The 57,671-nt window shown below is 49.4% G+C and carries 46 protein-coding genes (2 of these 46 cut by a window edge); 25 read left to right on the top strand and 21 right to left on the bottom strand.

Annotated elements, in window-relative coordinates:
- From IE094_RS05610 to IE094_RS05580, 7 genes are all read left to right on the top strand, one after another.
- A protein-coding gene (locus IE094_RS05610) for a tetratricopeptide repeat protein (protein ID WP_189639604.1) crosses the window boundary here: on the top strand, positions 1 to 689 show its end. 1,741 nt of this gene lie to the left of the window's left edge; 689 of the gene's 2,430 nt are visible here — the last part of the coding sequence; its start codon lies beyond the left edge, outside the window; it ends in the stop codon at positions 687 to 689.
- Between the two features lie 126 nt (positions 690 to 815).
- Positions 816 to 1,430, top strand: a complete 615-nt coding sequence (locus tag IE094_RS05605) for a polysaccharide biosynthesis/export family protein (RefSeq protein ID WP_189639603.1) — start codon at positions 816 to 818, stop codon at positions 1,428 to 1,430.
- A 24-nt stretch (positions 1,431 to 1,454) separates the two neighbouring features.
- On the top strand, positions 1,455 to 2,840 hold the full coding sequence (locus IE094_RS05600) for a hypothetical protein (protein ID WP_189639602.1): 1,386 nt from the start codon (positions 1,455 to 1,457) through the stop codon (positions 2,838 to 2,840).
- A gap of 63 nt (positions 2,841 to 2,903) precedes the next feature.
- Entirely contained in the window at positions 2,904 to 4,454 is a 1,551-nt protein-coding gene (gene xrtD, locus IE094_RS05595; RefSeq protein ID WP_229802073.1) for a VPLPA-CTERM-specific exosortase XrtD, read from the top strand.
- Between the two features lie 126 nt (positions 4,455 to 4,580).
- A complete protein-coding gene (locus IE094_RS05590) occupies positions 4,581 to 5,099 on the top strand; it encodes a pyridoxamine 5'-phosphate oxidase family protein (RefSeq protein WP_189639600.1) in 519 nt (172 codons plus the stop codon).
- Positions 5,100 to 5,189: 90 nt separating this feature from the next.
- Positions 5,190 to 5,513: a DMT family transporter gene (locus IE094_RS05585; protein WP_189639599.1), complete on the top strand. Its 324-nt coding sequence runs from the start codon at positions 5,190 to 5,192 to the stop codon at positions 5,511 to 5,513.
- 36 nt (positions 5,514 to 5,549) lie between these two features.
- Entirely contained in the window at positions 5,550 to 6,038 is a 489-nt protein-coding gene (locus IE094_RS05580) for a hypothetical protein (protein ID WP_189639598.1), read from the top strand.
- 41 nt (positions 6,039 to 6,079) lie between these two features.
- Here IE094_RS05580 and IE094_RS05575 read toward each other — a convergent pair whose 3' ends face one another.
- Positions 6,080 to 7,246 (bottom strand): YHYH protein, encoded by a 1,167-nt coding sequence (locus IE094_RS05575; protein WP_189639597.1) that lies wholly within the window; start codon positions 7,244 to 7,246, stop codon positions 6,080 to 6,082.
- Positions 7,247 to 7,387: 141 nt separating this feature from the next.
- On the opposite strand from IE094_RS05575, the gene IE094_RS05570 reads away from it, so the two are divergent.
- Both IE094_RS05570 and IE094_RS05565 read left to right on the top strand, forming a co-directional pair.
- A complete protein-coding gene (locus tag IE094_RS05570; RefSeq protein ID WP_189639596.1) occupies positions 7,388 to 8,263 on the top strand; it encodes a DMT family transporter in 876 nt (291 codons plus the stop codon).
- A 68-nt stretch (positions 8,264 to 8,331) separates the two neighbouring features.
- The gene (locus IE094_RS05565) at positions 8,332 to 8,748 is read left to right on the top strand and encodes a hypothetical protein (RefSeq protein ID WP_189639595.1); all 417 of its coding nucleotides are present in this window, start codon (positions 8,332 to 8,334) and stop codon (positions 8,746 to 8,748) included.
- 6 nt (positions 8,749 to 8,754) lie between these two features.
- Here IE094_RS05565 and IE094_RS05560 read toward each other — a convergent pair whose 3' ends face one another.
- Positions 8,755 to 9,324 (bottom strand): L,D-transpeptidase, encoded by a 570-nt coding sequence (locus IE094_RS05560; protein ID WP_189639594.1) that lies wholly within the window; start codon positions 9,322 to 9,324, stop codon positions 8,755 to 8,757.
- 82 nt (positions 9,325 to 9,406) lie between these two features.
- Entirely contained in the window at positions 9,407 to 10,387 is a 981-nt protein-coding gene (locus IE094_RS05555; protein WP_189639593.1) for an NAD(P)-dependent alcohol dehydrogenase, read from the bottom strand.
- A gap of 92 nt (positions 10,388 to 10,479) precedes the next feature.
- Between IE094_RS05555 and IE094_RS05550 the strand changes: the two genes are divergently transcribed.
- A complete protein-coding gene (locus IE094_RS05550; RefSeq protein WP_229802071.1) occupies positions 10,480 to 11,367 on the top strand; it encodes a LysR family transcriptional regulator in 888 nt (295 codons plus the stop codon).
- Here IE094_RS05550 and IE094_RS05545 read toward each other — a convergent pair.
- The 3 genes from IE094_RS05545 to asnB form a co-directional block, all read right to left on the bottom strand.
- Positions 11,362 to 11,952, bottom strand: a complete 591-nt coding sequence (locus IE094_RS05545; protein WP_189639591.1) for a LysE family translocator — start codon at positions 11,950 to 11,952, stop codon at positions 11,362 to 11,364. The genes IE094_RS05550 and IE094_RS05545 overlap by 6 nt on opposite strands.
- A 775-nt stretch (positions 11,953 to 12,727) precedes the next feature.
- Positions 12,728 to 13,732 (bottom strand): glycosyltransferase family 2 protein, encoded by a 1,005-nt coding sequence (locus IE094_RS05540; RefSeq protein WP_189639590.1) that lies wholly within the window; start codon positions 13,730 to 13,732, stop codon positions 12,728 to 12,730.
- Positions 13,729 to 15,618, bottom strand: coding sequence for an asparagine synthase (glutamine-hydrolyzing) (gene asnB, locus IE094_RS05535; protein ID WP_189639589.1), 1,890 nt, complete (start codon positions 15,616 to 15,618; stop codon positions 13,729 to 13,731). Before asnB ends, IE094_RS05540 begins: the two co-directional genes overlap by 4 nt.
- A gap of 139 nt (positions 15,619 to 15,757) precedes the next feature.
- Between asnB and IE094_RS05530 the strand changes: the two genes are divergently transcribed.
- The 5 genes from IE094_RS05530 (at position 15,758) to rfbA (ending at position 20,376) form a co-directional block, all read left to right on the top strand.
- Complete coding sequence (locus IE094_RS05530) at positions 15,758 to 16,645, top strand: glycosyltransferase family 2 protein (protein ID WP_229802070.1); 888 nt, start codon at positions 15,758 to 15,760, stop codon at positions 16,643 to 16,645.
- Between the two features lie 398 nt (positions 16,646 to 17,043).
- The gene (gene rfbC / locus IE094_RS05525) at positions 17,044 to 17,598 is read left to right on the top strand and encodes a dTDP-4-dehydrorhamnose 3,5-epimerase (RefSeq protein ID WP_189639587.1); all 555 of its coding nucleotides are present in this window, start codon (positions 17,044 to 17,046) and stop codon (positions 17,596 to 17,598) included.
- 9 nt (positions 17,599 to 17,607) lie between these two features.
- Positions 17,608 to 18,645: a dTDP-glucose 4,6-dehydratase gene (rfbB, locus tag IE094_RS05520; RefSeq protein WP_189639586.1), complete on the top strand. Its 1,038-nt coding sequence runs from the start codon at positions 17,608 to 17,610 to the stop codon at positions 18,643 to 18,645.
- Positions 18,642 to 19,499, top strand: coding sequence for a dTDP-4-dehydrorhamnose reductase (rfbD, locus tag IE094_RS05515; protein WP_308429200.1), 858 nt, complete (start codon positions 18,642 to 18,644; stop codon positions 19,497 to 19,499). Before rfbB ends, rfbD begins: the two co-directional genes overlap by 4 nt.
- 4 nt (positions 19,500 to 19,503) lie before the next feature.
- The gene (rfbA, locus tag IE094_RS05510) at positions 19,504 to 20,376 is read left to right on the top strand and encodes a glucose-1-phosphate thymidylyltransferase RfbA (protein WP_189639585.1); all 873 of its coding nucleotides are present in this window, start codon (positions 19,504 to 19,506) and stop codon (positions 20,374 to 20,376) included.
- Here rfbA and IE094_RS05505 read toward each other — a convergent pair.
- From IE094_RS05505 to IE094_RS05495, 3 genes are all read right to left on the bottom strand, one after another.
- Entirely contained in the window at positions 20,373 to 21,020 is a 648-nt protein-coding gene (locus tag IE094_RS05505; RefSeq protein WP_189639584.1) for a rhomboid family intramembrane serine protease, read from the bottom strand. The two genes, rfbA and IE094_RS05505, sit on opposite strands and share 4 nt — an antisense overlap.
- 21 nt (positions 21,021 to 21,041) lie before the next feature.
- On the bottom strand, positions 21,042 to 31,394 hold the full coding sequence (locus tag IE094_RS05500) for a non-ribosomal peptide synthetase/type I polyketide synthase (RefSeq protein WP_189639583.1): 10,353 nt from the start codon (positions 31,392 to 31,394) through the stop codon (positions 21,042 to 21,044).
- Positions 31,395 to 31,610: 216 nt separating this feature from the next.
- Positions 31,611 to 32,423 carry a class I SAM-dependent methyltransferase gene (locus tag IE094_RS05495; protein ID WP_189639582.1) on the bottom strand — a complete coding sequence of 271 codons (813 nt, stop codon included), beginning with the start codon at positions 32,421 to 32,423 and terminating at the stop codon, positions 31,611 to 31,613.
- Between the two features lie 167 nt (positions 32,424 to 32,590).
- Here IE094_RS05495 and IE094_RS05490 point away from each other — a divergent pair, with 167 nt between their 5' ends.
- Entirely contained in the window at positions 32,591 to 33,448 is an 858-nt protein-coding gene (locus IE094_RS05490) for a hypothetical protein (protein ID WP_189639581.1), read from the top strand.
- Here the strand turns inward: IE094_RS05490 and IE094_RS05485 are convergent.
- Positions 33,390 to 34,067: a 4'-phosphopantetheinyl transferase family protein gene (locus IE094_RS05485; RefSeq protein ID WP_189639580.1), complete on the bottom strand. Its 678-nt coding sequence runs from the start codon at positions 34,065 to 34,067 to the stop codon at positions 33,390 to 33,392. The two genes, IE094_RS05490 and IE094_RS05485, sit on opposite strands and share 59 nt — an antisense overlap.
- A gap of 167 nt (positions 34,068 to 34,234) precedes the next feature.
- On the opposite strand from IE094_RS05485, the gene IE094_RS05480 reads away from it, so the two are divergent.
- From IE094_RS05480 to IE094_RS05465, 4 genes are read left to right on the top strand one after another with little or no spacing between them, the layout of a single operon-like run.
- Positions 34,235 to 34,702: a glycosyltransferase family protein gene (locus IE094_RS05480; protein WP_205661330.1), complete on the top strand. Its 468-nt coding sequence runs from the start codon at positions 34,235 to 34,237 to the stop codon at positions 34,700 to 34,702.
- A complete protein-coding gene (locus tag IE094_RS05475) occupies positions 34,699 to 35,181 on the top strand; it encodes a glycosyltransferase (protein WP_099591253.1) in 483 nt (160 codons plus the stop codon). Before IE094_RS05480 ends, IE094_RS05475 begins: the two co-directional genes overlap by 4 nt.
- Positions 35,182 to 35,189: 8 nt before the next feature.
- A complete protein-coding gene (locus IE094_RS05470; RefSeq protein WP_189639579.1) occupies positions 35,190 to 36,266 on the top strand; it encodes a Gfo/Idh/MocA family protein in 1,077 nt (358 codons plus the stop codon).
- Positions 36,267 to 36,270: 4 nt separating this feature from the next.
- Complete coding sequence (locus tag IE094_RS05465) at positions 36,271 to 37,131, top strand: hypothetical protein (protein ID WP_189639578.1); 861 nt, start codon at positions 36,271 to 36,273, stop codon at positions 37,129 to 37,131.
- Between the two features lies 1 nt (position 37,132).
- On the opposite strand, the gene IE094_RS05460 is transcribed toward IE094_RS05465, so the two are convergent.
- The 5 genes from IE094_RS05460 to IE094_RS05440 all read right to left on the bottom strand — a co-directional run bounded on the left by IE094_RS05460 (position 37,133) and on the right by IE094_RS05440 (position 44,461).
- Positions 37,133 to 38,407 (bottom strand): right-handed parallel beta-helix repeat-containing protein, encoded by a 1,275-nt coding sequence (locus IE094_RS05460; protein WP_189639577.1) that lies wholly within the window; start codon positions 38,405 to 38,407, stop codon positions 37,133 to 37,135.
- 119 nt (positions 38,408 to 38,526) lie between these two features.
- The gene (locus IE094_RS15595) at positions 38,527 to 40,638 is read right to left on the bottom strand and encodes a right-handed parallel beta-helix repeat-containing protein (protein ID WP_189639576.1); all 2,112 of its coding nucleotides are present in this window, start codon (positions 40,636 to 40,638) and stop codon (positions 38,527 to 38,529) included.
- A 469-nt stretch (positions 40,639 to 41,107) separates the two neighbouring features.
- Entirely contained in the window at positions 41,108 to 42,604 is a 1,497-nt protein-coding gene (locus IE094_RS05450; protein ID WP_189639575.1) for an O-antigen ligase family protein, read from the bottom strand.
- 12 nt (positions 42,605 to 42,616) lie between these two features.
- On the bottom strand, positions 42,617 to 44,035 hold the full coding sequence (locus IE094_RS05445; RefSeq protein ID WP_189639574.1) for an oligosaccharide flippase family protein: 1,419 nt from the start codon (positions 44,033 to 44,035) through the stop codon (positions 42,617 to 42,619).
- 210 nt (positions 44,036 to 44,245) lie between these two features.
- The gene (locus IE094_RS05440; RefSeq protein ID WP_189639573.1) at positions 44,246 to 44,461 is read right to left on the bottom strand and encodes an SMc00767 family acetate metabolism repressor; all 216 of its coding nucleotides are present in this window, start codon (positions 44,459 to 44,461) and stop codon (positions 44,246 to 44,248) included.
- Between the two features lie 145 nt (positions 44,462 to 44,606).
- On the opposite strand from IE094_RS05440, the gene IE094_RS05435 reads away from it, so the two are divergent.
- On the top strand, positions 44,607 to 46,010 hold the full coding sequence (locus IE094_RS05435) for a helix-turn-helix domain-containing protein (RefSeq protein WP_189639572.1): 1,404 nt from the start codon (positions 44,607 to 44,609) through the stop codon (positions 46,008 to 46,010).
- A gap of 3 nt (positions 46,011 to 46,013) precedes the next feature.
- On the opposite strand, the gene IE094_RS05430 is transcribed toward IE094_RS05435, so the two are convergent.
- The 3 genes from IE094_RS05430 to IE094_RS05420 form a co-directional block, all read right to left on the bottom strand.
- On the bottom strand, positions 46,014 to 46,493 hold the full coding sequence (locus IE094_RS05430) for a lytic transglycosylase domain-containing protein (protein WP_189639571.1): 480 nt from the start codon (positions 46,491 to 46,493) through the stop codon (positions 46,014 to 46,016).
- A 143-nt stretch (positions 46,494 to 46,636) separates the two neighbouring features.
- The gene (locus IE094_RS05425) at positions 46,637 to 48,220 is read right to left on the bottom strand and encodes an isocitrate lyase (RefSeq protein ID WP_189639570.1); all 1,584 of its coding nucleotides are present in this window, start codon (positions 48,218 to 48,220) and stop codon (positions 46,637 to 46,639) included.
- Positions 48,221 to 48,377: 157 nt separating this feature from the next.
- Positions 48,378 to 49,277: a LysR family transcriptional regulator gene (locus tag IE094_RS05420; protein WP_189639569.1), complete on the bottom strand. Its 900-nt coding sequence runs from the start codon at positions 49,275 to 49,277 to the stop codon at positions 48,378 to 48,380.
- A 104-nt stretch (positions 49,278 to 49,381) separates the two neighbouring features.
- Here IE094_RS05420 and IE094_RS05415 point away from each other — a divergent pair, with 104 nt between their 5' ends.
- Positions 49,382 to 50,881, top strand: a complete 1,500-nt coding sequence (locus IE094_RS05415) for a CoA-acylating methylmalonate-semialdehyde dehydrogenase (RefSeq protein ID WP_189639568.1) — start codon at positions 49,382 to 49,384, stop codon at positions 50,879 to 50,881.
- Between the two features lie 50 nt (positions 50,882 to 50,931).
- On the opposite strand, the gene galE is transcribed toward IE094_RS05415, so the two are convergent.
- On the bottom strand, positions 50,932 to 51,948 hold the full coding sequence (galE, locus tag IE094_RS05410) for a UDP-glucose 4-epimerase GalE (RefSeq protein ID WP_189639567.1): 1,017 nt from the start codon (positions 51,946 to 51,948) through the stop codon (positions 50,932 to 50,934).
- Between the two features lie 198 nt (positions 51,949 to 52,146).
- On the opposite strand from galE, the gene nadA reads away from it, so the two are divergent.
- The 3 genes from nadA to nadC are packed head-to-tail and all read left to right on the top strand — an operon-like array spanning position 52,147 to position 55,602.
- Positions 52,147 to 53,187, top strand: a complete 1,041-nt coding sequence (gene nadA / locus IE094_RS05405) for a quinolinate synthase NadA (RefSeq protein ID WP_189639566.1) — start codon at positions 52,147 to 52,149, stop codon at positions 53,185 to 53,187.
- A 3-nt stretch (positions 53,188 to 53,190) separates the two neighbouring features.
- Positions 53,191 to 54,741 carry an L-aspartate oxidase gene (locus IE094_RS05400; RefSeq protein WP_189639565.1) on the top strand — a complete coding sequence of 517 codons (1,551 nt, stop codon included), beginning with the start codon at positions 53,191 to 53,193 and terminating at the stop codon, positions 54,739 to 54,741.
- A 12-nt stretch (positions 54,742 to 54,753) separates the two neighbouring features.
- Positions 54,754 to 55,602, top strand: a complete 849-nt coding sequence (gene nadC / locus IE094_RS05395; protein ID WP_189639564.1) for a carboxylating nicotinate-nucleotide diphosphorylase — start codon at positions 54,754 to 54,756, stop codon at positions 55,600 to 55,602.
- 95 nt (positions 55,603 to 55,697) lie between these two features.
- Here nadC and trxA read toward each other — a convergent pair whose 3' ends face one another.
- Both trxA and addA read right to left on the bottom strand, forming a co-directional pair.
- Positions 55,698 to 56,027: a thioredoxin gene (trxA, locus tag IE094_RS05390; RefSeq protein ID WP_189639563.1), complete on the bottom strand. Its 330-nt coding sequence runs from the start codon at positions 56,025 to 56,027 to the stop codon at positions 55,698 to 55,700.
- 59 nt (positions 56,028 to 56,086) lie between these two features.
- A protein-coding gene (gene addA / locus IE094_RS05385) for a double-strand break repair helicase AddA (RefSeq protein ID WP_189639562.1) crosses the window boundary here: on the bottom strand, positions 56,087 to 57,671 show its 3' portion. The gene runs 1,784 nt beyond the window's last position; only the last 1,585 of its 3,369 coding nucleotides appear in the window; its start codon lies off the right edge, out of view; the stop codon is at positions 56,087 to 56,089.

Below are 57,671 nucleotides of genomic sequence, written 5' to 3'. Positions count from 1 at the left end.
TTTCGGATGATCCCGCGTTTTGGCAATATGTACAGGCTGGGATTTATGGCGCATCGGGTGATGTTGACGCCGCCCTTGCAATTTACAACGCGATTTTAGCCAAGGATGCCAGCCAAGAACGGGTTTGGGTTGCGAAATATCAGTTACAATTGGCAAATGATCTGGATGCAAACGCCACATTAACAGCCGCGCTTAACGCGGTGCCAAACAGTGGTTATCTACAATGGATCAACGCATCAAATTTGGAACATGCGGGCGACTATGATGGTGCGATTGCGGTTTATGAAAAACTGTATGAACAAAATTCAAAATCGGTCATGTTGGCGAATAATTTGGCAAGCTTGTTATCAAACCATCGCGATGACGCCGAAAGCTTGCAACGCGCATATACGATTGCGCGGCGCCTGCGCGATACAAAATCCGCCCCAGCACAGGATACTTACGGCTGGATCGCATATCTGCGCGGTGATTACCAAGAAGCATACCGTTATCTGTTCGCTGCCGCACATGATTTGCCCGAAGAATTGGCAGTGCAATACCATCTGGCAAAAACGCTCGCGGCGCTGTCGCGCGACACAGAAGCATTGCTTCAATTTCAAAATGTCGAAAAAATGCTAGACGCGGATTCGCCCCAAGCGTTCAATGATGATATAAAGAAAGAAATTTTACGCCTTACGGCAAAAAACTAGGCGGAATAGATGCGCAAACCCAGCGCGACAAATCTATCGCACCCGCCGCATATTTGTTCGAAAAAAGTTTTACAAACGCCAGTCTTGGCGTACACTTAACCTAATTTAAGATCGCGAGGTAAGATCATGTTTCGTTTCATAAGTAGTTTAATAATCTCTGTTTTCATCGCCACGACTGCTTTTGCGCAGGCGGGGTACCGTCTTAAGGCTGGTGATACGCTGCGTATCGAAATTCTAGAAGACGCCAACCTGAACCGTAGCGTGCTGGTGCTGCCTGATGGGTCCATAAATTTTCCTGCTGTTGGCACATTGCGCGCATCTGGTCGCACGGTTGATGCGATTACATCGACATTAACCAATGCATTGGCGCCCAATTACGCAAGCACACCAAACATTTACGTTTCCGTGGAAAAACTGGCCGTGCCGCGGGTACGCGTACCCACAGCACCAAAACCACCTGTGATGACAAATATCTTCGTTATGGGCGAGGTGAACACACCAGGATCACTAGAAGTGAAACCTGGTATCACATTGTTGCAAGCGATTGCGGCGTCTGGCGGGCTTACACGTTTTGCTGCGGAAAAACGCATTGAATTGCGCCGCACTGATCCAAAATCAAAATCCGAAGTGATTTATAAATTCAACTACAAAAACCCACGCGATTCCAACAGCATTGCGGGCAATACCGTATTGGGGCGTGGTGACGTTGTGGTTGTTCCAACAAGGCGTCTATTTGAATAAAACATAAAAATCGGGGAACGATTGATGAGCAGTCGAAAAAATATCGCCAGTTTTCTGGCCGCCCTTTTGGCGACCAGTGCACCTGTTTTTGCCCAAGATACACCCGAAGGCGGTGTAACCTTAACCTTTGGCGTCACCAGCAGGATCAGCGCAAATGATAATTTTTCGTTGGATGTTCCATCGCCGGGCACCTTGTATTTATGGGATAATATTCTGGATTTTCGCGCAGAAAACGTGAGCCAGAATCAACGCATCGCGTTAACATTCGAAGGCATCATGCGCGCATCAAAGGCGCCAGATGAATCCAACGATATTTCTTTTGATGATCCTGATTACGGCTTTGAATATGAACGCAACGGAGCGTTTGCCAATCTGGAAATTACTGCCGATGTTTCCAATGATGATCTGCGATTTTCTGACCCGTTATTGAGCAATGATAATCTGGGCGAAGATTCCATCAACAATAGTGACGGTAATCTGGAAATAAATCAGGCCGTGATCGTATTTGAAACGGGCATCGACAAACCCATCGGTTTTCGCGCGGAATTGCAGCATCAGAAAAACATGTACACCGATGTGACCGATCCCGATTTGAACGACAGCGAAACCAACAACGCGTTTTTAACCGCAAACTTGCGATTTTCGCCAGTGTTGCAGGGGCGCGTAACTTTTGATGCGTGGGATTATAAATCAACCGAGGATGGCGACCCGTATCAACGCACCCAAGAAGATCTTGGGTTTGAGCTGGACTATATCGCGTCACCAATTTGGACAATCAACGGGCGTATCGAATATACCGATGTTGAAGAATTGGACACAGGCGTGCGCGTTGATGGCGAACGTGGATTAGCGGGACGATTGGGTTTCACACGCGAATTTGCCGATGGCAGTTTTGGTATCGAAGCTGAAACTGAATTATCCGTAAATGGGCGACGCAACACATTTAAGTTAACCCGTGAAATCAATGCTAAACTATATGATTTGAACGGCAGTTTTGGCGTCACCAAAGGCCCCAGAGGCGGCACCGAATGGGTCGGGGGCCTTTCTGTGGTGCGCGATCTGAAATCTGGTTTGTTCAGCGCGCTTGTCAATCGCAGCTTTTCGACATCAGACGCGGGTTCAGACATTCAAACCACATGGGTTGATGTCGCCTATCGCCATTTAATCACAAACGAAAGTTCGGTTGTTTTTGGATATCAATATGCCCAAGTGGCCGATACTGGTTTTGACGATGTGGATGAAAAATCCACCAGCGAAATTCGCTTAGCCTATAACCGTGCGCTGACCCGTGACTGGGATATGCAAATCGGCGTTGCCCATCGCACATTGGACGAGGCAACAGCAAGTGACAAAGCCAAATCAAACGAAGTGTTTTTCCAGATCAGCCGCGAATTCACCATGCGCCCTTAACCGCTGGGTTTTTTGATGCACACTGGCACGAACCACATTGAAAACCGATCTTTTCTTGCGGCGATGAATCGCCGTGGGGTGGTGTTGTTTGTCGTGTTGATACTTGCCTCTGTGCCGCTGTTTTGGATTGGCTTGAAATCGCTGGGTGCGGCGTGGTCCACGGCAGAATACAGCCATGGGCCGCTGATCCCGATTGTATCGCTCTATCTGTTTTTGCGCGAATTGCGCCAAACGCCATTGCCCGATCATAATCCGTCCGATCGTTGGACGGGTGTGTTGGTGATTGCGCTATCTTTGATCATCGCTGTCTTTGGTAATATCGCGCATATCGCCGATATCGTCACATATGCGATGATTATTTGGGTCGCGGGTGTGGTGTTGGTCGTGTTTGGCTGGGGTCGTGGGCACCAACATCAATTGCCCGTATTGCACCTTATATTCATGCTGCCCTTGCCTCAGATTTTATATTGGAAACTGACCATTGTATTGCAACTCATTTCATCGGTTATCGGTGTTTGGTTGATTAAACTTGCGGGCGTTTCTGTGTTTTTAGAGGGCAACGTCATTGACCTTGGCGTGATGAAGTTACAAGTGGCAGAGGCCTGTTCGGGTCTGCGATACTTGTTTCCGATCCTTAGCTTTTCATATCTTTTTGCGATCCTTTATCGCGGGCCGTTTTGGCACAAAATTGTCCTGCTTCTGGCCGCAGCACCACTGACGGTATTGATCAATTCCCTGCGCATCGGGGTGATTGGTATTTTGGTAAATTCCTACGGTATCGAACAGGCCGAAGGTTTTTTACATTTCTTTGAGGGTTGGGTCATTTTTGTGCTGTGCATCGCGATCTTGTTTTTGATGGCAGTGGCATTGCAACGCTTAACCCCAAACCCAAAACCATTGTCAGAGGCGATTGATTTGGACACACAAGGTTTTGGAGCCATTTTGAACCGCATCTGGGGCATCCGCCCATCGCGTTCATTGGTCATTGCGGCAATAATTACATTGGCGGCATCTGGTGCGTGGATGATTGGGCGCGGCGGGGAAACGCGCGTGATGGATCGCGAACCATTTGCATTGTTCCCGCGTGATCTGGATGGCTGGTCAGGGGTCGGAAGCCTGCTTGACCCCGAAATCGAAACAGTGCTGGGCGCAAGTGATTATCTGAATATCAATTACACCAGCGCAACCGCGCCCAGTCATATCAACATGTTTGTCGCCTTTTATGAAAATCAAACCGATGGCTCGGGCATTCATTCGCCAGAGGTGTGCTTGCCCGTGGGTGGCTGGGAAATTTTCACGCTTGAACCTTATAATGTGCAAACCACATTGCCGGTGTTTGGTGGGTTCAACGTAAACCGTGCGATCATTCAAAAAGGGTTGTCGCAACAGTTGGTTTATTACTGGTTTGAACAACGCGGTGAACGGATGACAAACGATATTAAGGCAAAGTTTCGCGTCGTAATTGACGGCGTACGCACGGGGCGCACGGATGGCGCATTGGTGCGATATGCCACCCCGATTGTCGCGGGTGAAACGGCCGCAGACGCGGATGCACGATTGCAAGGTTTTTTACAAAATAGCTTGTCAGCGCTGCCCCGTTTTGTACCGTTATAACCGGAGATATGGTAACGAATTTGTTCGCGACATTTTTATTCAAAACCTTCCTGTATTCTGGAAAAATTGCAACAAATAGTTGCACTAATGTTCTCATTATGTTCACTTTGGAACTAGGAGGATGACATGGGGCAGGGTAAAAAACTCAACGGTACATTGCGCGAATTTATCGAAAATCAGGTGATGTTTTTCGTTGCCACCGCGGATGAAACGGGGCGGGTGAATGTTTCACCCAAAGGGCTGGATTCACTTCGCATCATGGATGACAACCGCATTATCTGGTTGAATCTAAGCGGCAGCGGCAATGAAACCGCGGCACATGTGGCTGCAACGGGGCGCATGACCTTGATGTTTTGTGCCTTCGATGGTGATCCAATGATCCTGCGCACCTATGGCACGGCGCGGGTGTTTCATCCACGTGATCCCGAATGGAACATGCTGGCGCAACATTTCCCACCCATGGCTGGCAGTCGGCAAATTTTTGATCTGACCATCGATTTGGTGCAGACGTCATGTGGCACGGGCGTGCCGATCATGGATTTTCAACGTTCGCGCGGTGAAACGGAATTGGTGCCCTATTTCGACGATCTTGGCGCGGATGGTGTTGATGGGAAACCAACGGGGATTTTCGCCACAAAAGCCTAAACCCACATTATTTTGGAAACTAGTGAAGATTACCACTGTTTTCTATTCGCTTATGACGCAGAATTTTTGAACCCCACAAACGGTGTTCAAATGATGTATACATTTCAAAATCCCGTTTTTTTGATCGCATTATCTGCGCTTGGTTATGCCTTGGCGACACTGGCGATGAAACATATGGCCGATACCCCATCCATTTGGCCACTGATTTTCATTATCGGATTTTTCGCCACAGCCATACTGTTTGAAATCATTGTGCTGCGCCAAGAAAATCTAGCATTCACCTATGTCGCTATTCTCGCGCTAGAGGCATTGCTGGTTGTCATCATTTCAATCTTTATTGGCGAAAGCCTGAGCATGCGCGAAATTACGGGTGGCATTATCGTTTTGATCGGTGCCGCTGTTTTATGGGGCTAAGGCATAATTTTCACATCAATTTTGAAAGGAAATATAATGTTCAAAGCAATTTTATTGACCACATTGATCATCCTACCCGTTGGCGCATTTGCCCAAGACGAACCTTTAAACACAATTGGGTTTTGCCGAATTGATGGAGTGGAAGGGGGTATTGATGATCGCACACGCACCCGTTTTGCCTGTATCGGTAGCCCACAATCCGTCGCGACAAGTGCCGCCGCAGATGCTGGTCAAGCCGCACTGGACTGCCCCGCACTTGATGTGGCGCGCGCGCAAGCGCGATGCGAAGCATCTGGCAAAGAATTTATGCCAGCCGCAACATTACACATTGATGTTCAGCGCCAAGACGGCACCAATAGTCGCGAACGCGCTGCCGTTTCTGTGAAGCGTATTGGTGCGGGTGGCATTTGTACATTTTCACGCGTGGTTGACGTGCGCAATGACACCAGCGGGCAATGTTTGTGGTGGCCACGTGCGCGTTCACGTGTGACCACGCGCAACTATTGCGGCTATATTTGTAGATAAAAATACCGCACGGCGCCCCATGACGCCGTGCGGGCACCAATTTAGCGTTGTGGCGGCGGTGGTAATGCACCGCGCAATGCGTCCTCGCTGACATTCAGCATTTCGGCAGCCTTGCTAAAATCCAACTGCGGTCCACCCGCGGCGTTTATTGCTTGCATCAAGGCATCTTCGCTAACACCCAGTTCAATCGCTGCTTTGTCAAACCCTGGGGGCAGACCGCGGTGTTGATCTGGTGCACCAGGGCCCACATCGCGAAATTCAGCGGCGGCACCCACCCCCGCACTGGCGGTGGTGGTGAAATTATTTTGCGCCTGAACACCCGACAGACATGTGGGAAGGTTCGGGAAATCCAATGTGGTGTGATAATGATATTCACCATCTGGCGCATTTGGCGTAACGCCAATATGCCCATCACATTCATCCAAACCCGTTGGCGTTGCACCGTCCATTTCTTGGCTGCCAAACATGGCAAACCCATCGAATGCATATCCAAATTGTGCGCTGGCTTGTTGTTCTACTTCGCCACAATGCGCATCAACGCCGTGCGCGCGATACACATCATCAATATCTGTCGATGTCGCGTGCCAGTGATACCAGCCACCCGGATCTACATGCCCGCCACAGGTATCAAGCGCGGGCAAATGTCCCGTCACCGCAACCGATGGCGCATCGGAAAAAATGGGCACACCATCAAGTGCCAGCCCAACCTTGTTCACCGTACGCAATGCAGTGGCGTTTTCGGCCATTACTGGCGTCATTGGCAATAGAATGGTCATCTCAGCCCCTTCTGATGCCTCAACTGCGATACAGGCATGATCAACGGTGGGGCGCACGGTTGCGTTATCAATCATATGTACATGGCCGTCGCCATCCGTGAAATCATAACCTTGATCCGCCAGCATGTAAAAGAATTCACCGTCCAATCGATACAGACCCGCTTCTTCGCCATCCCAGTCCCAGATGCCGCCAGCGTCATCAACTGTTGCGGGGCAAAACGGACCAATGCCGAGGTTATCTGGTTTGTATTTCACAACAATCTGCGCACATTGCGACGCTTCGCCGTTTTCCAATGTACATGCCACAACTGTTGGTTCGCTGACCAATGCATCCGCGCCAAATGCCGACAAATCAATACCGGAATAGGCCATCGACCCCATCATCACACAGGCAGGCGAAACGCTCGCAAATAAACAAATTTTTGACCACATGGTAAACCTTTCTTAGAACCTCTATACGCCAATACGAACGACGCCACAGTTTCTGTTGCATTCCACAAAAAAGTATCATCCTTTGGTGAAAAATTTTACCAGGTGCGGCGCAGTGTTGCATTTCAATACAACGGATCGCCAATGCCCCAAAATACCCCCCAAAACGCAAACCTGATCGGAAGCCTTTGGATGATTGCCGCCATGTTTGGTTTCGCGATCGAGGATGCGTTGATCAAGGCCACGTTTAGCGCCCTGCCCGTCTGGCAAATCTTGGTGATGTTTGGGCTGGGCGGTGCATTGGTGTTTGCAACCGTTGCGCACCGCGCGGGCGAACAATTATTCCCAAAGACAGTGTTGTCCACCCCAATGCGCATTCGTATGTTTTTCGAAATTTTCGGGCGCCTATTTTTCACATTGGCAATCACGCTCACCCCATTGTCCACCACCACGGTGATTTTACAGGCAACACCAATTGTTGTGGTCGCAGCGGCGGCGGTTTTATTTGGTGAAACTGTTGGATGGCGGCGTTGGTTGGCGATTTGTATCGGGTTGTTGGGCGTATTGGTGATATTGCAGCCCACACCAGCCAGTTTTACGCCCATGTCGCTATTGGCAGTGTTTGGCATGATTGGCTTTGCGGGGCGGGATCTTGCCAGCCGCGCCGCCCCAGCGAGCCTGAGTACCGCGATATTGGGGATATACGGGTTTCTCGCACTCGCCATCGCGGGGGTGGTTTACGCATTTTTCGAACATGCCGCCCCAGTGATGCCAGATATGAAAAACAGCGCGTTTATCATTGCGATCATCGTCGTTGGGGCAATGTCCTATGCCAGCTTGATGAAGGCCATGCGCACGGGCGAGGTTTCGGCCGTGACACCGTTTCGCTATTCTCGGTTATTGATCGGCATCGCCTTTGGAGTGCTATTTTTCAACGAAACATTGGATACGCGTATGCTGATTGGATCGGCCTTGATCGTGGCTGCGGGTGTGTTCCTGTTGATCCGCGGGAAAAAGTGATCCACGTCACAGACAACAATCGTTAACCGTGCTAGGCTGATCAACATCCAATCACAAAAGGAATGATCATGCCTTGGTATTCCGTCAAACCCGTACTTTGTCTTTTTGCCATCGCTGCAGTGGCAAGCTGTGATCCACGCGCTGGTGTGGAACAAGTTGATCTGGTGCCTGAACGCGCCGCTGGAACACAAGGCGCAAATGGGTTTTGTCAGCGTGATGATTTAGGGCTGTATGTGACAGTGCGCAATCAATCCAATATTGATGCGCTACAATCCACTATCACGCGGGTAACATTCGACAGCGATACGCAGGATTTATCGACACCACCCATCGCGGCGGGGTCAATGGCCACTGTTGGGCCATATCCCATACCGTCTGGATGTTTTAATGCAGATTGTAGTTTCACCATTCACGTGAACCAAAATCGACTGTTTATCGACGAGTTTGGCGATAATAATACCGCCGATGGCATTTGCATCGGCTAGCGGGTGCTACAGAATCAAAACCTGAGTACCCACGGGCGTGATCGCAAACAGTTCCTCAATTTTTTCGTTATACAAACCGATACAGCCACTCGACGAACGCCGACCAATTTTGCGCGTGTCATGCGTGCCGTGAATTAAATAGGCGGGCCATGACAAATACATCGCATGTGTGCCCAACGGATTGCCTGGACCGGGGGGCATGTATTTCAATTCTGGATCGCGCTTCAACATGTTTTGCGTTGGCGTCCAATCGGGGCCCACACGTTTGCGCACAATTTCGGTATAGCCGCGTTTTGTCAATTCTTCGGACATTGGGATTGAAGTTGGGTATACGCGATAATCGCTCGCATCGCCGTTCCAGTAGTGTAACGCACGGGATCCTGTATCAGCGATAATCGCGCCAATGCCAAGGGTATCAAAATGATCGCGCCAATCTTGTTTACGCCAACCCGACAGATTGCGCCGCACAGGATCAACGCCCGTCGCGCCCAATGCCAAATTTGGTGTGGTCAAAGACGCAATCGCCCCAGCCCCCGCAATCAACGCACTGCGCCGTGAAAATGTATTTTTTGACATGTCCGTCTCCGATATTTTTGCAATCGGTATCAGACCAATTTTGCCCCCGCAATATACGGCCAAACACAGTTGTGTGACCGTGTTATCCTTGCGCCATGTCGATCACCACATTACCCCGTTTGCGCCCGCTGTCCACGTGATGATGCGCCGCTACGATTTCATCCAGTGGATATGTTTTTTCGATTACAGTTTTGATCACACCGGTTTCAAACAACGGCTTTAACGTCATCAAGATCTCGTTGATCTGATCATGGGGCAACATGCCAACGGCGGCGAACTTTGCGCGTTTACCGCCGGATTTAGATGTTCGCATTTGTTGCAACAACAGCCCTAACGATAACACAGGACAGATATATCGCCCCCCTTTACGCAACGCGTATTTGGCGCGTGCAAAGCGACTGGTGCCAACGGTGTCAAATATCAGGTCATAGGCATTGTTGGTTTTGGTAAAATCCTGCGTTTTACGATCTATCACGGCATTCGCGCCCAGCGATAAAACCATATCGTGGTTATCCGCGCTGCACACGGCCGTAACATGCGCACCCAGATGCTTGGCAATCTGAATCGCGGCCGTACCCAGACCACCAGACGCGCCGTTGATCAACACACGATCACCCGCGCCAACACCGCCTACGGATTTTAAAAAATGATATGACGTTACCGCTCCATCGCTGATTGGGGCGGCTTGTTGCATGGATAATCCATCGGGCAGATGCATCATCGCGCTGGTTTCTGGCACGACCACATATTGGGCATAGGCGGAAAATAACATGCCTGTTTCTCCGCAAACCTGATCACCAATTTGAAATCGCGTGACACCTGCGCCAACGCTGCGCACTACCCCTGCAAGAGCCGTGCCAGGGATTGGGCGTTTTGGGCGCCAGAACCCAAGGACGAGACGCGCGAAAAACGGATCGGCGCGGCGTATCATCGTATCGGCACGCGTGGCCGCACTGGCGTGAATTTCAATCTGAACCTCACCCGATTTGGGTGTCGGTGTTGGCATATCGACCAGTTTTAAAACCTCTGGTGCGCCGTATTTGGTGCAAACAATCGCTTTCATACCCAAGACTCCTGTTTTGTTTGTTCGCTCTATATCAATGCAATTGCGCATTTAAAATTGACCAAAATCGCAGATTTGATATGCATATGTGTATGGAATGGCGAAATATCACATTTGATTGGAACCGAGCGCGTGCATTTCTTGTTACCGCAGAGGAAGGATCATATTCCGCTGCCGCGCGCGCATTAAATATGGCGCAACCCACATTGGGGCGACAGGTGGATGCGCTGGAACGCGACTTGGGGGTTGTTCTGTTTCAACGCGTGGGGCGTGGTTTGGCGTTAACGGATGCGGGGCTGGATTTATTGGCGCATGCGCGCAAAATGGGTGATGGGGCAAATGAATTGGCGCTGGCGGCGGCGGGACAATCGCAAACCATCGCGGGCACGGTGCGCATTTCCGCCAGCGATGTTTACGCAGCCCATTTGTTACCCGCAATCATTGCCAAGCTGCGCAAATCCCATCCTGCGATCAATGTTGAAATCATCGCATCCCACACAACCAGCGATCTGCGACGACGCGAGGCAGACATTGCATTGCGTAATTTTCGCCCAGCGGAACCCGATTTAATTGCCAAGAAAATCCGCGATGTTCCCGCGCGTTTGTATGCGACGTCTGAATATCTGGAACGCATTGGCACCCCCAAAACCCCCGCCGATTTATCACGCGCAGAATTTATTAGTATCGATAACTCGGGCATGTTCATGCGGGTTCTCAATGAGCAGGGGCTGAACCTGACCTCTGATAATTTTCCGCTGTTCACCGAAAATTATTTGGTGATGTGGGAAATGGTGAAACAGGGATTGGGCATCGGTGTCTTGGATGGGTATATCGGTGATGCTGAACCCCGCGTTGGCCGTGCATTGCCTGATTTTCCCCCATTGATGTTTCCCATTTGGCTGGTTGCGCACCGGGAATTGGCCAGCAGTAAACGCATCCGCGTGGTGTTTGATTTGCTCGCGTCCCAATTGGCGTTATGACAACAACATCCAAATCGCCACGCCCGCCAAGATCACCCCGAACATCATATTCAATTTTCGCGCCGTATCAGGTGTGCGAAACCGTGCTGCGATTTGGTCGCCAATGGTAATCCATACGATAAATGCGATCAGGTTATTGATGGTGAACACCGTTGCGATGACCACCACGAATCCACGCGGATCGCCGGGTGCCAAAAATTGCGTGAACATCAGCGCAATGATGACATAGGCCTTTGGGTTCAAAATCAGCAACACCACCCCGTCAATAAATGATGCGGGCTTGGCCACCCGATCCCCTGCCAATGCGCCCGAACGAAACATTTTCCATGCAAGCCAAAGAACATAAACCGATCCCGCAATTTTCAGCGCGCCAAAAACCTGTGGTTGGCTGTCCACCGCACGGGCAAAGCCAAGCCCAATTGCCAAGGTCACAATCCACGTTGCCACGTGATATCCGATATTGGCAGGAATGGTGGATCGAAATCCAAACCGCGCGCCATTAGCGGCGAAAAACATATTGCCCGGTCCCGGGCTATACGCGAGGGGGAATAGAAAAATAATCAGAGCAGTGATGATTTGAAACATGGGGCATGCTTTCGTTGGATGGTGTTTATCTAGCGAAAACAAATGAAATCACGCGACCCGTTTCTTGCGCTTTGTTATCAAATGCGCAGATGTCATCATCACAGGTGCCGGATTATGGAGCTGATGGCGTATAAACCAAACTAGGTTTCGCTGCGAAACCTCTTGATTTTTTGCGTGTTTATAAGATGTATCGCTGCGAAACCCAGCGGGGGAGAACCCGTTATCCTGTGGTAACTGCTGTTTGATTGCGACAGATATAAGATTTTATGAAAAAGTAAGCGCATGTTGCGGTTGCGCCAAAAATGCTTGCGATAATGTAGATTGCAAATGCAAATATTAGCGGGATTCCAACAACAAGTGATGAAACGCTTGCTGTGAGGCCAAAAAGAATGCCTATGCCGATTATTGCAAGTATCATTTCAATCTCCCGAGATGCGCCAATCGCACCGTTACCGTTCTGTTCACACTCAAATTTGAGCGGATATTTAAGGCAAAACTAAGACACAATTCGCGTATTATTGTTACTGACGTTGCGTCCCGCCTCCCCAATTTACTTATGGTTACGCCGGTATTTTGTACTAAGTACTTAAAATGATAGGAAAATATTTACACAATTCCTTTAACGATACCTTATACTTAGAGTTGCAGAAAATCGTTACTAGAGTCTTAATCGGGATCGAAATAAGCGAAACTTTGCGCAATAACCTATCTATTTAGACAGGTTTCTATCCCAAAAGACAATAATATTCAACCTACAGTTGTATAAATGATTCGCTTACAACCATTTGGAAAAGGCCCGATCCCGCGCCTCTGGCGCGATGCGGTCATGGATATGTTTGGGGGGTGACATATTGTTCAAACCAAACCAAGCACCCTGCGCATTTTCGCGCCCGTCCTTTAACCTGATTTTTACCACTTTGAGCAATGTATAGATATAAGCAATTGGTAGCGCTCGTTTATTGAACCGCGCCATAAACCACATCCGATTTCGAAAATTGAAATAATTGGAAAACCCAGATGCCGCCGTGTCGTGACCACCCGAACCAATGGCCGTGCCGCCATGATGATGCACCAAGGCCCCATCACACCAAGTGAGGGGCAGATCACCGCGGCGCATGGCCCAATCGACCTCTTCGTAATACAAAAAATAATCTTCGCGCATCAATCCAACGGTTTCGATGAATTTGCGCGATGCCACCAGATTGGCACCCGATATGAAATCAAGCGAGTCGATATGGGGGCGAATGGCGGTATCTGCGTTGGCGCCTTGGTTCAAATTGGAACACACCCCTGTCCAGCGGTTCACCCGCCCACCGTCCGATTGAATGGCGCGATCCGCGCGATTGTATAACACCCGCGACCCCATCAGCGAAAAATCCCCGGCACGCGCTGCATGGGCGGCAAAATCGCTGGCGGTGGTGCTTTCGACCTCGCAATCGGGGTTAAGTACCCAGAACAATCCGACATCGGGGTCCTGTTGCAGATAGGCAAGACATTGGTTCACCCCGCCTGCATATCCCAGATTGACATCGGCGTTGATCATTGTGACGTGGGCGTCAATTTTGCTAAACTTGGTATCTTGCCCAACCTCTTGGAATGACACACCTGCATTGGCGGCCCATGTGCGGATTAATGCGCGGCTGTTGTCTGGGGATGCATTATCACAGACCACGATTTTTAAATCGTTATAATCGGATGTGAGCAAGCTGTTCAAACAATCCTCGATCACATCGGATGATGCAAAGCTGACGATTGCAACGCCAATGGTTTTCTGTGTCATGCGGCCACCTTTGTCGTTGTGTGATCGCCAAGTTTGCGCAGGAAGATTTCCAACGACATCAGCGACCAGAGCTGTTTTTCGTGATTGTGTTTTTGGCTTTGATGTTCGATCCAGATTTTGTGCAAAACCGCGCGATCATAATATGCGCCCGATTTGGAATTGTTGGAAAACAGCAATTCATGTGCGTAATCTTTCAATTGTCCGCGCAGCCATTTTTGAATCGGCACTTTGAACCCCGACTTGGGGCGATCAAGCACGGCCTGTGGCACCGCGTCTTTCATCGCCAAGCGCAGGATATTTTTGCCCACGCGTCCATCCAAAAATGCCTGTGGTGGCAGGGTGGCAACAAATTCACACAGCTTGGTATCCATAAACGGCATGCGCCCCTCGATCGAGGCGGCCATTGTCATGCGATCGCCGCGTTCCAACAATGTGCCGGGCAACCAAACCGATTTATCAAAACGCAACACCCGTGAAAGATTGGATTCGCCATTGTCGCGTTCATCATCCCAAACAAAAGGTTGGTAATTCGCAAACAAATCAGGCGCCAGCGTGGCGGCGTCTTTGGGGGTGAGCAGACCAAACCAAGATGCCTGACGATCCAGAAAATCCCGTTGCCCTGCGGCACGAAGCATCACGCCAAGGCGGCGCATTTTATAGGGCAAGTTTTTATTGATAATCCCAATCGCACCATCCAGCGGGGCAGGGGTGAAGCGTTGGTAATTGTGAATATAATTATCGCCCCAATATTTTGGGTAGCCTGCCAAAAGTTCATCCGATCCTTCGCCAGATAACACGACCTTGACGTGTTTTGCCGCCAAATGCGACAGGTAGTGCAACGGCACATCCGCCATTTCGGACAATGGCGCACCGCGTTGCCATGTGATGGGTTCGATTTGCGACAGGTAATCATCGGGGGTGATGTTTAATTCGTGGTGATCCGAATTGTATTTTTCCGCCACCAACCGCGCGGCCCATGTTTCGGAATATTCGGCGTCTTCAAACCCGATGGAAAATGTTTTCACAGGTTTGCCCGAAATTTCTGTCATCAATGCAACAAGTGCAGAGCTGTCCAAGCCACCTGACAAAAACGCACCAAGGGGTACATCGGATCGCAGACGTAATCGCACAGCCTCTGACAATTCTTCGCGAAATTCGGCAACGGTATCATCGTTCATTTCGCGCAAAGATTCCTGATCGGGGATGGTGTAATATTTGTGGATGGTAAATCCGCGTTCGGACCAAATGGCGAAATGACCGGGGGGGATTTCGGCAACCCCATCCACCAGCGTATTTTCCCCCGGCACATATTTCCAAATCAAATATTGCGCCAATGCGTTTTCATTCAGGCTATTTTCAAAATTGGGATGTTCAACAAGGCTGGCAAATTCAGAGCCAAAGACAATGTGTTGATGGGTGCGAAAATACAGCAGTGGTTTTTTGCCAAATGGATCACGCGCCATAAACAATTCTTGTTTTTGTTTGTCCCAAATGGCGAATGAAAACATGCCGCGCAGCCTGTTCAAACAATCCGCACCCCAATGGGCGAATGCCCGCAGCAAAACCTCTGTGTCGGATTGGGTTTCGAAATGTTCACCCAACATCCGCAGATCTTCGCGCAGTTCGACATAGTTATAAATTTCGCCGTTATAGGTGATCGAATAACGTTCATCGTCGATATGAAACGGTTGTGCGCCCGCGGCCAGATCAATGATCGACAAGCGGCGATGGCCAAGCGCGATGGTGGAATTTTCGCTGTCGGTATCGGTGAAAAAATGCCCCTGCCCATCGGGGCCGCGATGGGCGATGGCATCGGTCATGCGTTGCAAAATATTGCGACACTCGCTTGTTGAACGCGGCGATGTAAAACCCGCAATTCCGCACATGGGAATACTCCTGAATTAGGGCGGCAAAAAAAATTGCCACAAACAAATGCTTTGATCAAAATAAATATTGGTTAAGCTATGTAAAATAAAATTAGGGCTAGTTTAAGAAATGAAATCGCTTGCGTCTATCTCTATTGTTGTGCCCACGTATCGGCGTGCGGATATGCTGACCGAATTGTCCCATGCATTGGTGCCACAGTTGCGCGACGGGGTGGAGGTGTTGATCGTTGACAACTGTCCTGATGGGTCTGCGCGAAATACCGTGGCGGGGTTTGTCGCGGAACATGCGCATTTTTACTATTTGCATGAACCAAAATCGGGTGTTGTCCATGCGCGTAATGCGGGCGTGGCGGCGGCGCGTGGAGAATATATTTTGTTTTTGGATGATGACGAAGTGCCGTCAAAAAACTGGGTCGCGGCATTTTCCAAATTGGCAAAACAGGATGTGATGGCTGCGTTTGGCCGTATTGTGCCCCGATACGAAGACGAGCCAAGCATTGAATTGCACACGATGTTGAACCGCTGTTTCAGCCGCGAATTTGATCACCCAATGGGGCATGACCTGACACCCCATTTTGTTGATCTGGGCACGGGCAATGCGATGTTTCACAAAAAACGCTGTTTTGGAAATGGCGTGCCCTTTGATGCGCGGTTTAATCACAGCGGAGGCGAGGATACGCATTTAATCAAAACGTTGGTTAATCGCGGCGCGGTACTGTCGTGGTGCCCCGCTGGTCTGGTCGAAGAATTGGTGCCAGCGGCGCGGATGCGCGCGCAATATCTGCGCGAACGTCGATTTGCACAGGGGCAATTACGTTGTCAAATTCTGGCCCGCAGCCCGCGCATTTCGGATCGCATCAAGGTCCCCGTCTGGATGGGGGTTGGTGCGCTGCAAATGGCGATTTACGGGGCTAAAGCGGCATTGGGCAAAGATGTGGTTGCCAATCGCATTCGATATCAAGGTGGTTTGGGAAAATTGATGTGGTGGCACAGCAAAGGCGCAGGAGAATACGCCAATGCTGGTTAACCATATTATATCCGTAAAACAGGGACGGTCCAAAAACCGTCCCTGTGGTCGGCGACTTCGACTACTTATTATGGTTTCTGTTGTCGGCCAGAACGTATTCCAGAAACCTTACAACGTTGCTTTTGTTCCGCGCTAATATTGCGTCTGCAACGGGGCCACTATTCAGACCCTGCATTATTAATAGAATCTGAACGCGGCGGGAGTTTGTGGGGAATAAGGTGATGTTAAGGCAAATTACGCGAAAAAAGGTCTTGTTTATTCGATTTTCACGCAAGGGTTGTGATTTTTGGTACTGTGTCACTGTTTGTCATAAGTGTTGATATGGATATGAATGCAGTTATGATCGCGCCATAGTTTTAAAATTTATCAATGCCCCAATTTGAAAGAAAACCCGTATTATGCAGGTTGAAGAAACAGAAATTAACGGCGTGGTGGGCTTGACCCCGCGCCGATTTGCCGATGATCGCGGCTGGTTTAGCGAAACTTGGAATCAACGCACCCTGAAGGACGCAGGGCTGGATATTGAATTTGTCCAAGACAACCATTCGTTTTCCGCTCCTAAACACACGGTGCGCGGATTGCATTATCAATCACCCCCCGCAGCCCAAGGTAAATTGGTGCGCGTATTGCGCGGTGAAATTTTTGATGTTGCGGTGGACGTGCGCAAATCATCGCCCACATTTGGGAAATGGGTTGGGATGAACCTGTCCGCGGACAACGGTAAACAGCTTTATATTCCAACGGGGTTTTTGCATGGGTTTGTAACATTGGTTGAAAACACAGAGGTCGCATATAAATGCACCGATTTTTACACGCCCGAATGCGATGGTGGGGTGGCGTTTGATGATCCTGATCTGGCGATTGATTGGGGCATTCCCAAAAACAGCGCCGTGTTATCCACCAAAGACGCCGCCGCACCCAAATTCGCTGATTTTAACAGCCCGTTTGCATAAGGTTTAATGATGAAAATATTGATTACAGGCGGGGCAGGATTTATTGGATCGGCAGTTGCACGCCAAGCGGTGCGTGACGGCCACGATGTGGTCGTGGTTGATGCGCTGACCTATGCCGCCTGTTTGGATAATTTAGAACCGATTTCGAACGCGCCAAATTATGTGTTTGAACAGGCCAATATTTGCGATGGACCTGCGATCAATGATCTGTTCGCGCGCCATGCCCCCGATGTGGTGATGCATCTGGCCGCCGAGAGCCATGTTGATCGATCCATTGATGGCCCTGCCGATTTCATGCAGACGAATATCATGGGCACGTTTCAAATGTTGGAATCTGCGCGCGCATATTGGTTGGCGAATGATCGCCCCGTCAATTTCCGTTTCCACCATATTTCCACGGACGAGGTTTATGGCACATTGGGTGATACGGGTCTGTTTACCGAAGACACGCCATATGCACCCAATTCACCCTATTCCGCATCAAAGGCCGCATCGGATCATTTGGTGCGCGCATGGGCGGAAACCTATGGCTTGCCTGTTGTGCTGACCAATTGTTCAAACAATTATGGCCCCTATCATTTTCCAGAAAAGCTGATCCCTGTGGTGATTATCAAAGCCTTGGCGGGCGATGCGATCCCTGTTTATGGCAAGGGTGAAAATGTGCGCGATTGGCTTTACGTTGAAGATCACGCCGATGCGTTGCTGACCGTGGTGCAAAAGGGCGCATTGGGTCGGACATATAATATTGGCGGTGAAAACGAGGCGACGAATATTGATCTGGTGCGCATGATTTGTGCGCTGTTGGATGAACTGCGCCCTGCCAAAAAACCCTATGCCGATTTGATTACGTTTGTTGCGGATCGCCCAGGGCATGATTTACGCTATGCGATTGATCCAAGCCGTATTCGTGATGAACTGGGCTGGCGCCCATCGGTCACACTGGAACAAGGATTGCGCAAAACGGTGCAATGGTATTTGGACAATGAACAATGGTGGCGTAATCTGCAAAACCGAGACGGTGTTGGAAAACGGTTGGGGGCTGGATGATGCGCGTATTGGTTTTTGGAAAGTCGGGACAGGTCGCAACCGAGCTGGATAAATTTGAGGAAACCACATGTCTTGATCGCACCGCCGCCGATTTGGCCAGCCCCGCCGCCTGTGCAGAGGTTGTTGCAAATTGCGAGGCGGATGTGATCATCAACGCCGCCGCATACACCGCCGTTGATGATGCAGAAAGCGATGAAATCACCGCGACCATGGTTAACGCCACATCCGTGCGTATGATGGCAGAGGCCGCCGCACACCGTGATATTCCGTTTATCCATATTTCCACCGATTACGTGTTTGATGGAAGCGGAACCGACCCGTGGACAACCGAAGATTTCCCCGCCCCGATCGGCGCCTATGGCCGCACCAAATACAAGGGTGAACAGGGCATTGTGGATGCGGGCGGGCGTTACGGAATTTTGCGCACATCATGGGTGTTTTCCCCGCATGGCAATAATTTTGTAAAAACCATGCTGCGCCTTGGTGGTGAACGCGATGCGTTGTCCATCGTGGACGATCAAATCGGCGGCCCCACAGCGGCCCATGATATTGCGTCCGCATTGATGGTTATGGCACAGGCCTATTTCGAGGGCATGGGGCCAAACGGGGTGTATCATTTTTCAGGCGAACTGGATGCAAGTTGGGCAGATTTTGCCGCTGAAATTTTTGATCAGGCGGAGCTGGATGTAAACATCACACGTATCCCCAGCGAGAAATTTCCTACGCCTGCACCACGTCCACTAAATTCACGTCTTGATTGCGAAACGACCCGTCAAACGTTTGGCATTTATCGCCCAAACTGGCGGGACAGTTTGAAAATTGTACTTGATGAATTAAACGCCGACAAAGGATAGAGCGATGAAACCACGCAAAGGTATTTTATTGGCAGGCGGCACGGGAACGCGTTTGTATCCAATCACGCAAGGTGTGTCGAAACAACTGTTGCCAGTGTACGATAAACCGATGATCTTTTATCCGCTGTCGGTTCTGATGTACGCAGGCATTCGCGAAATCGCCATCATCACCACGCCCGAGGATCAGCATCAATTCAAACGTCTGTTGGGCGATGGATCGCAATGGGGTGTGTCGCTGACATTTATCGAACAACCCACACCCGATGGATTGGCACAGGCGTTCATTCTGGCCGAAGATTTTTTGGATGGCGCGCCAAGCGCGATGGTATTGGGGGATAATATCTTTTTCGGCCATGGCATGGATCGCCTGTTGGCCGATGCCAATGCAGACACGGTGGGCGGCACAGTGTTTGGATACCAAGTATCGGATCCTGAACGTTACGGTGTGGTTGAATTTGACGGTGATTTTCGTGCTGTGTCCATCGTGGAAAAACCAGAAAAACCTGCGTCAAATTATGCAGTGACAGGTTTGTATTTTCTGGATGCATCCGCGCCAAAACGTGCACGCGCGGTAAAACCATCGGCGCGTGGCGAATTGGAAATTACTACGCTGTTGGAAATGTATTTGAACGATGGATCGTTGAATGTGCAACGTATGGGGCGGGGTTATGCTTGGCTTGATACGGGGACACATGCGAGCATGTTGGATGCGGCAAATTTTGTGCGCACCATTCAAACCCGCCAAGGGTTGCAAACCGGTTGCCCCGAAGAAATCGCATTTGGCAAAGGTTGGATTAACGCGGATCAGCTTCGCGAAATTGCGCAACCGCTTGTGAAAAACGAATATGGGCGATATTTGCTGCGATTGATTGATTAATCACGCGCAAATAAATAGGCCCACAGCCAACCCGCAACGAACCCACCCAAATGAGTTTCCCACGCCAGTGCACCTTGTAGCATGTACCAGAACAATAGGTTCAAAATAACAAGGTTCACCATCATTCGATAAAACGGAGTCAGGGGTAATTTGCGTCGCCGAAGGTTTGCAAATTCCCAATACTGCCACGCCCCGACCAATCCAAAAATCGCACCCGATGCGCCGATCATGGGAATAGCGCTGTCGGATAGGGCGGCGAACATCACCGCACCACCTAACATGCCCGCCAAATACAGCTGCAAAAATTTCCATTGGTTCATGCGTTGCAATGCAATCGCACCCAGTGAGCCCAAGGTTACAACATTGCCGATCAAGTGAAACAGCCCGCCGTGCAAAAATGCATAGGTGAAAAACATCGTCCATGGCTGTGCCGCATATATCGGGCGCCAATCATCGGTCAGCTTGCTCCAGAACGCGCCGTATTTATACGCAAGCCCGCGTAATTGCCCATCAGCGATCCAGCCACGGTCGGATATTTGCAACACCAATTCAATCAACGTGATCGTAATCATGATGGTATAAATCAGGGTCTTGGGCGTGTCGGCCCAAGACAGAATTCTGCGCGGAGGATTATTTGGCGTCATACCCGCCATCTATGCAAAAAATCAGCGCGCGTCCAACCCTTCCAGATGTGCATTGATCAACTCTGCGACAATTTTAGCGGATTCACCTTTGAACATATCCAGATGGCTGGAATCAAGTTTGATAATATCCACGGTGCCACGGGTGACATCCTGCCAGCCAAAACTGGCATCGCGCCGCCCGATTTCCAAATCCGACAGGGTTTCTGGTGGATTGTGGAACAATACGACATCGGCGTCGATCTGGCCCGCGTGATATTTATCCGCAACCGCCCACCAATGGCGCGACAGGCGCAGATAGCTTTGCAATTCATCATCCGCTTGGCTGGGCGTAAGCCCCGATTTTGCCAGCGCATTTCGCGCCTTGGTCGATGCGCGACGCCACAGGTTTTTTGCACCACCCAAGGATAACAATTCCGCCTCTGCGCGCAGTTTCTGGGTAATGCTCATATCCAAATCAACGCGCACATTGGGAGCGTGCATATCCAACATGCCAACATATTTTATGGTGTGGCCTGCGGCTTCTAGCTGTTTGGCGATTTCAAATGCGATGATCGCACCCCCGCTATACCCAGCCAAATAATATGGGCCCGTGGGTTGATATTGGCGCATGTTGTTGATGTGGTCGGTGGCCATTGCCTCGACCGTATTATGGGGTTTGTGGTGCAAAATACCACGGGTTTGCAGGCCAATCACCGTGCGATGCTGTCCGATCAACTGGGCAAATTCGTACATATTGTTCAAATTGCCACCAACACCGCCCACAACGAACAGGGGTTTTTTGGTGCTGTTTGGCGATTCTGCCACGATCACGGATGTGTCCCATGCATCATTCACGCCATCATCGGATTGTGTGGCGGGTGCGCTGGTTGTGTCATCAATCGTGGTTGCCAATTTGCGCAATGTTGGGTTTGCAAACAACGTGGAAATGGGCAGTGCCTGACCAAACTCTTCTTGGACGTTTGAAAACAGTTTCACCGCCAGTAACGAATGGCCGCCCAGCTCAAAGAAATTATCATCAAGGCTGATATTTTTGCGCCCCAACACATCGGCCCAGATATCATGCAGACGTTTTTCAACATCGCTGTCAGGGCGTGCATCGGCAGTTGTGGCGGGCTTGGCCAAGGCCATTTCCGCCAGCTTTGGTCGATCCAATTTGCCATTTGGGTTCAGCGGGAAAACATCCAACACATGAAACAGGCTTGGCACCATATAATCGGGCAGGGTGGCGGATAATGCGCGGCGCACAATGCTTTCGTCAAATACGGCGTTATCGCTGGTGGTGACATATGCCTCCATGCGGTTTTCACCGTTGATATCGCTGCCAAGGATCACGGCGGCCTGTGCGACATCATCCAGATCGGCCAAGGCTTGTTCCACCTCGCCCATTTCGATGCGATAGCCGCGAATTTTCACCTGATCATCGCGCCGCCCTTCATAGAGCAATCGCCCATCAGACAGGTATCGCACCAGATCACCCGTGGCGAACATCATTCCATCTCCATCCACAAAGGGATCGGGGACAAACCGCTCGTCGGTCAATTCTGGCTGATTGAAATATCCCGCGGCCAGAACATCACCGCCCACATATAATTCACCCATTTCACCAATTTGCACCGGCGTTTGGTTTTTGCCCAACACATAAAGGCGTGCATTATCAATGGGGCGCCCGATGGGCACATCGTGATCGCCCAGTTCCGTAATGATTTCACAGGTCACATCGGCGGCGACCTCAGAACTTCCATACAGGTTCACCAGCGTGATATTGGGTGCGGCGTCCAAGAAACGACGCGCCAAATCAGGGCCAAGCCGTTCGCCAGATGTGAACAACAAACGCATGTTGGGACATGTCGCGGACATATCAATTTTGCTGTTCAAAATCGCACGTAGCAATGATGGCACCACCAACAGGCGGGTGACATTTTGTGCACCAAGCAGGGCGAATAATGCGGCGGGGTCTTTGACGGTGTCATCATCAATGATCACCTGTGGCACACCCGCCAACAGCGGGCCAAAGATTTCCCAGATGCTATCCACAAATGAAATTGCGGTTTTCTGGCACATGACTTCGCCGTCTTCAAACGGGAATGTGTTCCACATCCAATTGAAACGGTTGATCGTGGCGCGATGGGTGCCCATCACCCCCTTGGGCCGCCCTGTGGAACCAGAGGTATAGGCAACATAGGCCGTATCGGTTGCGGAAATTTTCGCCTGTTTGATCGGCTTGGCCTTGGACCTATCCACATCATCAACAAATAGCGTGGTGTCAAACGGCAAGGTTTTTGCCAACGCATGTGTTGATACAACCAATGCACATCGCGCATCGGATGCCATATAATCCAAACGATCCTTGGGATTATTCGGGGCAAGCGGAACATATGCCGCGCCCAAACGGAATGCCGCCAACATGGTTGCGACCAGATCAAACGAGCGGTGCAAACAAATGCCAACCGTATCGCCCTGCTTCACGCCCATGTCGTGCATTTGCCCTGCGATGGCGTTCACCATATTGTCCAAATCGCTGTATGATTTCACATGCCCATCATGTGCCAGCGCAATCATCCCGGGTGATTTGGCGACGATTTTATCAAACATTGCACCCAGATTGGTATCACGCGGATAATCCACCACCGCGCCTTGCCAATCGTTCAACAAGGTTTTGCGATCCGCATCCGATTGCGTATCAAATGAATTCAGCGCCTGATCCGGATGATCACAAAGCTGATCCAACAACGCGATAAAATTGGTGATATGGCGTTCAATCGTTGCCGCATCAAACAGGTCGGCGGCATAGCTCCATTCGGTATAAACCGTGTCGCGGTTATCCGTCACATTCAGATAGATTTCAAAATGTTCATAGCTGCGCGGATTGGTAACAAACTCCGTATCCACATCGCCAAATGACATGGACGATAAATCAATCCCGTTATCAATGTTGAAAATTGCTGGTACCAGCATCACGCGGCTGGGATCGCGTTTGATTTTCAATTCCTTGATCAACGCCCCAAAGGTATAGTTTTGATGTTCAAACCCATCCAACAATGTGGTGCGCACATGTTTGAGATAGGTTTCAAAGCTGTCATCCCAATCAATTTGCGTGCGGATCGGCAACAGGTTCACACAGTGGCCCACAACCGTATCCATGCCTCGTGCCGCCTGACCCGATGCAGGTAAACCAATGGTGATGTCATCCACATCCGCCAATTTCGCGATATAGATTTTATACGCCGCCAACAGGGTGTTAACGAATGTGCTGTTTTGGGACGCTGCCAATTTGCGCAAACGCGCGGTAAGTGCGGCATCAATTTCACGATCAGCGCGCGCACCGCGCACGGATTTTTGCGCACCACGGGGTTTATCCGTTGGGATATCCAAAACAGGTGGTGCTTGTTCAAATTGGTTTAGCCAGTATGCACGCGATTGCGCCGCTTCTTCTGTGCGGTTCCATTCTTCTTCGGCGCGGGAATATGAAATGATGCTTTGTGCCGGGGGCAAGCTTGGGTTTTCGCCCAACATCAACGCAGAATATACCGCACCAATATCGCGCATGATCACATCAATCGACCAGCCATCGCACACGATGTGATGCGCGGTGATGATCAGATTATGATCGGTTTTTGAATTGCTGATCAATTGGGCGCGCACAAAGGGCCCTGATTGCATATCAAAAGGTTCGTTCACCTCGTCCAAGATGATTTGATCAAATCGGTTTTTGCGCTGTGCAGGTGTTAGATCCTGCATATCCACCATCAAGACCTGTACGTCACTGGTCGGGGAAATTTGCATGAACATGCCATCGGGCGAAAATGTGGTGCGCAAGGCATCATGGCGGGCAAATACGGTTTCGGTTGCTTCGCGTAGCTTTTGCGCATCCACAACGCCGTGCATTTTTAGCGTGACACTTTCGTTATATGCGGGTGTGACCTCTGGCGTGACAATCATCGCCGCCCAGATTTCACGCTGTGCCTCTGTTGTGGGAACACGTAGCGTTTTTGGCGGGTTCGCCATTTGATGCGCAATGCGTTCTGCGCCATCTGGCAATGCCAATCGGGCAGGGGGTGCGGACACACGCGGGCCGTCATATTCAACCGCTTCGCGCCCAACCAATAAACCAGCCGCGCGCAGTTCAAGCGCGGAATCCTTGATCGCATCAACCACATATTCGATGTCTTCGTCATCATGGGCCGCCGTCATATAGGATGGGAAACCTTCAAGGAAAAACACCCCACGTTCGCGCATATTTGCGCCGAGCAATCCGCCGTATTTCTGATCTTCGCCAATGCGCAGATACATCAATGACCCACAGTTGGGCATTTGAAATGGCATGTCATTATCGGCAAACCATTTATCCACGCTTCCCGCCAATTTATCACCCTTGGCGTTCACCGTTTTCCAGAAAAAATCAGGTTGGGATTTGAAAAATTGCAACATCGCCTTAACGCTGGCCATGGCAAGGGGATGGCGCACGAATGTACCCGCGAAAAATGTTACGGGTGCGTTGGGGAAACTATCATCCCCATATTGCCACTGCCCGCCATCGAAGGTGTCCATATATTCGGCCTTGCCCGATACAACGCCCAGTGGCATGCCACCACCAATGACCTTGCCATATGTGACAAGATCGGCATCTATGCCGTAATAATCTTGTGCGCCGCGTGGGCCGAAACGAAAACCTGTGACAACTTCGTCAAAAATAAACAATGCACCCGCATCGCGGGTCAGTTTGCGCACAGTGCGGATGAAATCATGGGGGCGGAATTCTGGGCGGCGGCTTTGGACAGGTTCCACCATCACGGCGGCCAGTTCATGGGCATGTGCCTTGATGTAATCCAGCGCCTCGGGGCTACCGTATGGTAAAACAACCACGTTTTTCACTGCATCTCGTGGGATGCCAGGGGCCAGTGGCATGGTTTTGGGGCCAGATTTGGTGTTCACACCGCGTACCAGAACCTCGTCAAAATTACCGTGGTAATCGCGGGCAAACATCACAACCTTGTCGCGCCCGGTGCATGTACGCGCCAAACGCATGGCGGCATATACGGCCTCTGACCCTGTACAGACAAAACTGGTGCGATCGTTGCCGGTGACTTCGCAGAATAATTCCGCCGCTTCCATCGCGGCAAGACTTTGTGGCCCGACCTCGAAACCTTCGTGCAATTGGTGTTGCACGGCCTCGACGATATTATCGGCGCCATGCCCCAAAAATCCGGGGCCAAAGCCGTTGAGAATATCAATATATTCATTGCCATCCACATCCAACAGGCGCGAACCTTTGGATTTCACGGTGACGATTTGATAAACGATTTCTTTCCACAGGCGATTAAAACCAGATGCCGTGCGCGGATCAGCATGGGCAAAACGATGTTTCGCTGTCAGATCCTTGGATTTTTGCGTCTTTGCCACAAAGCGTTTGGTCAATGCCGCGATATGGGCGCGTTGTTGTTTGTTCAGCTCATCCGCATGATCTTCGCGATCAATATTGGTGGTGGGGGCAGAGCTTGGCGTGGCGGACTCTTCTTCGCCCTTGTCGATCTGTGTCATTTCCGCCAGCGGGGTTTTATCCGCAGGTGCACCAGACCCAAGATTGCCATGTTCGCGCACATATTCCACCAACAGATCAAGGCGCGCCAGATCATCCATCAATTGGCGCAGGGTCACCGTGACGCTAAACTGATCGGACAATTCTTTCGTTGCTTGGGTCAACAACAGTGAATCAAACCCAAGTTCAAGGTATGACGCCGTATCGTCGATTTCATCGACATCCAGCCCCGATAATTCGGACAACATTTCCTTGACCGCGATATTTGCATCGCGTTCCACAGGGGCGGATTCCACCACGGGTTCATCCGCTGCCAATGCGGTGGTTGAAACAGCAGTTGCATCAACAATAACGGGATCAATCCAGAATTCTTTGCGTTGGAACGGATAGCTTGGCAATGTCACCGATGATTTCATAATTGGCCAGCCTGCCATATCAGGGTAAATCCGTGTCCAATCCACGCTGTAACCCACCGCCCACAGATTGCCGAAACTTTCCAACATGGTGGTATGCGAATTGGCATTGGTGGATTGCGCATGGGGCAGGGATGATAACGCGGGTTGTTTTGACCCACGATCGGGGTTTTGCCCAGCCAATGTCGCCAGCGTGCGCCCCGGGCCAGATTCCAGCATCACATGCGTGCCTTCGGCCCAGAACCGTTGCATCGCATCGAAAAACCGCACGGGGCGGCGCATATGCATGGCCCAATAATCGGGGTCGGTTGCCTCGATTTCGGTCAACCAATCGCCCGTGACTGTGGACATGATCGGGATGCGCGGTGCATTCAATTCCATTTTGGAAACGACCGCGCGGAAATCATCCAACGCGGGGTCCATCATATGGGAATGGAACGCATGGCTTGTGTGAAGTTCGGAACAAACGAATCCCGCATCCTCTAGCTTTTTCGTGGCCGCCTTGCCCGCGCTCTTCGGGCCAGAAATCACACACAGTTGTGCGCCATTGACGGCGGCCAGATCAATATCGTCGCCCAAATAGGGCAGAATGTCATTTTCCGATGCACGCACCGAAATCATCACACCACGGGGCAAATCGGCCATAAGCCGACCGCGCAGTGCGATCAATTTAATTGCATCAGGCAGGGCAAAAATCCCAGCAATGGTGGCGGCGGCAAATTCACCGATTGAATGCCCCATCATCGCATCGGGATTCACCCCCCAATGCGCCCATTGTTTTGCCAATGCATAGCTGATGGAAAAAATCGCAGGTTGCGCAATCGCGGTATCCTTTAATTTTTCCGTCATTTTTTCCGCGTCTTTTGCGGGGGCGTGAATGATTTTTAACAGATCAATGCCTGTTTCGTCTTTCAACAGGGCGGCACAGATGTCCAAGGCTTCGCGAAACACAGTTTCGTTTTCATATAAATCCTTGGCCATGCCCACATGTTGCGCACCTTGCCCGGGGAACATCATCGCGATTTTGTCCCAGCGACCAGCACCGTGGGATACGCCCGAAAAATTATCCGCAGCATCGGACAGGCCATTCATGCCATCACCCACCAAAACCGCGCGTTGATTGTAATCATGGCGATTGTTCAACAACTGTTGAATAATGGCGGCAGGGGCAGCTTTTCCATTTTCCTTGGCAAATGCGCCCAAATTGGCGATTGTCGCCTTTAGCGCGTCTTTGGAGCTGGCCGAAACGGGGAAAATCTGTGGCCCCGTTAACTTTGGTGGTTTCACCGATTTCATCACAGGGGGCTGTTCCAAAATCATATGGATATTGGTGCCACCCACGCCAAAGGCGCTGATGCCCGCGCGGCGCGGGGTTTTTGCATCCGTTTTCCAATCAATACGTTTGGTCACAGGATAAAATGCGGAATCATCAAAATTGATGTTCTTGTTTGGCGATTTGTAATGCAACAGTGGCGGGATTTGCCCCGTTTTCAATGTCATCGCGGTTTTGATCAACCCTGTGACGCCTGCTGCGATATCCAAATGGCCGACATTGGTTTTGGCCGATCCGATGGCGCAAAAACCCTTGTCCGAAGTGCTGGCGCTGAACGCTTGGTTCAGGGCGGCAAATTCGATCGGATCACCCAATGGCGTGCCCGTGCCGTGTGCTTCGATATAGCCGATGGAACGTGCATCAATGCCTGCGGCGGCTTGGGCGTCTTTGATAACCTCGGCCTGTGCTTTGATGGATGGAGCGGCATATCCGACCTTTTCCGAACCATCGTTATTGATCGAAAATCCGCGAATGACGGCAACGATATCATCACCATCGTCAATCGCATCTTGTAAGCGGCGCACAACAACCAAACCCGCGCCATCGCCAAATACCGTGCCAGATGCATCTGCATCAAACGTGCGGCAATGGCCATCAGCGGATGCCATGCCGTCGGGCAAATATTGATAGGGGCGTTTGGATGGAAGGGTGATCGAAACACCCCCCGCCAGCGCCATATCAGCGGTGCCATTACGCAAACTTTCGCAAGCTTGTGCAACCGCGACCAATGATGTGGAACAGGCGCATAAAACCGTGGCGGCGGGGCCGCGCAGATTTAATTTATACGCAATGCGCGTGGCGATGAAATCTTTGTCATTGCCAAACAGTACGCCGAAATTTTCAACAGGATAGGTGGATGCATATTTGCGCGTCGCACCCGGTGCCGACATTAGATTGTTCAACAAGTAAGAGTTTTGCGATGAGCCACAGAAAATTCCGATCTTGCCATCGAATTTATCAGGGTCAACTTTGGCGTCTTCGAGTGCGGTTTGCGCAACCTCTAGCAATATCCGATGCTGTGGGTCCATTTGTTCCGCTTCGCGCGGGGGGATACCAAAATGGCGCGCATCAAACATTTTCACATCGGGCATCATGCCGCGTGAATTCACATATGGCGCATTTGGGTTTTCGGCGCGTGGGTTGATTTCCAATTCATCATCGGAAAAATGCGAAATCAACTCGCGCCCATCCAGCAATGCATTCCAATATTCATCAACACTGTTCGCACCAGGGTAACGCCCCGCCATGCCAACGATGGCAAAAAGATTATCATCAACATTTGCACGTTTGGGTTTCGCCGCCACGGCCACAGGATCGGCGGCCAGATGTGTGGCCAGTGCGGTGATTGTGGAATGGAGGAAAAAATCCGTGATCGCAAATTGACGATCCAAATTGGTTTCGATGCGTTCATGCGCACGCGCGATATGAAGCGAGCTTGCCCCCAGATCAAAGAAATTCGCATGACGATCCGGATTTGGCTGTTGCAAAATCTCTGCAAAAACATCGGCGATCAGGTTCTCCACCTGATGTGCGTTGCCACCGGATTTTTTGGGTGCGGATGGGAGCGCGGCGGGGATTTTCATGGTGGCCAACCCTTTGCGATCCAACTTGCCATTGGGATTCAAGGGCAGTTCGTCCATCGCGACAAAGCGTGATGGGATCGCATAATCGGGCACAATGCCAGCAATGTGTTTTTGCAAATCTTGCGCGGTGATTGATTTATCGCCCACATAAAATGCAATGATGGTTTTATCGGCACTATCCGCGCCCGATTTGGCGATGACACATGCCGAATTGATGCCCTCATAAGCCTCTAAACCAGCTTCGATTTCACCCAATTCCACGCGGTATCCGCGCACCTTGACTTGTGTATCAATGCGCCCTTCGAAAATGACGTTTCCTTCTTTATCCAAATGCGCCATGTCACCTGTGCGATAAAGTTTGACATCATTGTCCCAAGGCGCAGTGACAAATGCCGCTTCTGTCAAATCAGAACGGTTCAAATAGCCAAGTGCAAGACCAGCACCCGCACAAACCAATTCGCCACTTTGCCCAAGGGGCAATTGGTTAAGTGTTTCATCAACGATGTAAACTTGAGTGCCCGATATTGGTTTGCCGATGGGCAGGGGTTTATCCGAAGCCATATTGGCATCCGTGATCGTGTGACAACACGTAAATGTTGTGTTTTCCGTTGGCCCATATCCGTTGATCATGACCAAATGGGGGCAATGTTTGCGCACCACTGCTGCCTTGACGGGGGATACAATATCCCCACCTGTTAGCAATTGTTTTAAAGGTGCAAGGTCAGCGGGGCGTTCATCCGCCATTGCATGGAATAATCCCGCCGTGAGCCATGTCGCGGTGATCTTTTTATCACGCAAAATTTCGCCCAGCCCACGCAGGGTTAAATTATCGTCTTGGGGTACGATCAATGCACCACCGTTTAATATCGCACCCCAAATTTCCAATGTGGCGGCGTCAAATGCCAGAGGTGAATTTTGCAAAATGCGCTGTTTCGCGTCTAAAACCATGAAATTTTGATCAATGACCAACCGCGTAATCGCACGATGAGGCACCACAACACCCTTGGGTGTGCCCGTGGACCCAGACGTGAACATGACATAGGCCGTATCATCGGGTGCAACGGTTGCAGATGTGAATTTTTTGGCCCGCGTTGGGATCTGATTAGCCGCTAAAAACGGAAGTATATTTACATCGGTTTTTGCCAATGCATCAATTGATCCCAGCGCATGTGTCATGCCCGTGGCATCAACAATGGTCGCGATTCTGTCGGCGGGGTAATAATCGGGCAGGGGAACATACCCCGCACCCAGTTTCAGAATCGCAAGAATCGCAATGATGGTTTCGGGGGATTTCGCACAAGACAGCCCAATTAAATCACCCTGTTTCGCGCCCGCATCCAAAAGCTGTTGTGCAACGATGTTTGATGCGCGATCCAGCTGTGCATAATTGATGGACAAATCACCGCTTTCAAGCGCTGTACGCTTGGGCGATTTTTTCACAACCTTTTGAAAACACGTGATAACATCAGCGTTGTAAGCGCTGTTTTTGGTTTTGTCTTGGATGTTCATTTTAAATCAATTTCGCTCATAGGCCAGAAAAGGCGTGGTATTCAAACAGTGATATAATTTGGCAAAATAGCCGAGGTTATAAAGGCGGTAATAGGCATATAAAAATTCAGTGCAACTTTGACAGAGTGACCCATCGTAATGTTGGATTCAGTGACATTTCGCACAGTCTTACAATTATATTAACCTTGGGTTTGGGCATCCGTAAACCCCTTTGCATCAGTTCGCGCAAATACACATGACCCAACGAATATCATCGGTGCGGGTTTGTTCGTTGAACAAAACCGAAAGCCCAACCTGTTTGGCGAGCCATGCATGATTATGCGAAAATGAATCGTCGGGACCAAAAATATATGACCTTGGTTGTTGCGCCAGATTGTGATCATCCGCGATGGGTTCCACAAACGCAATCACGCTATTTTTATGGGCGAGCATTTGGCGAAACAGGGTTTGCACCGCATCTTGGGAAAAATATTCCAAGACGCCGCCATAAACAAACACCAATGTGTTGTCCTGAGAGACCAGATCGTAATGATCTTCGGCATTGCCTGCGATAAATTTGATTTTTTCGATATCTGCATATTTTTGGCGATTTTGTTCCAAAACAGCGGCATTTATATCAATGCCGATCAATTCATCCAAACCATCAAGGTTTTGCGCAAAATAGTTCAGAACCTGCCCATCGCCGCATCCAATTTCAACAATGCGTTTAAACGGTAATGCGTGGTGCAATTGGTGGATTTTATCAACGATGGGTTTATGCGCACCCAAAAACCACAGCCCAAATCGATTGGTTGCTTTGTCAAAATAATCTGCGGTGGTGATATTGTTCCAAAATGAAAAATGTGCATCTTGGGTGGCCGATGTATCATGGGCACGGATCGTGTGTTGCAGGCGCGAAAATAACACGGCTTTGATCACGTTTAACCGCCATCCAGTGGGCGCGGTATTGGTGTGATTTTCAACAAAATGTGGCGCGACATAATCGGTTGCAGTGCCAAGTGCGAGTTTTAATTTCCCTTTCGTGTTCATGATGACCTCCCATGATTAACGGGAAAAAATAGTATTGAAGGATATGAGAATAGCGGTAAGTATTTGGTAATACAGTGATGAATCACATCATTTTTGATTGATTCTTATGTTTATTATTATCGAGATTTTATAAAATCAAAGTAACAAAAAGTTGTGGAATTAGAAAAATGCAATTTATTCGAAAAAACGAAGTTTGGGTGTTTTTACTGCTCATTCCGATTTTAAACTGGGCCTTTGTTGAATGGGTTGCCGCGGGCATTGAAAGTGCGGGTGGCGAAGAAAACTATCCCATGAGCATTTATCGTCACGGGCGGTTTTTCCTGTTGGGTGGCGCGTTATTTGTTCTGGTGATGATCACGCGCGGATTTGGCGGTATCACCGAATTATTGCGCCCGATGTTAAATTGGCGCGTCAACATATTGTGGTATGTCTTTGCACTGGGCTGGGCGGCATTTGTGTGCTGTCTGGTGTTGTTGGGCAAAGGCATTTTGAACGGCAACGGATTGTCCGAAATTACCATTAGCTTTGCTGTGATGAACAGCGCCTGGATGTGGTTCACTTTATTGATTTGGGCCTTTATCGGTGAAATCGTTTGGGTCAGCTATGCCGTGCGCCAATTGCAAAAGGACATGTCGATTTTTAATGCCGCAATGATCGTTGGTATTTTCTGGTCGCTTTGGTGGTTCCCAATTGTGTTTATTGGTATTTCAATCATTCCCGGTCTGCCATTGGGTGCGTTGACATTAAACATGATGGCCGCGGCGGGGATGTGTGCATTTGTTTATGCCCATACCAAAAGCGGGATCTGTGTTTGGTTGTTACAGTTCATGTTAAACTCGATGTTGTTGGTATTCCCTGTGTCACCGACATCGGGGGGGATTCCAACCTATTGGGCCTATGCGATTGTGTATTTCATTTTGATGCTGGTGTTGTTTTATCTGTTTGGTCCAACCAAGCGTAAGCCGGTTAATCAAACTGTGCCACACAGCATTGGCAATCGAACGCATCAATTGCAAGATAGTTAAATGTAACATCCCCTTGCGCCAAATGCGCACCTGTGGGGCGTTGATTTTCAAGCAAGAGAGAAATTGATTTTGGGGGCAGGGACATGCCTTGCCCCGTTAATTTCATTGCCGCTTCTTTGGCTGTCCAAAAATCAAAGAAACACTGGCGCTGTGCGGATTCATCAAGTTGATCCAGCACATCACATTCTGATTGCGTGAATACATTACGCGCAAGCTCGGCTGGTTTGACGCGCCGATCCAACAATTCAACATCCACCCCAATTGGCGCGGTTTCGGATATGGCCAAAACGGCGGCATGTTTTGAATGGCTGAGGTTGAATTCAACACCTCCACCGCGCAGGGCGGGTTTGTCGTTTTCACCGTAATCAAAAACAACGGATTGGGGTGCATCGCCCGTGATCGCACCAATGTGTTGGCGCAGAATTGCACGCCCAATAACAAACCGATCACGGTGGCGATCAAAATGAAAACGATTGGCGCGCGCGGTTTCGGTTTTATCCAGCATCGCAAATGCGCCATCATAAATTGCCGCATCAGATTTATACGCATCCAAATCAAACACCAAGGCCCGCACTCCATTTCCATGTGTGATCGTTTGAAGTGGCGCTAATCGTTGCATTGCGTAATCCCCAAGTCCCAAATCATTGAAAACACAGATACCCGCGAAAACAAAGTTTAAATTTTAGTGACCAATATCACTTAATTTCGAATTTCTGGTGACAGGTGGTGGGAATCGTCCTAGGCTGTGATCGAGCATTTTGAAAAAATTTACAGATTGATTTTATTGTGGAAAAACTTCACGACAAAAAGGTCATGGCGATTGCGTCAGGGGGTGGCCATTGGGTTCAGCTCTTGCGACTGCGCCCTGCCTATATCGACAGCAATGTCTTTTTCGTAAGCCTTGATCCAACATCGGCCAGCGATGTGCCCGATCATCGTTATTACGTCATCAGCGAAGCATCACGTAAACAAAAACTGCAATTCATTCGCGTGATTTTGCAACTGTTGCGCATCCTGTGGAAAGAACGCCCAGATGTTATTATCACCACGGGGTCGGCACCGGCACTAATGGCGCTTGGGCTTGGGAAAAAGCTTTTCCGATGCAAAACCATCTGGATTGATTCCATTGCCAATGCCGAACGCCTGTCCACATCAGGATCACAGGCGGGGCGCGTGGCCGATGTGTGGTTGACCCAATGGGAACATCTGGCAGATGACGAAAAAGGCCCGCATTATTGGGGGGCGGTTTTATGATATTTGTCACCATCGGCACCATGTTTCCGTTTGATCGTTTGATCCAAACAATGGATGCATGGGCCAAAGACCATCCCGAACAACAGGTGAAATGCCAGATCGGCACCGGCAGCTATATTCCAGAACATATGGAATATGTGCGCAAATACAGCCAAGCAGAATTTAGCGAAACCGTGCGCACCGCCGATTTGGTGGTGTCCCATGCGGGCATGGGTTCGGTGATTACAGCGGGGCGTTTTGGTGTGCCGATTGTGATGATCCCGCGGATTAAATCCAAGGGCGAACATACCACCGATCATCAGGTGGCAACGGCAAATTGGCTGCGCAAAAAACCAGGGGTTTTCATCGCTGATCATCACGCCGAATTGGGTGGAATGGTGGATTATGCGCTGATCAACGGTGAAAAGGGTAATGAATTATTCACGCAATACGCCGATTCCGCATTCACGGATCGGTTGCGCGACGCAATTTTAAAATAGGATTTGAAATGACCAAAATCGGACTCGTCGGATTGGGCAAAATGGGCATATCGCATTTTTCGATTGCCAATGCTGATCCACGCGCAGAAATTATTATTTGTGATGCGTCTGGCTATATGCTGGATACGATCAAAAAATACACGGGCTGTACCGCGTATAAATCATTCGACACGATGTTGGAAAAAGAGGATTTAGCCGCCGTCATCATCGCCACCCCATCGCGATTGCATGCACCAATGGTGCGCGCAGCGCTTGAAAAAGGGTTGCATGTGTTTTGTGAAAAACCGTTTTGTCTGGACCCAGCGGAATCCGCCGCATTGGCGAAATTGGCCGCGGACAAGGGTTTGATCACACAGGTGGGTTATCATTATCGCTATGTGGGTGCGTTTCAGGAAATGAAACGCATCATCGACAGCGGCGCAATTGGCACCGTGACCCATATTCTGGCAGAGGCCTATGGCCCTGTGATCCTAAAACCCAAGGGTAAAACTTGGCGCACAGATCGGGCAGAGGGTGGGGGCTGTTTATACGATTACGCAGCACACCCGATCAATTTGTTGAACTGGTATTTTGGCGAACCTGATCGCGCAGATGGCACAATCCTTGCCCCAATTTTTTCCGCCGATACGGATGACGAGGTTTATTCAACACTCACATGGAATGATGGAACATCCGCACATGTTTCGGTGAACTGGTCCGATGAATCCTATCGCAAGATGAGCACCAAGATTTCAATCACGGGCACCAAGGGGCGCATCAACGCCGATCGCCAAGAATGCCAAACATATCTGCGCGAAACCAACGATACATTGCCCGAATACGAACAGGGTTGGAATGTGCGTTACACCACCGATTTAACCCAAGAGGTGGCATTTTATCTGCGCGGCGAAGAATATTCCGCACAGATGTATGATTTCATATCGGCCGTGGTGGGTGATGGTGGCAATCCTGTGAATGATTTTGCATCCGCTACCCAAACCGACCGCACAATGGCGATGATGATCACCGATCACCAATCCGCCCCAACAACAAAACGCGCCGCACCGCTGGTGGCCAAGAAAAAACGCAGCTGGTTGGGGAGATAGAGACATGGATAAACTTCTGTTCGGCGATAATCAGTTTTTTGGCATCAACCACATGTCCGAAGAAAAGGCACGCGCGCAATCCATGCGGTTTCAAAATATTGAAAACGTGATTTCGGTGTTGGATGCGGCCTATGACGAAGGGGTGAAAACATTTATGTGCACCACGCATGATCGCATCGCGCTGGTCTGTGATCACGTGCGCGCCAATCCCGATAAATACCCCGATTTCAAATTTTTTCCCTGTATGCCCTATGCCCATAAATACGCCAATGCGGTGACGGATCACGGGATGATGGGGGCGCTGACGCATTTCATGCCTGATGATGGTTTGTTGAAAACCGCGCTGCGCGGCAGCGTGTCATTGGCGACCAAGGATATCGAGGGTATCATCAAAATCTTGGTCGATGTGGAAATGAAAATGTTCCAAGGCGTGCAAACGCCGGTGATTTTCCTCCAAAATGTTATCGTTGATTTGTTGCTGGGTATGGGAATGAAAGATGCGTTTAAAATCTTTCACGATCATGTTTTGGAAAACTATGACGCAGAACCTGGGTTTATTACCATGAACATGCCGATGCTGTTTGAAACGCTGGATGGGTTGGGCATTGAAAACCCGATTATTTGTTCAAACATCAATAAAATCGGGTTTCGCACATGCGGTGGTTTTGATCGTTACAAGGAAATCCTTGAAAACGAAAAACTACGTGCCATTGCGATGTCGGTTTATGCATCTGGTGCGATTGCGCCGCGCGAAGCAATTGAATGGCTGTCACAGGTGCCCAACATTGAATCCATGGTGTTTGGCGCATCCAGCCGTACAAATATTCGATCAACCCGTGAATTGGTGGGTGAATATTTCGCCTAAATCACAACGGTAAATCAACGCAAGCATCCATTATGGGTGTTTGCGTGAACGCATGGGTGCATGTGGCGGTTGTTGCGGGCATATCGGGCACAATCCATGTGCGCAGGCCAAGCGTATCATTCATTTCACCACCACCGGAATTTTTCGCGCCATATCCGCTGATCCCGCTGTCGGGCAGGGGGGTGTATTTATGCGGCGCACCTGATTTCAGGGATTGTTGCGTGAAATATTTGCCATAACCGTTGGGTGAAATGGTGATGTTATTATCAAACCGCCAGCCCGACTGCCCCTTGAATCCTTGCACATCATTGGCAAGGTTTCCTGTCACCGTCACGTTTTTGGATCCATCGTAAACAAGGATAATCGGCACAGTCACATCGCCTTGTTGTTCTGCGTTTCCTTCGGCACGCGGGTTGCCATTGGCGCGTAACACCGTGTTGTTGCGAATGGTTAAACCATTGGTTGGCCCCACGGTAATGCCATGCAGGTGATAGTTATAAATCACGTTATCTTCGATCACGAAATTCTTGTAAAACATGTTGGAACCCGCGCCATCATTGCTGACCCGTTCGTTGTAGATAAACAGGCTTTGCGTCCATGAACCGTTTCCGATGTCAAATGTATTGCCCTTGATGGTGACATTTGCGCTCGGTTTTGTGGTGTTGGTTGTCCAAAACTGGATCATATCGCGGTGATCGTCCGTATTTCGCTCTGCTGCGAAATCGTGGAAATAGTTTTGCGTGATCAACGTGTTTTGCACCTGTGCAAAATCCATACCGTCGGATCGGATGGCATGCACATTGTTGCCCTTGACCGTGACGTTATCGCTGTTCAATGTCACCATCCCGCGGAAAAACTTGGAAATCTGATTGTTGGCAATCACCAACCCATCGTTATTTTCCAGCTGAAGCCCGTGCCCCGTGCCAACACCTGTGCGCGGGTCGGTATCACCGTCAACGATGCTATTATAAAGCGATACGTTCTTGCTGTTTCGCACGGTGAAGGGTTGGATGTAATAATCATCGCCCGATGAATGATCATAATCAAAAATCAGGCTTTGCAAGCTGATGCCGCTCACCCCATCCAGCACCATTTCGGAAAATTTTGCGGGGGATTTCACATTGGCGGATTTTATGGTGATCGGTTGCGAAAACTTGGCGCCATTTAAATACAGCCCGCCATAATCGCCACCAGATAGGGAAATTGTATCGCCAGATTTTGCGCCACTGAGCGCTGATTTTAATTCATTTGGGTTTGAAACGTTGAAATTGGTCATATGACACCTTCAATAATGTTGAAGCTGTTCACAGGATACACCAACTGGCGGTTTCGCCTAGGCGTTTTTAATGGATTATGTGACGCAGCACCGTAATTGCCGCGTCACATATGTGTTATTTAAACCAGATCGTGCCAATCAGTCACCACGGTACCATCGGCGAATACAAATTCTTCGATGTTGTTATGGGATGATACGGTCAAACGACCCTCTTGATCATGTGCATTGTCAAAGCTGAAATTCAGGCGGTTGTTGTTATCAATCCAGATCCGATCAAAGTCGTCGATGTCGAAATCTTGGAAACGGATCACATCGTGACCACCCGCATTGGTGTTTGATTCACCCGTGATATAGGGGCGGTAATCATCATGGGTGATGATATATGTATCGTCACCGTCAAGACCACGCAGATATTCACTGGCAGAGCGGCCATCGGTGTTACCACCTGCGGACAAGATATCGTCCCCATCGCCACCGTTCAGATTGTCGCGACCATCGCCACCAATCAACAGGTCATTGCCGTCACGTCCGCGCAGGCTGTCTGCTTCGTTTGTGCCAAACAAGAAATTATCGCCATTGATATCGTTCAACGTATTGCCGTTGGTTAACACGGTGCCGTCTGCGAATTCCAATTCTTCGATACAATCAAAGTTGCGCACAACGATTTTCGCGCTGTCATCCGCCTCGTTCGTGAATGCGAAAACCATGTTTTCTGCGCTGTTGACGCTGATTTCGTTGAAACCATCAAGATTGAAATCGCTAAACACGATACGGTCATATCCGCTGTCTTCGGTTTCATCCAAAATCGTGGTGTGGTTATCGCTTTTGGTGATCATATAAGTGTCATCACCATCACGACCGCGCAGATATTCCGCGCTGTTGTTCACGGTGTTCGCACCAGCGTACAGCATATCATCGCCATCACCGCCATCCAGACGATCGCGGCCTTCGCCACCATATAAAACGTCATCACCGTCATTGCCACGAATGCGATCCGCACCTACATCACCGGTCAAAACGTTATCGCGTGAATTGCCTTCGATGTTCAAATTGCCGTTGTCATCAGGTTCGCCCGGATCAACAACAGGTTCTTCGACTGTTGCGCCAACGCCATCAACCGCACTTCCTGTGATTGGAATAAAGCTGTGTGGTGAACCAGCGTTCAAAGAACCAGCCGTGAAATAATCATCGTAATTGCGTGGATCAATGATCACATTGCCCGATACATTATGCCCGTTCAATCCGTAATCCGCCGTAATCCCATTGGTGACGTTGCCTGTGATTGTCACGTTTTGTGGACGATCAATCAGGTGGATATGTGGCACAGTTACGCCCGGGTCACGACCAGGGTTGCCCGTTGCGTTTGGATCACCCACGGCTTGCAATACGGTGTTGTTGCGGATGGTCAAACCGTCAGTCGCACCAACAGTAATACCGTGATAATGCGCATTATAGATCGTGTTATTTTCGATCAAAAAGTTCTGGTAATACATTGATTGACCAGCACCTTCGTTGGTGACCCGTTCGTTATGAATGAAAATGGATTCTGTCCAAGACCCGTCGCCAATGTCGAAATTGTTGCCACGGATGGTCACGTTCGCACTGGGGGCGGATGTGTTTGTTGTCCAGAACTGGATCATGTCGCGGTGATCGGCTGTGTTTTGTTCCGCATCGAAATCGTGGAAATAGTTTCCTTCGATCAAAACATTTGTCACTTGCGCGTAATCCATACCGTCGGAACGGATGCTGTGCACATCGTTTTCGATCACGTTCAAATTATCAACGCGTTCAAAAACTGCACCACGGAAAAACGTGTGAATTTCTGTGTTTTCAACAGTGACGTTATCTGAATCATTCACAACCAAGCCATAGGCTGTGCCAACACCCGAACCAGGCGCTGTATCGCCGCTGATTTCGGAATTTACGATTTCGACATTGCTACTGTTTGTAATGCGAAACGGTTGTTGATGGAGCTGATGCCCGTTTGAATATGTGTAATCCAACAAAACGTTATCAAGCGTGAGCCCGTCCACGTTGTTGATTGTTAAACCTGAAAAATTCGCGGGGTTATTGTTACTGGCAGAGGTGATGGTGACACCTGAACCAAAGTCTTTGCTGTTAATATTTACATTACCATAATTACCCGCGGCGAGGACAATCGTATCCCCACTATTCGCACTAGATAAAGCCGCATTCAGCTGCGACGCATTCGAAACATCAATCCTAGCCATTCCCGTAAGCACCTTGTTTGTTGTTGCGTGTGTTATTGCGAAAGTTATCTACACAAGGTCTGTTTCCAAAACACCCCTCAATCAAAGGCTGCATTTTGTTGGGGCAAGAAAATGCCTAAATTGTGTTTATGAATCTACTTGGAAATACTTTGATCATGCGCGATTTGTGTATCTGTGAATCAAGGTGACTTAAGGTCACTTTAATTTTATCCAATGTTTACAAAAGGTTATCATTTGCTATATTTATGAGTGCAATTTTGAACAAACCATAAACAAAGCATGGCAATCTAAGCGGCAAGTTGCTTAGCTCAAAGTCAAAATATTGGCTTTTGGGGCAATAATGGTACAAAAACGCAATTTTACGCATGATATCGCAAACCGCGCTTATCCCAATAATTGCAAATAGATCACAGTTATTTCAAGTAAAAAGTGATAAAAATCACAGTTGAGAAAAGTAGAGAATCATATCCTAACGCTGTTTTCGTGCGGTGTTTTTCAGATTCTTACGCGCAAATGGCGTTTCACTGGCACGGGTGGTAACCGGATTATCCGCTGTTTTTCCACCTGCATGGCGTGAATATCCGTGATCGGCGCGGCTTACATCCGTTTGTGGGGTGTTGGCGCGGTGATAACCACTGTTATCGCGCAGCGGCTTATCAACGCTGCCCTTTGGTTTGGCCGTCATCATCCACATGCCTGCCCCAAACAATAGGAACGTAAACGAATATACCGTTTCCCAAATATGCACCGTGCATAATGCAAACGTCATGCCAGCAAAGCTCATTACCCAACCACGTCGTAGCAACCACAATTCACGGTCACCATCGAAATTGCGAAGCCCAATACGAAACAGTGCGTAGAAATACGGTACAGAAATAAGGATCAAACCGGGGATCCCATAACGCATTGCATTCAACAGCCAGAAATTATCGACGCTATCGTCATGCATCCATGATGGGCGCACCCAATCATTTAACCCGATTCCAAAGATTGGATTGTTGATAACGTTCACAACGCCCCATTCAAAAATCAACACGCGCCAATATCCCGAATGGGCGGAAAAAGTCAGATAGCTGATCAAAACCTTGATCGGGGTGCGGTTTGATAACAAATCAACCACAACATAACAGACCACAAATAGTGTGGTCAGGATCAACCAGCGGCGCGGTACATCACGAAAAATAAGCGCCCATGCAATCAACCCACATTGAAACGCAATGCCCAGCAGCGGTGCACTGGATACAGACAAAACAACGCCCAACCCAATGGCACAACAGATAAAGATACGTTTTGTATCGGAATAAATCCCTTTGGTTCCCACATATGCCAACGCAAAAATTGTGGAACAAAACAGGCCATAATGAATCGGGTGCTGGAAAATCACCTGTGTGCGCATAATTCCCATGCGCCGCTCATTAATGATATTCCAGAAATCTGGATGGCTTTTGAATCCTGGGATTTTGTTGATTATTTCGGTGATCGGAGCGGTGGCGGTGATCGCTTCATAAATAGCAAAGGGCACGGTGCAGACCACCATCACAATCAACATGCGCTGAAACGCGATATATTCCTCGCGATTACGGATATAGGCGCGGGTCAACATATACCCGCCCAGAAAATCAAGCGCGTTCGATCCCAAAAATTCCACGGCACGATCTGGGTTGTTAATCTGCAAGCACAAACCCGCCCAAATGATATAAAGGAAAAAGAGGATGTCGACCAAATTGACCCTGCCATATTTTCCCAAGGCCAAACGGACATATAACGGGATAATCATGACCAACAGGATCACCCGCAAAAACGTCATGGATAACGTTCCAATATCAAACATGAACGGCAGAGCGATGAACAGTAAATATAAAAATACCGGCAGTGCAGGCCATTTTTTACCCGAACGCACAGCTGTATCACCCTGTGGCAATTCCACAGGTTTGGTGCGAGTCCGTGTAAAAATGACATCTGTCATCGATGCAATCCGTTATTCCTGATAACTTACGATATTACGCGCTGCCAAATATCTGCGCAAATCTTTCGATACAAAAACCAATGCCACGATGATACCCGCCATCGCCAGCACGGGCAGTGACAAAATGTTGTGATAATCGGAAATGTCGGTTTGTTGCAGCGCGAATTCCATCGCCATGCCCATAGCCAAAAACATCAAACCCATCGGCACCCAAATCGCACGCATCGAAATTTTCACCTGTCTGTACATTATATATAGTGATGTGATCATGCTAAAGATTTCGCCAATAATCCCGATCCATAACACGGTGACGACCTCGCCCGTGACGCTTGCGTAATACCACGCAAACGGCAGGGCAATCACGCGCACCACATTGGCCCACATGCCATTGCCAGTGAACGCGCGCGCAATGGAAATTTGTGTACTGGCGATTTTGACCATTGCAATCCCTTGCAACAACGCCAACCAGATAAACAGCGGGATCAGGTCTGCGTATTTGTCACCAAACAGCAGAACCAACATGAACGGCCCCACTACAACCACGCCCAATGTGAAACAGGCCGCAAGAATAAATTGGCATTGAAAAAACGCCATCGACATATGGGAAAATTCGTCGTCTTGATTTTTGCGCGACGATAACTGGGGCACAAAAAACGAGGTCACAGTTTTCGATAATAACTGTGTTGGTGCCTGTGTTAATGTGTAACCCAATGCAATGAGCGCAAAACTGGCAATACCAAATTCGCTCACCACAATTATTTTTTCGCCGTGAAAAACCCCAATCATCAGAATGTTATTGATCAACAGCGGCCAGCCAAACAGCAATGCGCGTTTAATCAACGCTTTGTCCAGCGACAAACGATAGGCGCGCTCGGCTAAATAATGCGATGCACCGACCATCACGATGTCTTGCAACAATATCGAAAACAGCATCACGCGAAAATCACCGAATATATAATAGAGCGGCAAAACCACGATCACGGCGAAAAACGCGGATGATGTATGGCTGAGGATCTCGGGCAGATAATTCATCCGCCGTTGCATGCGATACACATCGAAATGGTAAAACCCATATATCAACGGCAGCAACGCCAATGTGCGATATGCCCAAGCGATTTCTGGCACCTCTAGATATGCCGAAATAAATCCCGCGCTGAAAAATAAAACGAGCGCGGACAGAACGCTGCGCAGCAAATGAAACCCCTGCAAACCGGCCTGAACATCTGGATCGCCGCCGTCTTCGGCCTGAACCACCAACAGATGAAGCCCGATCGTGGTCAGCATTTCAATTACGGCCATGGTTACGGCAAATGTCGCCGCCACACCGTAATCTTCGACACTGATCAGGCGGGCAATTAACAAATTACGCACCAGCAACATCACCGAGCCAAACGCATTGCCCGAAAAAATCAAAAGAATTGAGCGCAGCATAATCGGCTTTCGTCAATAAAGTTAAATTCGCATCACCAAGTCATTTTGCCATGATGTGCGAAATGGTCTTAAAAATATACGTCTATAATATGTCTTTGCGGGAACCATAGAAATAATGGTGGTTCTGGGCAATCAAAATAAAAGACCCCAGCGTTTCCACTGGGGTCAATTGCTTCGAACAACAGTTTCCGATTCCGGCTCGAAGTATTCTTATTCTTTGCGGGTAATTACTGGGATTAACAAATCGCCCCAGTTGCCATCGCCATTGTGGTGGCGTGATGAACGGATCAGTTCCACGGACACGCCAGCCTCGACCGCGCGTACAACCGATTGGTTCAGGCGGTGTAAATCGTTTGCGAGCATACGGATGGCTTGATCCGTTTGGTCAGTGTTATCCGATGGTGTTTCTTTAACTTCTGCAGACATGGCTTCGTCCTTTCTAGTTTCTGTGACAAGATTTACACGAATCGCGATATGCCGCGACTAAAACAATGTTTTATATGGTGTTTTTCGTGTAATATTGTAAAAGATTGTAAAAATCGTTTTTGTAAATTTGTAAAAGGATTCTGTCATGGCCGAACAAAAGGTCTTTGCTGGCCCCCGTATTCGCCGACTGCGTAATTCTTTGGGGCTGAGCCAAACGGCGATGGCCAAGGAAATTGGGATTTCGCCCAGTTATCTGAACCTGATTGAACGCAACCAGCGCCCGTTGACGGTGCAATTACTGCTGAAACTCAGCGGCCAATATGATTTGAATTTGGAAGAATTGAAAACCGATGCGGGCGGGGCAGTACCCGAATTAAAAGAAGTATTTGCCGATGCATTGCTGGCCGGTGAACTTCCTGGAACCGAAGAGTTGTTCGAGGTGGCAGAGGCCGCGCCGAATGCGGCCAATGGTGTCATAAAACTGTACCGCGCTTATCGCGAATCCCAAGAACGGCTGACCGATCTTAAGGATCTGTTGGCGCAAGAGGGTAAATTAACCAGCCTTGATCAGGCGCGCTTGCCATCAGATGAATTTAACGAGGCCGTTGAAACCCGCGCCAATTATTACCCTTTCACGGATGAGGCCGCAGAAGCATTCGCCAAGGAAATTGGACACGGGCCATTGTTGCTGGCGAATTTGGTAAACTGGTTCAAGCGCGAACACGGGATTGCGGTGCAATTTGTCCCATCAGAGGTAATGCCAAACCTGCTCCGTCGTTTTGACAAACACACCATGCGTTTGTTCATCGCCGATCGGCTCAGCAGTTTTGATCAGGTCGAACAGGTCGCGATGGAGGCAGCGATGATTGTCCTGCGCGATGCAATTGACGAAGACATGAAACGCCTGAACCTAAAAAGTGCCGAGGCACAGCGTTTGGCGCGATTCCATTTGGCGCGTTACGGGGCACAAGCGATCATGATGCCCTATCAGGCGTTTTGGCGCGTGGCGCTGCGTGGAAAATATGAAATTGATCAACTCGCCAGCCGCTTTGCCGTTTCATTTTCACAGGCAGCACATCGTGCCACCACATTGCAGCGCAAAGATATGGAAGGTTTGCCATTCTTTTTCATGGAAACCGATCATGCGGGCAACGTGTTGCGCCGCGGCGGTGCGATGGGCTATCCTCATACAGAATTTGGTGGCGCCTGTCCGAAACTGGGTGTTTACGCAGCATTTGCACAAACGCGCATGACCATCAAAGACAATGTTGAAATGCCAAATGGCCAGCAATACATCACGCTCAGCAAGGCAATCAAAGGCCCTAAATTGGGGTTAAGCGAGCGGCCACGTTTTACCGCATTTTTGCTGGGGCTTGATGCGGAATTTCAGGATCAAACCGTATTTGGTTCGGGGAACAAGGTGCTGGTCGGTCCCGCCTGTCGTTTGTGTGAGCGCAGCGCATGTTTATCGCGCGCCGAACCACCGATCACCCGCCCATTGGGATTGGATGAAATGGTGACGGGGTTAAGCGTGTTTGATTTTCAATAAAGGTTATTGCGAACGCAAACCCGTTTCCACCAACATACCACGGCGTTTTGCCTCGTAATAATATCCGCGTGAATACCATTTAACGGCGGTATCAAAACTTCCGTCTGATAATAACCATGCACCGCGCAAATATTTCACGGAATATTTCAGGTTGGTTTCTGCATCCAGCAATCCTTGCGGGGAACCCGAATATCCCATGGATTTCGCGGTGGCTGGCAGGATTTGCATCAATCCGTAATATGGGCGATTGATCGCAGCGGGGTTATGGGTGCTTTCGCGTTTTACAACACGGTGCACCAGCCCCACAGGCACATCATAGATTTCGGCGTATTTGTTGATCAAGCGGCGCAGCTCGGGTGTTTCATTTGGATAAAGTGGAATATTATCGACCACTGGCGGTTTCGCCTTGGGTTTCGAGCCACCACAACTGGCCAGTGCAGCAAGACAAAGTGTGAGCGTGGTGCGGCGTGAAAAGGACTGCATCGAATTTCCTTTGGTTGTTTTTTCAAAACACTAACCAAAGAGCGCAGTGCCGCAAGGGCGGTCAATTTCAAGCGGCAACAATTCGCCAAGTAAAAGGCCCGCAGGTTTCCCCGCGAGCCCATGTCAATCAGCCAATGTTAGGATTAGCCGAATTGGTTCATTGTGTTGTCTTTACCGCCCGCTTTCAGCGCCGCTTCACCAGCAAAGTATTCTTTGTGATCGTCACCCATGTCTGAACCAGACATATTTTGGTGTTTCACACATGCGATTCCTTGGCGGATTTCTTTACGCTGAACGCCCGCCACATAACCAAGCATACCCGCATCACCAAAGTATTCTTTGGCCAAGTTATCTGTGGACAATGCCGCAGTATGGTACGTTGGCAATGTGATTAGGTGATGGAAAATACCCGCTTCGCGTGATGAATCCGCTTGGAATGTTTGAATGCGCTTGTCTGCCTCTGCTGACAATTCTGATGCGTCATATGCAGATGACATCAGGTTCGCACGATCATATGCGGATACATCGCGGCCTTCTTCTGTCCATGCGTCGAACACTTGCTGACGGAAGTTCAGCGTCCAGTTGAATGATGGCGAGTTGTTGTAAACCAATTTCGCATTTGGAACGGTTTTACGAATTTCGCTTACCATGCCACCGATTTGCGCGATATGCGGTTTTTCTGTTTCGATCCAGATCATGTCTGCACCATTTTGCAATGATGTGATTGAATCCAGGACACAACGTGCTTCGCCTGTGCCTGCTTTGAATTGGAACAGGTTTGAAGGCAAACGCTTTGGACGCATCAATTTGCCGTCGCGTTTGATAACAACGTCGTTGTCGCCCATTGTGTCTACGGTCACTTCTTCGCAATCAAGGAAGCTGTTGTATTGATCGCCCAAATCGCCCGCTTCTGTTGAATAAGCGATTTGTTTGGTCAGGCCAGCGCCCAGGCTGTCTGTACGTGCAACGATGATACCGTTGTCGATGCCCAGTTCCAAAAATGCGTGACGACATGCACGGATTTTTTGCAAGAAATCTTCGTGTGGAACGGTCACTTTACCGTCTTGGTGGCCACATTGTTTTTCATCGGAAACTTGGTTTTCGATTTGCAATGCACAGGCACCCGCTTCGATCATTTTCTTGGCCAACAGGTATGTTGCTTCTGCGTTACCAAAACCAGCGTCGATGTCGGCGATGATTGGCACAACATGTGTTTGGAAATTGTCGATTTTTGATTGTACTTCTGCGCGTGCAGCGGCATCTGGTGCGGCGTCCAAATCGCGAAACAATCCACCCAATTCACGTGCGTCTGCTTGGCGCAAGAATGTGTACAATTCTTCGATCAAGGCAGGAACAGATGTTTTCTCGTGCATGGATTGATCTGGCAATGGGCCAAATTCAGAACGCAACGCGGCGATCATCCAACCTGACAAATACAGGTATTTGCGTTTCGTTGTGCCAAAATGTTTTTTGATCGCGATCATTTTTTGCTGACCGATGAAACCATGCCAGCAACCCAAAGATTGTGTGTACTGAGATGAATCAGCGTCATATGCATCCATGTCTTCGCGCATAACGTCGGCTGTGTATTGTGCAATATCCAAGCCGGTTTTGAAGCGGTTTTGTAAACGCATACGTGCAACATTGCTTGGGTCGATTGAATTCCAAGAACCACCTGCGGTGTCGCGTAAGTCAGTGATTGATTCGATGTCTTTGTCAAAGGGCATGTCAGCCTCCATGTGTTGTAAAATGACTGCCCCTTGGTTAGCATACAACAGTATACAATCACGCATTTTCGCCGAATTTGGCGTTAATATCGTGTTACGCTGTGGAGGAATTGTAAAAGGAATGCTGTAAATTTGTAAAAACTGTGACAAGCAATTTTTACAAGATTAATGATTCCAGCTGGGCGACCTCGGACTTGACCCCATCCATTAGTAATGCGGCGATACGATTCAGGCGATCATTGGTTTGGTCATCTCGTAGGCGCACCATATAAAACGAACGGGTCAGGGATATTTCATCCACCAGAAATCGTTCGAAATCTTTAAAATAGGGCAGCACAAAATCATGAATAACGCTGATCCCACCGCCTTGGCGCACCAATTGCATTTGCACCGCAACACTATTTGATGACAAGTTCGGCGTGCGTTCAGGGAAAATTTCGCTGTGATAATCGACACTTGGGTCAAAAACCAGATCGGGGATATATCCAACCGTGTGGTGATTTTTCAATTCTTTCACATCTGTGATTGCACCATGCGTTTTCAAATAATCGCGATGTGCTGCCAGATGCAGATGATAATCCGTGATTTTTTCCGATAATAACCGCCCCATTTTGGGTGGTGTCACCATGATTGCCATGTCGGCCTCGCGCTTGGTCAGGTTAAACACAGGGGGCAGTGTCAAAATTTGGATGTTCAGTGCGGGATATGTTTTGGTGATTGCTGTGCAAACCTGTGGCAACACAAAATTTGACAAACCATCGGTGGCGCCAATGCGCACCGTTCCGGTCAATGTTTCATCCGTATCCTGAACAACACCGCGCGCGATGCGTTCGTGGCTTTCGATTTGTTCGATGTGTTTTTGTAGATCCTGCCCAGCAGAGGTTAAAACATACCCGCGCGGCATTTTGGTGAACAGCCCAACACCCAAACTATGTTCCAGCCGCTGTACACGCCGCCCCACCGTGGCGGGATCCATTTTTAGTATACTCGACGCGGCCGTCAGGCTGCCAGTACGGGCAACCTCTAGAAAAACACGGTAATCATCCCAGTTGCGCATGGCACCTCTTTGCATTTTTGCAAAATGAATTTGATATCTTTCGTCTTTATATTGAATTTTTGCAGTTTAAAAGGGGTGCATATCTTTAACGGGAGGATTCCATCATGGAACAACTGACACATTTTATTAACGGTAAACGGGTTGCTGGTACGTCTGGCCGCTTTAGCGATGTTTACAACCCAGCAACGGGTGAAGTTCAGGCGCAAACGCCATTGGCAAATCCTGCTGAATTAGACGCCGCCGTTGCCGGTGCCGCTGCTGCACAACCTGCATGGGCCGCGACAAACCCACAACGCCGCGCGCGCGTGTTGATGAAATTCGTCGCCTTGATGAACCGCGATATGGATAAATTGGCCGAAGCCTTAAGCCGTGAACACGGCAAAACATTGCCAGACGCCGCTGGCGACGTACAGCGTGGTTTGGAAGTGGTCGAATACTGTATTGGCGCACCAGAATTGCTAAAAGGTGATTACACCGACAGCGCGGGACCTGGCATTGATATGTATTCCATGCGCCAAGCATTGGGAGTGACCGCGGGCATTACGCCGTTTAACTTTCCTGCGATGATCCCAATGTGGATGTTTGCGCCTGCTATCGCATGTGGCAACGCGTTTATCCTAAAACCATCCGAACGTGACCCATCCGTGCCAATCATGTTGGCCGAGCTATTACAAGAAGCGGGACTGCCAGACGGTATCTTGCAAGTTGTGAATGGTGATAAAGAGGCTGTCGATGCAATCCTTGATCATGACGTGATCCAATCCATCGGATTTGTGGGGTCAACACCGATTGCGGAATATATCTACAGCCGTGGTTGTGCGAACGGCAAACGTGTTCAATGTTTTGGTGGTGCTAAAAACCACATGATCGTGATGCCCGATGCGGATATGGATCAGGTTGCGGATGCGCTGGTTGGTGCGGGTTACGGTGCGGCAGGTGAACGCTGTATGGCAATTTCGGTTGCTGTTCCTGTGGGTGATGAAACCGCGGATCGTTTGGTTGAAAAACTTGCCCCGCGCGTCGAAGCATTGAAAGTTGGCCCATACACATCTGGCAACGATGTTGATTTTGGCCCTGTTGTAACCGGTGCCGCCAAAGAAAATATTTTGAAACTGGTTGAATCTGGTGTCGAAGCGGGTGCGAAACTTGTGGTTGATGGCCGTGATTTCAATTTGCAAGGCTACGAAGACGGTTTCTTTGTTGGCGCGCATTTGTTTGACCATGTGACGTCAGATATGGACATTTATCAAAAAGAAATCTTTGGCCCTGTGCTGTCAGTTGTGCGCGCACAAAGTTACGAAGATGCGTTGAAACTGGCGATGGATCATGAATATGGCAATGGTACTGCGATTTACACCCGCGATGGTGACACCGCGCGTGATTTTGCGAACCGTGTGAATGTGGGCATGGTTGGTATCAACGTGCCGATCCCTGTGCCATTGGCATATCACACATTTGGCGGCTGGAAAAAATCCGTATTTGGCGATTTGAACCAACACGGGCCAGATGCGTTCAAATTCTACACACGCACAAAAACAGTGACCGCCCGTTGGCCATCAGGCATCAAAGAGGGTGGCGAATTTTCGATCCCTGTGATGGAATAACCTAACAAAAATTGTTGAATTTGCGCCAAGCCATAAACGGCTTGGCGTTTTTATTTGGAATTCATGCGCTGGGCATTTTGCACCCATCGCCAACTGGTTTCACACATATTGGCCAAATCACGTTCGGCGCGAAAACCCAAAACCTGTTTTGCCAGATCCGCACGCGCGGTTAATTCACGCACATCGCCCGCACGTCGATCAGTTACCTTATGTGGCAATTCACGCCCAACCGCATTGCCATATGCCGCCAACATATCCATCACTGTTTGTCCCGCACCCGTGCCGATATTCACAGTATGGCCAACCTGATCATTGATCAGTTTTTGCAATGATTTCACATGCGCCAATGCCAAATCGCAAACATGGATGTAATCGCGAATGCCTGTGCCGTCTTTGGTTTCATAATCATCACCAAACACATTCAAATGTTCCATTTCGCCCAATGCCACCTTGGCGATATAGGGCATTAGATTATCGGGAATGCCCGCTGGATCTTCGCCAATTAAACCGCTGTCATGCGCCCCTGCGGGGTTGAAATAGCGCAATATGCCAAAATTCCAATTTGGATCAGCAACCGCCATTTGTTCCAATATCTGTTCACCGATCAATTTGGTAAACGCATAGGGGCTGGTGTATCCGCGCGTTGCTGTTTCTGGAATAGGCTGTACTGCTTGGTCGCCATAAATTGTGGCAGATGATGAAAAAACCAAATGCCGCGCATTGTGATTTTCCATTGCACGCAGAAGGTTCAAGAACCCTTTGATATTATTTTCAAAATACATCAGCGGATTTTCAACGCTTTCGCCCACGGCCTTGAACGCGGCGAAATGGACAACGGCATCGGGCTTGTGTTTGTCAAACACCGCTTCAATCTGGGACATTTCACGCAAATCCGCAGTTTCAAAAACCACCTCGCCCTTGGTAATCATCCCTAGGCGATCAATCACACTCGTATCGGCATTGGTGAAATTATCAACAATCACCACATCAAATCCCGCCGCGATCAGCGCAACATATGTATGTGACCCAATAAAACCCGCGCCGCCTGTTAATAATACCTTGGTCAATGTGCACCTTTTCGCGATCTTTGCACTGTTATTTAGGATGGCTTGCACCAAAACTCAATTCATGAAACCTATGTGCCAACATAAACACAGTATAACTTGCCCCTTTTGCTGGATATACTTTTAGAATAGTTTAATCTTCTAATTCGGGCGTTTGGGCTTACATATACCTTTGAACGCAGCTTGAAAAAGGAACGCGCTATGATACTGCCTGGCAGCACTGAAATGAAATCGCAACTGGCATCCCATTTTGATCTGGAGCCCTCCGCGGCGATTTTCAAAGAAACGCAAAAAATCTATGACCGTGCGGATCGTGTTATCCCAGAGGCAGACTGGCTGCGCTATGCGCCATATGTCAAAGCAATCAACGAATTGAAAAAAGAAAAAGACGCGGTAATTTTGGCGCATAACTATATGACACCACAAATTTTCCACGGTGTCGCGGATTTCGTTGGTGACAGTTTGCAATTGGCGATCGAGGCGACCAAGGTCAAAGAACAGGTCATCGTGCAATGTGGTGTGCATTTCATGGCGGAAACGTCCAAAATCCTCTCGCCCGAAAAAACGGTTCTGATCCCAGATAGCAAGGCTGGCTGTTCATTGGCCGAAAGCATCACCGCCAAAGATATTGCAGGCATGCGAGCAAAATACCCAGGCGCACCGGTTGTGTCATATGTGAACACAACAGCAGAGGTGAAGGCCGCATCTGATATTTGCTGTACCTCGTCAAATGCTGTCGACATCGTGAATTCGATGGAAAGCGATTTGGTGATTATGACCCCGGATGGTCATTTGGCGCAAAACGTTGCCAAAGAAACAGATAAAAAAATCGTCTATTGGGAAGGCGAATGCATGGTGCATATCGAGTTCAAGGCGGATGAATTGCGTGAATATCGCAAATACGAACCAGACGCCGTGATTATCGCGCATCCCGAATGCCCAGTTGACGTTGTGGCAGAGGCAGACTTTAGCGGTTCAACCGCTGGTATGATCAATTATGTCAAAGAGAATAAACCAGAAAAGGTTTTGTTGGTAACGGAATGTTCTATGGGTTCAAACATCGCGGACGAAGTGCCAGAGGTGCATTTCCTCGGCCCATGTAATTTGTGCCCACATATGCAAAAAATCACCTTGGAAAAAATCCTATGGTCACTGCATACAATGACAGAAGAGGTCATCGTTGACCCTGAAATGGCAGTCAAAGCACGCCTTGCCGTTCAGCGTATGATTGATCGGAAATAATACGTGTCTGATGACCAACACAATATCCTGATTATCGGGGCGGGTTTGGCTGGGCTATACGCCGCACTTACACTTGCTCCGCAAAAGGTCACTGTTTTATCGCCAGAGCCATTGGGCTTTGGCGCATCATCGGCATGGGCACAAGGTGGTGTTGCCGCCGCGATGGATGAAAACGACACGCCAGAGGCACACGCATTGGATACGGTAAATGCGGGTGATGGGATTGTTGACGCAGATATCGCCAAATTCGTGACCGCCGCAGCCAAAGAACACGTATTGGAATTGGCAGAGGTGGGAACTCCATTTGATCGCACCCCCGAAGGCGGGTTTGTGATGTCAAAAGAGGCCGCGCATGGATTTGCCCGTGTTGTGCGTGTCAAGGGTGATCAGGCAGGCGCCGCGATCATGAAAACGTTGGTCGAAGAGGTGCAACGCTCCGCGTCAATCACCGTTCTGGAAGGCTACACTGCATTAGAATTAATAAGTAAAAACAATGCGATGCAAGGCGTCGTTGTTTCAAAAAATGGTGCTGAGCCTGAAATTATACAGGCCAAGGCGTATCTATTGGCCGCTGGCGGTGCTGGCAGCCTATATATGAAAACTACCAATCCGCCGTCTGTTCGTGGCCTTGCTCTTGGCATGGCGGCGCGCGCTGGTGCAAAAATTGCCGATGCTGAATTTGTGCAATTCCACCCAACGGCGATTGATTTAAATTTGGATCCAGCACCGCTCGCAACCGAAGCATTGCGCGGCGAAGGTGCGACATTGATCAACAAGCATGGCGAACGCTATATGCTTGCTGTCCATGCCGATGCGGAATTGGCACCGCGCGATATTGTTGCACGGGCAAATTTTCACCAACATCAAATCGGCAATGTACCCATGTTGGATACGCGCGCGGCAATTGGTGATCATATCATTGATGAATTCCCGTCTGTTTCTGGCGCTTGTCTGAAGGCGGGGATTGATCCGACCAAACAACCAATCCCAATCGTACCGGCGGCACATTACCATATGGGCGGTGTTTTTACCGATCAAACGGGTATGTCATCAATTGACGGCCTTTGGGTCGCTGGCGAAGCGTCGTCAACGGGCCTACACGGCGCGAACCGATTGGCATCAAATGGTTTGCTCGAGGCGTTGGTTTACGCCGCAACCTGTGCGGCTGGAATGTTGGCCAAGCTGAACGCGGATCACGGCATGGTTTTCCACCCTGATCTTGCTGTTCCTGCATTGGGTCATGCGTTGGTGGATGAATCAGCGGTGCTAACGCTACGTGAAACCATGTCGGCCTATGTCGGCGTTATTCGCGACGCGGATGGTATGGCAACCGCATTGCGCAAGTTTAAAGAACTGGATGCACAATACGGTGGTAAATCCACGAATTTTGACAATATGCTGGCAGCCGCCACATTGATCGCCGCCGCTGCCTACAATCGAAAAGAATCGCGCGGTGGCCATTATCGTACGGATTACCCCGAAAAAAATGATACATTGCGCCATCGCACTGAAATCACTCTGAACGATGCAATTGCACTGCGTAATAGCCTGTAAGGATTACATAAAATGGAACATCCCGCTGTCCCCGATTTTTTGCTGGAAGACCTGATCAAACGCGCCTTGGACGAAGATTTGGGCGGTGCGGGCGATGTCACCAGCCGTGCAGTAATCCCTGATGGCACGCAATATTCCGCACGTCTAAACGCGCGCGATCCAGGTGTGATCAGTGGTATGCAACTGGCACGGATCGCGTTTCATACCGTGAACCGCGATCTTCAGGTTAAAACCTTTATCGCTGATGGACAGGTTGCCAAGAAAGGCGACGTCTGTATGACCATTGATGGCGATGCAAAATCGATCCTGATGGGCGAACGCGTTGCCTTAAACCTTGCTGGGCGCCTTTCTGGCATCGCCACGATGACTGCAGCATTCGTGGCAGAAACCAAAGGTCACAAAGCAAAAATTACCTGCACCCGTAAAACCACACCTGGCCTACGTCTGGTTGAAAAAGAGGCGGTCCGCCACGGTGGCGGTTCAAATCATCGTTTTGGTCTGAACGATGCGATCATGATCAAGGACAATCACATCGCCGCCGCTGGCAGCATCAAAGATGTGCTTGAACGTGCGCGTGAATTCGCATCTCACATGCGCATGATTGAAATCGAGGTCGATAACCTCAAACAACTTGAAACCGTGCTTAAGGTTGGCGGGGCGAATGTTGTACTGCTCGACAATATGTCCAACGCTGATATGAAAACAGCGGTTGATATGGTCAACGGTGTGCTCACGGTCGAGGCATCGGGCGGCATGCAGCTTGATCGTATCGCATCGGTTGCGGCAACAGGTGTGGATTATATTTCGGTTGGTGCGCTGACGCATACAGTTACAAATCTTGACCTTGGTCTGGATTTTTAACCAAACCCCAATTCCATTTGTACGCAAAAGACGTGCGCCATAGGCACAAAAAAGGGCGGCAAATGCCACCCTTTCGAAATCAAATTTGGATAAATTTAAACGCTAACGCTTTCTTTGATCCAATCGGCAAGTGCCGCTTTTGGTGCTGCACCCGTTTTGTTTGATACGATTTGACCGTCCTTGAACATAAACAACGCAGGAATACCACGTACGCCAAGCTGCGCTGGTGATTGTGGGTTTTCGTCCACGTTCACCTTTACGATCTTAACTTTGCCATCGTATTCAGCGGCCAATTCTTCCAAGGATGGGCCTATTTGTTTACAAGGGCCACACCACTCAGCCCAAAAATCGACCAATACGGGGATTGTGCTGTTTGTGACTTCTGCTTCGAATGTGTCGTCGGTTACTTTAACTGTTTCTGACATTTGATATGCCTCCTGACCTCAAGAATCTTTCTATCCCCATTAACTTAAGAACGCGCACCTTAAGGGTCAAGATGTTGTACGTCGTTCAACGCTTTCATCACGATATCGTGGTGCAAATTCATCAGTTTTGCTGTGCGTGTCCACAAAATGGCCAATTCGATTTCGTGTCGCGGGTATATCTGTTTGATTGCCACTAAATACGCGCCCATTTGTGCCAATATCCCTGCCGGCGTTTGATCGGGCTGCGCTGGTAAGATGGCGTTGGTTTTATAATCAATCACCAATATTTTGTCAGGCGTGACCACAAGGCGATCAATGATGCCATCAATCGGCAATCCATCGCATTGTACCAATGGCGCGGTAATATTTACCTCTGCAAATGAATTGGGCCCAAATATGAATTGTAACGGGGGTGCCGAAACGACGGCCATTGCCTCTTGGCACAGTATTGATATTTCACTGTCAGTCAGGGCATCGTATCGTGCGCCCAACAAACGTTCACCAAACGCGAACCGTTCGCTGGGCGCAACGCGGGGTAAATGTTCCAATAGCAAATGGATTTGCGTACCACGCTCCATTGCTTGATCCGCGCTGAGCCCGTCATTTTCACCTGCGAGTGCCTTTGCACCTGGCAGGCTACTTGGGCTGATCGGCTGGGTCGGCCGGGGTAACTTATCGGCAGCGGACACTGCCCATCTTGGCAATTCGATGCGTTGATCTTTATCGGATTCACGCGCCGAACCCACGCCATGCCATGCAAGATTGCGTACAGATTTTATATCACCGACAATTGAGTGCGTGACGGTTTCCACGGGCATGTGTTCCATCCCGTTTGAAATCAGATCGTACCACGTTTCGCCCGATTTTCCCAACTCACCAGCACCACAAATGATAAGCCAACTTTCAGCGCGCGTTAGCGCCACATATAACAATCGCATGCGTTCGCGCAGATCAGCCGATTTTAGTGTTTGGCTCGCGGCCATCTGGGCCTTGTTCGCATCTGCCCCAACTGTTTTCCAACTGATCAAGCCAGAATCAAGTGTAATCAATTGATTGCGGTCGCGCCTTACATCCTGTGTTGTGTCAGGCAAAATGACGATGGGCGCTTCCAAGCCCTTGGCGCCATGAACCGTCATCACCCGCACCGTTTTACCCGCCGCATCCATTTGCCGTTTGATCTGCATTTCATCCGATGCAAACCAGTTTAAAAACCCTGTTAATGTGGGCGCTTCGGTCAATTCGTACTGCATCGCCTGATACAACAGTTCGTCAATCCCATCTTCGGCCTCTGGGCCAAGGCGTGCGATCAAATTATGACGTCCAGCATGGTTGGTCAAAATACGTTCGATCAAATCATACGGGCGTTCGAAATCGGCCTTGTTGCGAATATCACTGACGATTTCGTGGGCATTTGAAAACTGATCTGACTTGGCGCGCAATTCTTGCCACAAATAGCCCTTGCGCCCATGTGCCAGTGAAAATAGCTCGCCTTCGCTGATACCAATAATGGGCGAGCGGAGTGCCTCTGCCAGTGACAAATCATCCTCTGCTGTCGCCGCGAATTTCAGCAATGACATGATGTCTTGTACCGCCAACTCTGCACCCACTTCAAAACGATCGGCGCCTGCGACGGGTACTTTGGCC

The organism is Paramylibacter ulvae (genome assembly GCF_014652655.1).
Classification (GTDB): Bacteria; Pseudomonadota; Alphaproteobacteria; order Rhodobacterales; family Rhodobacteraceae; genus Amylibacter; species Amylibacter ulvae.
Note: the sequence above shows the minus strand (reverse complement) of the source record. Positions and strands in the feature narration are given on the sequence as shown.

Coding starts and splice junctions, on each gene's coding strand:
- IE094_RS05605 (WP_189639603.1), top strand. CDS start 816: ATGTTTCGTTTCATAAGTAGTTTAATAATCTCTGTTTTCATCGCCACG.
- IE094_RS05600 (WP_189639602.1), top strand. CDS start 1,455: ATGAGCAGTCGAAAAAATATCGCCAGTTTTCTGGCCGCCCTTTTGGCG.
- xrtD (WP_229802073.1), top strand. CDS start 2,904: ATGAATCGCCGTGGGGTGGTGTTGTTTGTCGTGTTGATACTTGCCTCT.
- IE094_RS05590 (WP_189639600.1), top strand. CDS start 4,581: ATGGGGCAGGGTAAAAAACTCAACGGTACATTGCGCGAATTTATCGAA.
- IE094_RS05585 (WP_189639599.1), top strand. CDS start 5,190: ATGATGTATACATTTCAAAATCCCGTTTTTTTGATCGCATTATCTGCG.
- IE094_RS05580 (WP_189639598.1), top strand. CDS start 5,550: ATGTTCAAAGCAATTTTATTGACCACATTGATCATCCTACCCGTTGGC.
- IE094_RS05575 (WP_189639597.1), bottom strand. CDS start 7,246: ATGTGGTCAAAAATTTGTTTATTTGCGAGCGTTTCGCCTGCCTGTGTG.
- IE094_RS05570 (WP_189639596.1), top strand. CDS start 7,388: ATGCCCCAAAATACCCCCCAAAACGCAAACCTGATCGGAAGCCTTTGG.
- IE094_RS05565 (WP_189639595.1), top strand. CDS start 8,332: ATGCCTTGGTATTCCGTCAAACCCGTACTTTGTCTTTTTGCCATCGCT.
- IE094_RS05560 (WP_189639594.1), bottom strand. CDS start 9,324: ATGTCAAAAAATACATTTTCACGGCGCAGTGCGTTGATTGCGGGGGCT.
- IE094_RS05555 (WP_189639593.1), bottom strand. CDS start 10,387: ATGAAAGCGATTGTTTGCACCAAATACGGCGCACCAGAGGTTTTAAAA.
- IE094_RS05550 (WP_229802071.1), top strand. CDS start 10,480: ATGGAATGGCGAAATATCACATTTGATTGGAACCGAGCGCGTGCATTT.
- IE094_RS05545 (WP_189639591.1), bottom strand. CDS start 11,952: ATGTTTCAAATCATCACTGCTCTGATTATTTTTCTATTCCCCCTCGCG.
- IE094_RS05540 (WP_189639590.1), bottom strand. CDS start 13,732: ATGACACAGAAAACCATTGGCGTTGCAATCGTCAGCTTTGCATCATCC.
- asnB (WP_189639589.1), bottom strand. CDS start 15,618: ATGTGCGGAATTGCGGGTTTTACATCGCCGCGTTCAACAAGCGAGTGT.
- rfbC (WP_189639587.1), top strand. CDS start 17,044: ATGCAGGTTGAAGAAACAGAAATTAACGGCGTGGTGGGCTTGACCCCG.
- rfbB (WP_189639586.1), top strand. CDS start 17,608: ATGAAAATATTGATTACAGGCGGGGCAGGATTTATTGGATCGGCAGTT.
- rfbD (WP_308429200.1), top strand. CDS start 18,642: ATGATGCGCGTATTGGTTTTTGGAAAGTCGGGACAGGTCGCAACCGAG.
- rfbA (WP_189639585.1), top strand. CDS start 19,504: ATGAAACCACGCAAAGGTATTTTATTGGCAGGCGGCACGGGAACGCGT.
- IE094_RS05505 (WP_189639584.1), bottom strand. CDS start 21,020: ATGACGCCAAATAATCCTCCGCGCAGAATTCTGTCTTGGGCCGACACG.
- IE094_RS05500 (WP_189639583.1), bottom strand. CDS start 31,394: ATGAACATCCAAGACAAAACCAAAAACAGCGCTTACAACGCTGATGTT.
- IE094_RS05495 (WP_189639582.1), bottom strand. CDS start 32,423: ATGAACACGAAAGGGAAATTAAAACTCGCACTTGGCACTGCAACCGAT.
- IE094_RS05490 (WP_189639581.1), top strand. CDS start 32,591: ATGCAATTTATTCGAAAAAACGAAGTTTGGGTGTTTTTACTGCTCATT.
- IE094_RS05485 (WP_189639580.1), bottom strand. CDS start 34,067: ATGCAACGATTAGCGCCACTTCAAACGATCACACATGGAAATGGAGTG.
- IE094_RS05475 (WP_099591253.1), top strand. CDS start 34,699: ATGATATTTGTCACCATCGGCACCATGTTTCCGTTTGATCGTTTGATC.
- IE094_RS05470 (WP_189639579.1), top strand. CDS start 35,190: ATGACCAAAATCGGACTCGTCGGATTGGGCAAAATGGGCATATCGCAT.
- IE094_RS05465 (WP_189639578.1), top strand. CDS start 36,271: ATGGATAAACTTCTGTTCGGCGATAATCAGTTTTTTGGCATCAACCAC.
- IE094_RS05460 (WP_189639577.1), bottom strand. CDS start 38,407: ATGACCAATTTCAACGTTTCAAACCCAAATGAATTAAAATCAGCGCTC.
- IE094_RS15595 (WP_189639576.1), bottom strand. CDS start 40,638: ATGGCTAGGATTGATGTTTCGAATGCGTCGCAGCTGAATGCGGCTTTA.
- IE094_RS05450 (WP_189639575.1), bottom strand. CDS start 42,604: ATGACAGATGTCATTTTTACACGGACTCGCACCAAACCTGTGGAATTG.
- IE094_RS05445 (WP_189639574.1), bottom strand. CDS start 44,035: ATGCTGCGCTCAATTCTTTTGATTTTTTCGGGCAATGCGTTTGGCTCG.
- IE094_RS05440 (WP_189639573.1), bottom strand. CDS start 44,461: ATGTCTGCAGAAGTTAAAGAAACACCATCGGATAACACTGACCAAACG.
- IE094_RS05435 (WP_189639572.1), top strand. CDS start 44,607: ATGGCCGAACAAAAGGTCTTTGCTGGCCCCCGTATTCGCCGACTGCGT.
- IE094_RS05430 (WP_189639571.1), bottom strand. CDS start 46,493: ATGCAGTCCTTTTCACGCCGCACCACGCTCACACTTTGTCTTGCTGCA.
- IE094_RS05425 (WP_189639570.1), bottom strand. CDS start 48,220: ATGCCCTTTGACAAAGACATCGAATCAATCACTGACTTACGCGACACC.
- IE094_RS05420 (WP_189639569.1), bottom strand. CDS start 49,277: ATGCGCAACTGGGATGATTACCGTGTTTTTCTAGAGGTTGCCCGTACT.
- IE094_RS05415 (WP_189639568.1), top strand. CDS start 49,382: ATGGAACAACTGACACATTTTATTAACGGTAAACGGGTTGCTGGTACG.
- nadA (WP_189639566.1), top strand. CDS start 52,147: ATGATACTGCCTGGCAGCACTGAAATGAAATCGCAACTGGCATCCCAT.
- nadC (WP_189639564.1), top strand. CDS start 54,754: ATGGAACATCCCGCTGTCCCCGATTTTTTGCTGGAAGACCTGATCAAA.
- trxA (WP_189639563.1), bottom strand. CDS start 56,027: ATGTCAGAAACAGTTAAAGTAACCGACGACACATTCGAAGCAGAAGTC.